Annotated in this window: 52 protein-coding genes, 2 tRNA genes and 1 pseudogene; 34 read left to right on the top strand and 21 right to left on the bottom strand. The window is 41.3% G+C overall.

Going from position 1 to position 57,671, the window contains the following annotated elements; genetic code table 11:
• Positions 1-159 precede the first annotated feature (159 nt).
• Positions 160-702, top strand: a complete 543-nt coding sequence (locus AAEY93_RS07755) for a hemerythrin domain-containing protein (protein WP_124012223.1) — start codon at positions 160-162, stop codon at positions 700-702.
• Positions 703-836: 134 nt separating this feature from the next.
• Here the strand turns inward: AAEY93_RS07755 and AAEY93_RS07750 are convergent, their stop codons facing one another.
• The 5 genes from AAEY93_RS07750 to AAEY93_RS07730 form a co-directional block, all read right to left on the bottom strand.
• Positions 837-1,022 (bottom strand): DUF3545 family protein, encoded by a 186-nt coding sequence (locus tag AAEY93_RS07750; RefSeq protein ID WP_101034559.1) that lies wholly within the window; start codon positions 1,020-1,022, stop codon positions 837-839.
• A gap of 246 nt (positions 1,023-1,268) precedes the next feature.
• A complete protein-coding gene (gene pgi / locus AAEY93_RS07745; protein ID WP_351075930.1) occupies positions 1,269-2,906 on the bottom strand; it encodes a glucose-6-phosphate isomerase in 1,638 nt (545 codons plus the stop codon).
• A 15-nt stretch (positions 2,907-2,921) separates the two neighbouring features.
• Positions 2,922-3,875 carry a transaldolase gene (gene tal, locus AAEY93_RS07740; protein ID WP_124012221.1) on the bottom strand — a complete coding sequence of 318 codons (954 nt, stop codon included), beginning with the start codon at positions 3,873-3,875 and terminating at the stop codon, positions 2,922-2,924.
• A 295-nt stretch (positions 3,876-4,170) separates the two neighbouring features.
• Positions 4,171-5,283, bottom strand: coding sequence for an OmpA family protein (locus AAEY93_RS07735; protein ID WP_351075926.1), 1,113 nt, complete (start codon positions 5,281-5,283; stop codon positions 4,171-4,173).
• 415 nt (positions 5,284-5,698) lie between these two features.
• Positions 5,699-8,065, bottom strand: a complete 2,367-nt coding sequence (locus tag AAEY93_RS07730; protein WP_124012219.1) for a phosphoketolase family protein — start codon at positions 8,063-8,065, stop codon at positions 5,699-5,701.
• Positions 8,066-8,573: 508 nt separating this feature from the next.
• Between AAEY93_RS07730 and AAEY93_RS07725 the strand changes: the two genes are divergently transcribed.
• Together AAEY93_RS07725 and yaaA are read left to right on the top strand one after the other, a co-directional pair.
• Positions 8,574-10,010 (top strand): alanine/glycine:cation symporter family protein, encoded by a 1,437-nt coding sequence (locus tag AAEY93_RS07725; RefSeq protein ID WP_101034838.1) that lies wholly within the window; start codon positions 8,574-8,576, stop codon positions 10,008-10,010.
• A 101-nt stretch (positions 10,011-10,111) separates the two neighbouring features.
• Positions 10,112-10,888, top strand: a complete 777-nt coding sequence (gene yaaA / locus AAEY93_RS07720; RefSeq protein ID WP_101034564.1) for a peroxide stress protein YaaA — start codon at positions 10,112-10,114, stop codon at positions 10,886-10,888.
• Between the two features lie 106 nt (positions 10,889-10,994).
• Here the strand turns inward: yaaA and AAEY93_RS07715 are convergent, their stop codons facing one another.
• On the bottom strand, positions 10,995-12,440 hold the full coding sequence (locus AAEY93_RS07715; protein ID WP_351075922.1) for a M20/M25/M40 family metallo-hydrolase: 1,446 nt from the start codon (positions 12,438-12,440) through the stop codon (positions 10,995-10,997).
• A gap of 132 nt (positions 12,441-12,572) precedes the next feature.
• On the opposite strand from AAEY93_RS07715, the gene AAEY93_RS07710 reads away from it, so the two are divergent.
• The gene (locus AAEY93_RS07710) at positions 12,573-12,869 is read left to right on the top strand and encodes an ArsR/SmtB family transcription factor (protein WP_101034566.1); all 297 of its coding nucleotides are present in this window, start codon (positions 12,573-12,575) and stop codon (positions 12,867-12,869) included.
• Between the two features lie 629 nt (positions 12,870-13,498).
• Here the strand turns inward: AAEY93_RS07710 and rpsT are convergent.
• Complete coding sequence (rpsT, locus tag AAEY93_RS07705; RefSeq protein ID WP_101034567.1) at positions 13,499-13,765, bottom strand: 30S ribosomal protein S20; 267 nt, start codon at positions 13,763-13,765, stop codon at positions 13,499-13,501.
• A gap of 258 nt (positions 13,766-14,023) precedes the next feature.
• Between rpsT and murJ the strand changes: the two genes are divergently transcribed.
• The 12 genes from murJ (at position 14,024) to AAEY93_RS07645 (ending at position 27,979) form a co-directional block, all read left to right on the top strand.
• A complete protein-coding gene (gene murJ / locus AAEY93_RS07700) occupies positions 14,024-15,583 on the top strand; it encodes a murein biosynthesis integral membrane protein MurJ (protein ID WP_351075917.1) in 1,560 nt (519 codons plus the stop codon).
• Between the two features lie 135 nt (positions 15,584-15,718).
• On the top strand, positions 15,719-16,654 hold the full coding sequence (ribF, locus tag AAEY93_RS07695; RefSeq protein ID WP_351075914.1) for a bifunctional riboflavin kinase/FAD synthetase: 936 nt from the start codon (positions 15,719-15,721) through the stop codon (positions 16,652-16,654).
• 32 nt (positions 16,655-16,686) lie between these two features.
• On the top strand, positions 16,687-19,509 hold the full coding sequence (gene ileS / locus AAEY93_RS07690) for an isoleucine--tRNA ligase (protein WP_351075911.1): 2,823 nt from the start codon (positions 16,687-16,689) through the stop codon (positions 19,507-19,509).
• A 12-nt stretch (positions 19,510-19,521) separates the two neighbouring features.
• Complete coding sequence (lspA, locus tag AAEY93_RS07685) at positions 19,522-20,034, top strand: signal peptidase II (RefSeq protein WP_351075908.1); 513 nt, start codon at positions 19,522-19,524, stop codon at positions 20,032-20,034.
• Between the two features lie 2 nt (positions 20,035-20,036).
• Positions 20,037-20,480, top strand: coding sequence for an FKBP-type peptidyl-prolyl cis-trans isomerase (gene fkpB / locus AAEY93_RS07680; protein WP_124012213.1), 444 nt, complete (start codon positions 20,037-20,039; stop codon positions 20,478-20,480).
• A gap of 12 nt (positions 20,481-20,492) precedes the next feature.
• Positions 20,493-21,452: a 4-hydroxy-3-methylbut-2-enyl diphosphate reductase gene (ispH, locus tag AAEY93_RS07675; protein ID WP_124012212.1), complete on the top strand. Its 960-nt coding sequence runs from the start codon at positions 20,493-20,495 to the stop codon at positions 21,450-21,452.
• 268 nt (positions 21,453-21,720) lie between these two features.
• Positions 21,721-22,278 carry a type IV pilus modification protein PilV gene (gene pilV / locus AAEY93_RS07670; protein ID WP_351075904.1) on the top strand — a complete coding sequence of 186 codons (558 nt, stop codon included), beginning with the start codon at positions 21,721-21,723 and terminating at the stop codon, positions 22,276-22,278.
• Positions 22,275-23,240, top strand: a complete 966-nt coding sequence (locus AAEY93_RS07665) for a PilW family protein (protein WP_351075902.1) — start codon at positions 22,275-22,277, stop codon at positions 23,238-23,240. Before pilV ends, AAEY93_RS07665 begins: the two co-directional genes overlap by 4 nt.
• A 67-nt stretch (positions 23,241-23,307) precedes the next feature.
• Positions 23,308-23,751 carry a pilus assembly PilX family protein gene (locus tag AAEY93_RS07660; protein ID WP_351075899.1) on the top strand — a complete coding sequence of 148 codons (444 nt, stop codon included), beginning with the start codon at positions 23,308-23,310 and terminating at the stop codon, positions 23,749-23,751.
• 2 nt (positions 23,752-23,753) lie between these two features.
• Complete coding sequence (locus AAEY93_RS07655; protein WP_351075896.1) at positions 23,754-27,263, top strand: pilus assembly protein; 3,510 nt, start codon at positions 23,754-23,756, stop codon at positions 27,261-27,263.
• Between the two features lie 15 nt (positions 27,264-27,278).
• Positions 27,279-27,674, top strand: coding sequence for a type IV pilin protein (locus tag AAEY93_RS07650; RefSeq protein WP_351075894.1), 396 nt, complete (start codon positions 27,279-27,281; stop codon positions 27,672-27,674).
• A complete protein-coding gene (locus AAEY93_RS07645) occupies positions 27,671-27,979 on the top strand; it encodes a TapY2 family type IVa secretion system protein (RefSeq protein WP_351075891.1) in 309 nt (102 codons plus the stop codon). The genes AAEY93_RS07650 and AAEY93_RS07645 overlap by 4 nt, the downstream gene beginning before the upstream one ends.
• A gap of 51 nt (positions 27,980-28,030) precedes the next feature.
• On the opposite strand, the gene AAEY93_RS07640 is transcribed toward AAEY93_RS07645, so the two are convergent.
• Both AAEY93_RS07640 and AAEY93_RS07635 read right to left on the bottom strand, forming a co-directional pair.
• Positions 28,031-28,552 carry a GspH/FimT family pseudopilin gene (locus tag AAEY93_RS07640; protein ID WP_351075888.1) on the bottom strand — a complete coding sequence of 174 codons (522 nt, stop codon included), beginning with the start codon at positions 28,550-28,552 and terminating at the stop codon, positions 28,031-28,033.
• 144 nt (positions 28,553-28,696) lie between these two features.
• A complete protein-coding gene (locus AAEY93_RS07635) occupies positions 28,697-29,218 on the bottom strand; it encodes a GspH/FimT family pseudopilin (protein ID WP_351075886.1) in 522 nt (173 codons plus the stop codon).
• Positions 29,219-29,444: 226 nt separating this feature from the next.
• On the opposite strand from AAEY93_RS07635, the gene AAEY93_RS07630 reads away from it, so the two are divergent.
• The 3 genes from AAEY93_RS07630 to AAEY93_RS07620 all read left to right on the top strand — a co-directional run bounded on the left by AAEY93_RS07630 (position 29,445) and on the right by AAEY93_RS07620 (position 32,281).
• Positions 29,445-29,783: a P-II family nitrogen regulator gene (locus tag AAEY93_RS07630; protein WP_101034580.1), complete on the top strand. Its 339-nt coding sequence runs from the start codon at positions 29,445-29,447 to the stop codon at positions 29,781-29,783.
• Positions 29,784-30,055: 272 nt separating this feature from the next.
• A complete protein-coding gene (locus AAEY93_RS07625; RefSeq protein WP_124012203.1) occupies positions 30,056-31,342 on the top strand; it encodes an NAD(P)/FAD-dependent oxidoreductase in 1,287 nt (428 codons plus the stop codon).
• Positions 31,343-31,579: 237 nt separating this feature from the next.
• Positions 31,580-32,281 (top strand): SapC family protein, encoded by a 702-nt coding sequence (locus AAEY93_RS07620; protein ID WP_101034582.1) that lies wholly within the window; start codon positions 31,580-31,582, stop codon positions 32,279-32,281.
• A 141-nt stretch (positions 32,282-32,422) separates the two neighbouring features.
• Here AAEY93_RS07620 and AAEY93_RS07615 read toward each other — a convergent pair.
• Positions 32,423-32,498, bottom strand: a tRNA-Thr gene (locus tag AAEY93_RS07615).
• 7 nt (positions 32,499-32,505) lie between these two features.
• Positions 32,506-32,581, bottom strand: a tRNA-Phe gene (locus AAEY93_RS07610).
• A 1,057-nt stretch (positions 32,582-33,638) separates the two neighbouring features.
• On the opposite strand from AAEY93_RS07610, the gene AAEY93_RS07605 reads away from it, so the two are divergent.
• A complete protein-coding gene (locus AAEY93_RS07605; RefSeq protein WP_351075882.1) occupies positions 33,639-34,193 on the top strand; it encodes a cytochrome b in 555 nt (184 codons plus the stop codon).
• 124 nt (positions 34,194-34,317) lie between these two features.
• Positions 34,318-34,893 (top strand): YceI family protein, encoded by a 576-nt coding sequence (locus AAEY93_RS07600; RefSeq protein WP_351075879.1) that lies wholly within the window; start codon positions 34,318-34,320, stop codon positions 34,891-34,893.
• Positions 34,894-35,058: 165 nt separating this feature from the next.
• Here the strand turns inward: AAEY93_RS07600 and AAEY93_RS07595 are convergent, their stop codons facing one another.
• Positions 35,059-35,337, bottom strand: coding sequence for an oxidative damage protection protein (locus AAEY93_RS07595; protein ID WP_101034585.1), 279 nt, complete (start codon positions 35,335-35,337; stop codon positions 35,059-35,061).
• Positions 35,338-35,371: 34 nt separating this feature from the next.
• Positions 35,372-36,445: an A/G-specific adenine glycosylase gene (gene mutY, locus AAEY93_RS07590; protein WP_351075876.1), complete on the bottom strand. Its 1,074-nt coding sequence runs from the start codon at positions 36,443-36,445 to the stop codon at positions 35,372-35,374.
• Positions 36,446-36,695: 250 nt separating this feature from the next.
• On the opposite strand from mutY, the gene trmB reads away from it, so the two are divergent.
• The 5 genes and pseudogenes from trmB to AAEY93_RS07565 all read left to right on the top strand — a co-directional run bounded on the left by trmB (position 36,696) and on the right by AAEY93_RS07565 (position 41,092).
• Positions 36,696-37,412: a tRNA (guanosine(46)-N7)-methyltransferase TrmB gene (trmB, locus tag AAEY93_RS07585; protein ID WP_101034587.1), complete on the top strand. Its 717-nt coding sequence runs from the start codon at positions 36,696-36,698 to the stop codon at positions 37,410-37,412.
• Between the two features lie 36 nt (positions 37,413-37,448).
• Complete coding sequence (locus AAEY93_RS07580) at positions 37,449-37,775, top strand: YggL family protein (protein WP_124012198.1); 327 nt, start codon at positions 37,449-37,451, stop codon at positions 37,773-37,775.
• A gap of 9 nt (positions 37,776-37,784) precedes the next feature.
• Positions 37,785-38,696: pseudogene (gene glsB, locus AAEY93_RS07575) on the top strand (glutaminase B); the annotation flags it as partial.
• Positions 38,697-38,934: 238 nt separating this feature from the next.
• The gene (locus AAEY93_RS07570; protein WP_124012197.1) at positions 38,935-39,747 is read left to right on the top strand and encodes a YggN family protein; all 813 of its coding nucleotides are present in this window, start codon (positions 38,935-38,937) and stop codon (positions 39,745-39,747) included.
• Between the two features lie 403 nt (positions 39,748-40,150).
• Positions 40,151-41,092, top strand: coding sequence for a LysR family transcriptional regulator (locus tag AAEY93_RS07565; RefSeq protein ID WP_101034591.1), 942 nt, complete (start codon positions 40,151-40,153; stop codon positions 41,090-41,092).
• A 711-nt stretch (positions 41,093-41,803) separates the two neighbouring features.
• Here the strand turns inward: AAEY93_RS07565 and AAEY93_RS07560 are convergent.
• From AAEY93_RS07560 to AAEY93_RS07525, 8 genes are all read right to left on the bottom strand, one after another.
• A complete protein-coding gene (locus AAEY93_RS07560; protein ID WP_351075870.1) occupies positions 41,804-43,660 on the bottom strand; it encodes a DUF885 domain-containing protein in 1,857 nt (618 codons plus the stop codon).
• A gap of 216 nt (positions 43,661-43,876) precedes the next feature.
• Complete coding sequence (hemW, locus tag AAEY93_RS07555; RefSeq protein ID WP_124012195.1) at positions 43,877-45,016, bottom strand: radical SAM family heme chaperone HemW; 1,140 nt, start codon at positions 45,014-45,016, stop codon at positions 43,877-43,879.
• Positions 45,017-45,586 carry an RdgB/HAM1 family non-canonical purine NTP pyrophosphatase gene (gene rdgB, locus AAEY93_RS07550; RefSeq protein WP_351075986.1) on the bottom strand — a complete coding sequence of 190 codons (570 nt, stop codon included), beginning with the start codon at positions 45,584-45,586 and terminating at the stop codon, positions 45,017-45,019.
• Positions 45,587-46,163: 577 nt separating this feature from the next.
• Complete coding sequence (locus AAEY93_RS07545; protein ID WP_101034594.1) at positions 46,164-46,625, bottom strand: DUF4426 domain-containing protein; 462 nt, start codon at positions 46,623-46,625, stop codon at positions 46,164-46,166.
• Positions 46,626-46,674: 49 nt separating this feature from the next.
• Positions 46,675-46,974, bottom strand: coding sequence for a DUF167 family protein YggU (gene yggU / locus AAEY93_RS07540; protein WP_124012192.1), 300 nt, complete (start codon positions 46,972-46,974; stop codon positions 46,675-46,677).
• A gap of 99 nt (positions 46,975-47,073) precedes the next feature.
• Positions 47,074-47,622, bottom strand: a complete 549-nt coding sequence (locus AAEY93_RS07535; RefSeq protein WP_101034842.1) for a YggT family protein — start codon at positions 47,620-47,622, stop codon at positions 47,074-47,076.
• Positions 47,623-47,848: 226 nt separating this feature from the next.
• Positions 47,849-48,667 carry a pyrroline-5-carboxylate reductase gene (gene proC, locus AAEY93_RS07530; RefSeq protein WP_351075865.1) on the bottom strand — a complete coding sequence of 273 codons (819 nt, stop codon included), beginning with the start codon at positions 48,665-48,667 and terminating at the stop codon, positions 47,849-47,851.
• Between the two features lie 494 nt (positions 48,668-49,161).
• Entirely contained in the window at positions 49,162-49,857 is a 696-nt protein-coding gene (locus tag AAEY93_RS07525; protein WP_351075862.1) for a YggS family pyridoxal phosphate-dependent enzyme, read from the bottom strand.
• Between the two features lie 27 nt (positions 49,858-49,884).
• Here AAEY93_RS07525 and AAEY93_RS07520 point away from each other — a divergent pair, with 27 nt between their 5' ends.
• The 8 genes from AAEY93_RS07520 to ruvX all read left to right on the top strand — a co-directional run bounded on the left by AAEY93_RS07520 (position 49,885) and on the right by ruvX (position 57,435).
• Positions 49,885-50,922 carry a type IV pilus twitching motility protein PilT gene (locus AAEY93_RS07520; protein WP_101034598.1) on the top strand — a complete coding sequence of 346 codons (1,038 nt, stop codon included), beginning with the start codon at positions 49,885-49,887 and terminating at the stop codon, positions 50,920-50,922.
• Between the two features lie 11 nt (positions 50,923-50,933).
• Positions 50,934-52,046 carry a PilT/PilU family type 4a pilus ATPase gene (locus AAEY93_RS07515; RefSeq protein WP_101034599.1) on the top strand — a complete coding sequence of 371 codons (1,113 nt, stop codon included), beginning with the start codon at positions 50,934-50,936 and terminating at the stop codon, positions 52,044-52,046.
• 227 nt (positions 52,047-52,273) lie between these two features.
• The gene (locus AAEY93_RS07510; RefSeq protein ID WP_101034600.1) at positions 52,274-53,377 is read left to right on the top strand and encodes a hypothetical protein; all 1,104 of its coding nucleotides are present in this window, start codon (positions 52,274-52,276) and stop codon (positions 53,375-53,377) included.
• Between the two features lie 112 nt (positions 53,378-53,489).
• Positions 53,490-54,023: a glutathione peroxidase gene (locus AAEY93_RS07505; RefSeq protein WP_124012189.1), complete on the top strand. Its 534-nt coding sequence runs from the start codon at positions 53,490-53,492 to the stop codon at positions 54,021-54,023.
• 236 nt (positions 54,024-54,259) lie between these two features.
• Positions 54,260-55,273, top strand: coding sequence for a ferrochelatase (gene hemH / locus AAEY93_RS07500; RefSeq protein WP_101034602.1), 1,014 nt, complete (start codon positions 54,260-54,262; stop codon positions 55,271-55,273).
• Positions 55,274-55,717: 444 nt separating this feature from the next.
• Positions 55,718-56,047, top strand: coding sequence for a stress response translation initiation inhibitor YciH (gene yciH / locus AAEY93_RS07495; protein ID WP_351075855.1), 330 nt, complete (start codon positions 55,718-55,720; stop codon positions 56,045-56,047).
• Between the two features lie 33 nt (positions 56,048-56,080).
• Positions 56,081-56,641, top strand: coding sequence for a YqgE/AlgH family protein (locus tag AAEY93_RS07490; RefSeq protein ID WP_351075852.1), 561 nt, complete (start codon positions 56,081-56,083; stop codon positions 56,639-56,641).
• Between the two features lie 374 nt (positions 56,642-57,015).
• The gene (gene ruvX / locus AAEY93_RS07485) at positions 57,016-57,435 is read left to right on the top strand and encodes a Holliday junction resolvase RuvX (RefSeq protein WP_059744132.1); all 420 of its coding nucleotides are present in this window, start codon (positions 57,016-57,018) and stop codon (positions 57,433-57,435) included.
• Positions 57,436-57,671: the final 236 nt, after the last annotated feature.

Below are 57,671 nucleotides of genomic sequence, written 5' to 3'. Positions count from 1 at the left end.
CTTTATATCAATTTAATCGATATAAGGTGGTAGATATATTTCAATATTATGATCTTGGTCATACCTCAAAAGGTTTATACCAGTGTAGATTAGTAAATAGTGCGTTATTGGCTATTATTTATAGATTGGCGTTTGTAAAAGAGATTACGGGAGAAGACTATGTTGCAACGTTTAATGCAAGATCATAAGCATATTGCCATTTTGTTGAATATTCTTTCCAATAAATTGACTCGATTGGCCGATGGTCAAGGCGTAAATTTTAATCTGGTTAGAGATATTGTTGAGTACATGCAGGGTTATGCTGAACACAGTCATCATCCATTAGAAGATATCATTTTTGATTATTACAGTAATAAAACTGGCCAAGCAAATTGTGGTCAGTTGTATAATGAACATCATCGTTTAGCTGAAACATCAGGCGCTTTAGTGTATAGCTTGAATATGATTTTATCTGATGTGGTGATTTCACGTGAAAAGCTGATTAACGATCTGCAAGAGTATATTGAGCTACAACAACGACATATGCAGTATGAAGAGCGAGAAGTGTTTCCCAATTTTATTAAGACGTTGGACGATAGTGATTGGCAAAAAATCACCGTCTTATGCCAGAAACGGTTAATTGAAGATCCATTATTTAATGACAATGATAAAACGATTTTTGAAGATTTACGTGACTATATTGAACATGCGGATAATAAATGATGCACTTATTCTTGTACTAGAGGGCTTTGATGTCCATTAATGGTCAAGCTGAATAAATCTTGTCAACAAAAAGAGCGCATTAAGCGCTCTTTTTGTTGATTTTATCGTTAAGCTTTCATTGTGATTGGACCCAATTAAAGCACTAATGTGTTGACATCAAAATCGAATGAATCGTCAATATCTTGCAATTCCTTGAGTAAACGCTGTTTATCCTTAATGGCTTCAATTTCACGCCATTTTCGTTTTTTTGACGAGCTTTTTGAACGGCTTGGTCTTTCAACAACTTCGTCTAGCGCACCACCATAGTCTAATCTATCCATGGTAACCTCCCTTGTTATTATGATGTCTCTGTAAATAGATATCACATTTCAACCATAGGGTGCAACATTTACGTTTCATTTGCGTTTCATTTGCATTACTAAATAGTTAAAGTTTAATGCGTTATATCGATGTTTTAGTTAGCCTTTAACGATATTTTTCAATATATATCCTGACAATAAAAAAACACCCCCAACAGTGTTAAAGATGTTTTTGATAAATAAGTTTCCTATCGAGTGTGTTAAGTCTTAAAGCTGTCCCTGACGATACAGGTTGATTAACGCATTACTTGATGAGTCTAACTGTGTCGCTCCTTCTTTAGCGCCAATACGGTCTAATACGTCATTGCCTAGCTGTTTACCTAATTCAACTCCCCACTGATCAAATGAATTGATTTGCCATATAGCGCCTTGAACAAACGTTTTGTGCTCGTACAACGCAATTAACGCTCCTAATGTCGTTGGCGTTAGTTTGTTCATCAGTAGAGTATTGCTCGGTTTGTTACCTGACATTACTTTATGCTTGGCAATAAGCGCTATTTGAGCATCGTCCAACGGACTATTACTGAGTTCAGCAAGAGCTTCATCATAAGTTCGGCCTTGCATTAACGCTTGGGTTTGGCCAAAGCAATTTGATGCAAGTTGGTCATGATGTTTACCGAGCGGATTATGGCTTTGCAACGGCATGATAAAGTCTGCAGGAATAAGAGCGGTACCTTGATGCAACAACTGATGATATGCATGTTGACCATTAGTGCCTTCACCGCCCCAAATGACCGGGCCAGTGCTGTAATCAACATCTGTACCGTCCAGAGTCACTGATTTACCATTACTCTCCATGTCTAACTGCTGGAAATATGCAGGTAGTCCGCGCAGATTATGATCATAGGTCAAAATGACATGTGCTTGAGCACCATGGAAGTTGCCATATAATACCGACAACATCGCCATTATCACTGGCATGTTTTGCTCAATAGGCGTATTAACAAAATGCTCATCCATTTGATGAGCACCCTCTAACAAGGCTATAAAGTTATCCATGCCGATAAGCAGAGCAATAGGTAAACCAATGGCTGACCATAATGAGTAACGTCCGCCAACCCAATCCCACATTGGGAATATGTTGTTAGCGTCCATCCCAAACTCTGTTGCTTTAGCCACATTGGATGTCACAGCCACAAAGTGTTTGGCGACATCTTGTTGGCTTGCCCCTTGGGCTAAAAACCAATCTTTAGCGCTAAGGGTATTGGTTAGTGTCTCTTGGGTATCGAATGATTTTGACGACATCACAAACAATGTGGTTTCAGCATTGAGGTGGATTAATTTTTCACAAATAGAGCTCGCATCAACGTTAGCGACAAAATGACAGTTAAGCCCATCTCGCCAATAGGGTCTTAACGCTTGAGAAACAATTTTAGGTCCAAGAAATGAGCCTCCAATACCGATACTAACGATATCTGTAATCGCTTTACCGGTATAACCTTTCCAATCACCAGACTGAACCGAGTCAACAAATTTAGCCATTTTGGCTAATGTTTGCTGCACTTCAGGAACGATATTCGCGCCTTCAGCAATAATTGTTTGAGTGGCTTTACTGCGCAATGCTGTGTGTAAAACTGAGCGTTGTTCAGTATTGTTAATCACATCGCCATTGAACATTGCAGTAATCTTTTCACTCAGTTTTGCTTCTTTAGCGAGAGAGAATAGCAGCTTAAGTGTTTCATCGTTCACACGGTTTTTAGAGTAATCTAAAAACAGACCACAAGCCGCAACGCTCATTTGCTCAAAACGTTGTGGGTTTTGAGCAAACAATTCGCGCATGTGAGGAAGTTGACTTGTATGGTTTTTTAGCGCTTTCCAAGTCGTGCTTTGAGTCAGTGTCGTCACGAGTAAAGCCTCCAACTAGCTTAATTTTATTTTTAGCATAACTTCAAGTTTACTTTGGTCGATAGCAAAGTTACGAATACCTTCAGCTAATTTATCAACTGCCATTGGCTCTTCATTAAACGCCCAACGGAATTGTGCTTCAGTTAATGCTGTCGGAGCCGCATGTGTTGATGACGTCGCCACTAATTTTCGGCTAATTTCCACATCAGTATTGGCTAACTCTTCTAATAATGCAGGGCCAATCGTTAGACGGTCACAACCTGCTAATTCGATAATCTCACCTATGTTTCTAAAACTGGCACCCATCACAACCGTGCTATAACCATGCTGCTTGTAGTAGTTGTAAATTTCAGTTACAGAGACCACACCAGGATCCGTTTCAGCGGTGTAATCTTGGCCGGTGTCTTTTTTATACCAATCTAAAATGCGGCCAACAAAAGGCGAAATGAGGTAAGCACCAGCTTCTGCACACGCTCTTGCTTGAGCAAAGCTAAACAGTAATGTTAGGTTGCAGTTGATGCCTTCTTGTTCAAGTACTTTGGCAGCGCAAATTCCTTCCCAAGTGGAGGCTAGTTTAATGAGAATACGTGATTTATCAATTCCGGCTTCTTGGTATAATTTGATTAGCTTGTGCGCTTTGTCAATTGAGCGTTGTTTGTCAAAAGATAACCGAGCATCTACTTCTGTTGAAATACGGCCTGGGACTATTTTTAAAATTTCTATACCGATATTCACGGCTAGTTTATCACCAGCATCTTCAATTTGTTGTTCAATACTGTGGCTTTGCGTTTTGGCCCATTCAATTGCATTCTCAATCAGAAAAGCGTATTGCGGGATCTGAGAGGCTTTTAAAATAAGTGATGGGTTGGTTGTTGCGTCTTGAGGCTGGTACCGCTTAATCGCCTCTATGTCGCCGGTATCTGCAACGATGGTAGTGAATGACTTGAGTTGCGCGAGTGTACTGGTCATGTAAATTTCCTCTCGATAAGCAATGAATATAGATCAATGCCTTTATTAGAAGCGATTTTAGTGATTATTCCAACTTTATTTGTAAAAAAATTACCAAATATTAGGTAATTTTTACTTAATTAACGCCGGTATTGTTGCTAAATAGACAGAATGGGTCGCTTAATATGATTAATACTTCCAGTTCTAGTATCGCAACGTCAGTGATAGCCTCTGCTACACTGTTTTTTACGTTGTTCTTAAAATAAAAAAGTCGCTGCGAGCAGCGACTGTAAAGTATAGCGTATCAATATTAAAATTAACGTAATACTACGCGCTTTTCGGTACCCGTCACGATAGCTTCGATACGACGGTTTACACGGTTAGCTTCAGCTGAACTACCTTGAATAACAGGTTTAGTCACACCATAGCCAATTGAATCAATACGGCTAGTGTTGATCCCGTATTTTTGGTTTAGCGCTTTAGCAACTGAATCGGCACGACGCTCAGAAAGCTTCATGTTATATGCTGCTTTACCTACGTTAGACGCATGGCCTTCAATCGATACCGTGTGTTGTGGATTCTTGTTTAAGAAATTGGCTAATTTATTTAAATCGTCCAATGAACCCTTACGGATAACCGCTGAATCGTTAGCAAACAAAATGCCGCCTAAGTCATGCTTAGTGGTGATGTATTCATAAACACTACAACCTGTCGCATCAACTTTGTGGGTTAAAGGGGTATTCGGACATTTGTCCATGTTGTCTGTTACGCCATCTTTGTCAGCATCACCAGATGCTGCGACAACCATCGGTGCTGCCACTGGAGCGGCTGCAGGAGCGCTAGTACCAAAACGGTAACTTAGTTCAAGACCCCAGTAGTTGCTTTCCATTGACAGTGTATTCCACTTTTCTTCGTCAAGGTTTTCATAACGACGGTACTTAGCTTGTAACTTTAGATTGTCAGTCACGTTATAACCAATACCAGCACCTAAGTAGGGTGCAATACCGCTATCACTGTAGTATTCAGTGTTGTATTCTTTTTTGTTAGAGATTAAATAGTTAAGTGCACCTGCTTCAGCAGATAAACTCCACTTGTCTGCCAGTGGGTAAAAACCAACAAAACCTAATGACATACCACGAGCACCAACATCATTACGCTTGTTTGAATAATCAGTCCATTCAGCACGGCCAAGGTCACGATAACCCAGTTCGATACCAACATAGTCGTTAAATAAATATCCACCAAATACATCCCATGCATATGGGTCATCTTCACCACACACTTTCATGGTTTTTTGATCGCAATTTGGTTCATAGTTGTTGACGCCTAAACCCCCACCAACGTACCAAGGTGTTAGTTGTTCTGCCGCAGATGCAGCAAAAGGTAATAGAGAGGTAAGTAATACTACTTTTAATGTGTTCTTCATCATATATACGTCCATTGTTATTTTACTCCAAAAATGCATGTAACGGAGTTGTTACTGTTATGCATTACTGACGCTTAATATGGGGTTTCTTTGTATTTTTAGTCAGCGTCGCAATTATGGGTGGTAATGAGAGGTTTATCTATAGTAAGAAAGATTAATTTTTGGTCATAATTAATTTAATGGCGCTGTTGATAAATAGATGTTTCATTGAAAAAATTGCTAAAAAAGAAACTAAGTATGATTGAGTTTATATTTATAAAATATTGAATAATAATTGTTAAAATTATCTATGTTTTTTACGTTAGTTTCATACGGTCAACATAATTAGTTTTATACGGTCAACATAATTATTTTTTTGAATGGTAAAAGCAAAAATACGCCCTGAAGGCGTATTTTTGTTGTCTAAAGTGACTTCGTTTTAACGAGTCCACACCCAGTTTTCGATCTCTTCTGGGTCAACACCGTTTGCTTTGATATAGTTTTTGTGATCTACCAAGCGTTGTAACATGTCGGTAGTGATGGTCACATGTTGTGTTTCATCAATCACGCCTTGCTGGAACAACTTGTAAGCCATATCGATAACTAAGTGGTAGCGAGAGGTACCGTTACGTACGCCCATATCAAATGGAGTCGTCGTTGAACCTTCTTCTTCATAACCCTTAATACGGAAACGACGGTTACCTTTATAATCGAATACCAGTTTCTTGATGGTATTTGGGTAACCATGGTAGTTAAATACCACGCCTTTGTCTTGGGTGAACACTTCGTCCATCATCCAAGGCTTGCTTTGGAACTTAAGATTACCTAAACCGCTGCTGTGAAGTTCTGACACACTCACAAAACGGATACGCACTCTTGGTAGGATCTCACGGATGAGTACTAGTGAGGCCATACATTCTTGAGTTGCATAGTCGCCACAACCCGCTAATACCACATCTGGATTTTCATCAGAGGCAAAGTCCCACACCATAACGCCGTCTTTAGCTTGCTTACGGGCTTCATCCAGTGATAACCACTGTGGTAGTGACTTTTTACCGGCAACAATAATATTCAATTTGTCTCTGTCAGCATAAGCTTTTTCGGTATAGACCAAGGTGCTGTTAGCATCTGATGGTAAATAAGCAGAGATAATGTTTGGGTGCTTCTCTAACATAGCGCCTAGGAAAGACGGGTTCTGATGAGAATAACCGTTGTGATCTTGACGCTCTAGTAGCGATGATAATACGACGTTACATGCTGGAATTGGCTTACGGAAATGGATCCCTTGGCTTGCATGGACATATTTACAGTATTGGTCAGCCATTGATGACACTACCTGAGAGAAAGACTCGTAGGTAGGGAACATGCCATGGCGGCCCGTTACTGTGTAACCATGTAACATACCAAACAACAAGTTTTCAGATAATAATTCAATAACACGGCCGTCGCGAGACATATCTTGGTCCCAACTTTCTATCGGCCACTGCCATGAACGGTCAGTTTCTTCAAACACAGCTTGTAGTTGATTAGAATAAGTTTCATCAGGACTGAAGATACGTAGGTTTCGTTGATCACGGTTTAGCTTGAACGCATCACGCATCCACTCACCCATTTTCAACATTGAGAAACCACGTTGACCACGAGGCGTTTCTGAACCATAACCTAGTTTACTTAAGTCTGGATTAGCTAAAGCACGAACCACTTCACCGCCGTAGCTTAGACGTTGACGACCACAGCATAAATCTTTTGGTGGCATTAATGATAAAATGTCTTTATCAAATATTAATTCACCGCTTTCAGTAGTTTGTACTAGTTCGTCGAACTTATAGCTCGCTAACCACTTATCAAGTGCTTCAAGGTGCCCTTTATCTTTAGCACAATTGCTCACAATAACTTGGTGAGATTCGCAGTTACCTTCTAGTTTTTTACCCTCATATTCAGCGGTACCCGTCCAACCTTTTGAGGTTCTCATTAAAATAACCGGCCAGCGTGGTTTGACAACATCTTCGCCAGAACGGGCACGGCGTTGAATGTCATTGATCATGTCATAAGACAAGTCCATTGCCGCAGTCATTTGTTCAAAGATATCGGTTTCCATTTCATCATCAACGATGATTGGGTGATAACCAAGACCACGGAATTCTAAATCGAGTTCTTCATGGCTCATACGTCCCATACGGGTAGGGCCAGATATTTTGTAACCGTTAATATGCACGATTGGCAGTACAGCACCGTTGTGCTCTGGTGACACTAAACGGTTAGCATACCAAGACGCAGCTAATGGACCTGTTTCTGCTTCACCGTCACCGATTAAACAGGCGGCAATAAGATTTGGGTTATCTAATACAGAGCCCCAAGCAACTGAAAGTGAATAGCCAAGCTCACCACCTTCTAATATTTGACCTGGCGCTTCTGGGTTTGCATGTGATGGATAACCGTAAGCGGCGGAGAATTTTTTACAGATATCTTCGATACCTGTTTCTGTAAATGGAATGGTCTCTGGATAGAAATGACTTAATGAGCCTTCCATAAATAAGTTAGCTTGCACCGCTGGGAAACCATGTCCCGGGCCTACAAGATAAAGAAACTCACGCTTGTGCTTAACGATTAGACGGTTTACGTTAGCATAAACAAAGTTGATCCCCGGGCATGTGCCCCAATGGCCTAAAAGGCGTGGTTTAATGTCTGTGTGCTCTAAATGGCGTTTATAAAGCACGTTTTGCTTTAGGTAAATTTGTGACGTCGCAAGGAAGTTCGTTGCTCTAACGTATTTCTTCAGCGCGATTATTTCATGTGAGTCTGTCATAGTTGCCTCGTTCAAAGGGAAAAGCATTAATAATCTATCTTAAGAATACTGTATTTGTAATTTAGTTACAATAACGTGGCCTTTATCTAACTTTTGAATAATGAATTTCGCTTTAGAGCGCATTTTGAGAGGTTTGTAGTTAATTAGTTGAAATTTAACTACACTTTTACGAAATTTTAAACATAGAGCATTTAGATGAGAAATGATAAAGTGTGATGGAACTCACTTGTTGCATTTCAATTAAGGTTTTCTGCAGCGCAGAAAAATACATCTAGTCGTATATCGCTTACAAACAAGTGGCCTTAGTATTCTCAGTCCTTGATAATCAATACCTATTTATACGCCATAGGTTGGTTTTTTATGGCAAGTTAGCCAAGGTATTTGAGTTTATTTTTATCGTTAGACTCATAACAGTATAGATTCTGTTTTATTATGTGGCTTATATTCAGTGCAATAGCCTGGACTAAAATAATAATATTATTCACGGGGAAGATTAGACAATATGGCAATGTTAGAAACGATTATTAATTTTATGAATAGCTTGCTTTGGGGCAAGTTATTGGTTTATGGGCTGGTGGGAGCTGGATTGTTTTTTACCATTCGTCTCGGTTTTATTCAAGTAACACATTTTGTTCATGGTATTAAAGTATTGACGATTAGCCGTCGTCCAGGCAAGCATGGCTTATCATCATTTCAAGTTTTTTGTACCAGTATGGCGGCGCGCGTGGGGGCGGGTAATATGGCCGGTGTGGCCGTTGCAATTGGTACTGCAGGCCCGGGTGCCGTGTTTTGGATGTGGGCTATTGCGGTACTGGGTATGGCAACAGCAATGATTGAGTCGACGCTTGCCCAAGTCTATAAAGTGACCGATAGTGATGGCCAGTACCGCGGTGGACCTGCATATTATATGGAGAAAGGTCTTGGCCAACGCTGGATGGGCGTGGTTTTCTCTTTATTGTTAATTGTAGCTTTTGGGTTAGTCTTTAATGCCGTTCAAGCCAACACCATTACCGGCGCGATGACTCAGGTTTTTGGTTTTGAGCCATTCGATGTCGGAATTGTTATTGTGCTCTGCAGTGCTTTTGTCATTGTTGGTGGCCTTAAGAAAGTAGCTAAAGTCTCTGAGTTAATTGTGCCTGTTATGGCGATTGCTTACATCGCGATCGCATTGGTTGTAGTGGCAATGAATATTGAAAAGTTACCCGACATATTTATGCTGGTAATTAATAGTGCATTTGGCTGGCAAGAAGCCGCTGCTGGTGGTGTTGCATATAGTGTTGCTCAAGCAATGCAAGCGGGTATTGCCCGAGGATTGTTTTCAAATGAGGCCGGAATGGGCAGTGCGGCAAACGTTGCGGCTAGTGCATCGCCAAACCCTAATCATCCAGCGTCACAAGGTTTTGTGCAAATGATGGGGGTTTTTGTCGATACTATTGTTATTTGTACTGCAACAGCCGCGATTATTTTATTGTCAGGAGATGCTGCAGCGAGTTCTGATGGTATAGCCAAAACCATTAGTGCCTTGACGAGTCATGTTGGCGAGTGGGGTGGTGCATTTATTGCTTTTGCCATTTTACTGTTCTGCTTTACTTCTATTATTGCTAACTATTCTTATGCAGAAACCAATGTGATGTTTTTGTTTGGCAATAGTAAAAAGGCCTTACCGTTATTTCGTGTCGTGGTGTTAGGCATGGTGATGTTTGGCTCGCTAGCCAAAATTAGCTTGGTGTGGGATTTAGCCGATGTCTCAATGGGATTAATGGCCATTGTTAACATTGTTGCACTGGTGTTGTTATCTGGTCTCGCGATCCGAGTCATTAATGATTATCGTGAGCAGATTGATGCCGGTATAGATCCTATTTTTGATACCAGTAAGTTTCCGGAGTTAGCCGATCAACTAGAAGAAAATATTTGGCCTAATTCGAGTGAACCCGTTAATAAATAAGTTTTGTCTATTAACCTAATCGAAAAAACCATGCGAGTACGGCATGGTTTTTTTACATCAATTTAGTATGATAACAATATGATTTTATCTGGAGCAGACTTATGTTGGTTTTAGTTTCACCTGCGAAAACATTAGATTTCGAAAACCCACCTATTACCAATACTCATACTCAGCCGAGTTTGCTTAAACAAAGCCAAACATTGATGGATGTATGCCGTGCATTAACACCAATGGATATTGCCAGCCTGATGAAGGTGAGTGATAAAATCGCTGGGCTTAATGCGGCTCGTTTTGCCGAGTGGCAGCCCCCATTTACGCTCGATAATGCCAAACAAGCTATTTTTGCGTTTAGAGGTGATGTATACACGGGGTTTGATGCAGATAATTTATCTGAGTCACAAATGGCTTCTAGTCAACAGCACCTGCGTATTTTATCTGGCTTATATGGTGTGCTTAAACCGTTAGATTTAATTCAACCTTATCGTTTAGAGATGGGAACAAAATTGACTAACGCTAAAGGCAGTAACTTATATGCTTTTTGGGGGGATATTATTACTAGTGAAGTGAATCAGGCGTTAAAAGAGCAGGGTGACGATATCATTGTCAATCTGGCCTCGAATGAGTACTTTAAATCGGTCAAAGTGAACCAGCTTGAAGGGCAGTTAATTACGCCAATGTTTAAAGATTTCAAAAGCGGTCAATTTAAAGTGATTAGTTTTTATGCTAAAAAAGCCCGTGGATTGATGGCTCGTTATATCGTTGATACCAAACCCGCTACTGTTGAGCAATTAACCGAGTTTGATCTTCAAGGTTATTATTACAGCAAAGCACAATCAACGGCGACAGAACCGGTGTTTTTACGAGATGAACAAAAGTAACTCATTTGAAAATAATAATATTAGGACAAAATGAGTACAATAAAAAAGCCCTTAAATGAGGGCTTTTTGAGTTATTAAGATAGGTTCTTTGTAGAGATAAAACGGATTAGTGCTGTTGTTTTTTCTGGGTAACCGGTCTTAAAGTAATTTCTGATTGCGCCATCATATAAGCAAATTGAGCATAAGCCGCCGCACTTTGTGCCAGTTTTTTTGGATCAATTTTATCCAATGTATCATTCGGCGTATGGTGATAATCAAAGTAATCAGTACCATCTTGATTTAATGACGCGACCGGAACGCCTAATGCTGGCAGCATAGACACATCTGGTCCGCCTGAGGCTTGGTTATTACCGAGTTCAACCCCGTTTAGCGTTATGGCTGAGTGTTGTTGTTTCACCTGTTCAAATGTGGCGGGGTTAACATTAAAATCAATTTTATAGACAGGTCCTGCGCCAAAATCAGATTCTGCAGCAATATAATGCTTGTCTAACTCATCCGCATGCTGCGCTGCATAGGCTTTACCACCGACCATACCGACTTCTTCCGCAGCGTATAATACCACTCGAATTGTGCGTGCTGGTTTTTGTGGTAAGTCTTGGATAAGTTTAGCTGCGGTGGTAACAATCGCGACACCTGCACCATCATCAATCGCACCTGTACCTTCATCCCATGAATCAAGATGAGCGCCAAGAAGGACTATTTCGTCTGGTTTACTGCTACCAGTGACTTCTGCGATAACATTATAAGAAGTGGCAATTCCTAAGTTTTCTGAGGTCATGTTCAAGGATAGCGTGATGTTAGGATCTCGCTTTAACATCGCATTAATTAAATCGGCATCGGGATTCGACATCGCCGCGGCGGGTATTTTAGGCGTCCCTTCTTCATAACGCATCATGCCAGTATGGGCCATTCTGTCATGATCGGTCCCAATAGAACGGATCACGATTGCCACTGCACCTTTTTGTGCGGCAACGATAGCACCACGGGAACGACCACCAACGGCTTCACCATAACCTTTCCCAGTAATATGGCGTTCAGTTTTGTGGTCGATAAACACAATCTTGCCTTCGATGCGCCCAGGCGAGGCATTGGTTAACTCTTCTAAGCTATCAAAACGTACTATGGAAGCTTTAAGACCATTAATGGGCGTAGCGACACTGCCACCTAAGGCTGTGATCACCAACGGCTGTTCATAAGGAGATACTATGCTTGCGCGGGCGGTCCCTCTAGACCAAGCAGGCACTTGGACTGATTCTTTATAAACTCTATCAAATCCGAGTAACCACAGTTTTTCCATGGCCCAATCAACAGCGATAATATCTTTATCTGTTCCAGTCAATCGTGGACCCACTTCGACCGTCAGCGATTCAACAATGTCATAGCTCAAACTCGATGATAAGGCTTGTTTGGCTAACAGCAGACTGATTTGGGCATCATCTGACTGATTAATGATCAGATTATCGCCCGCCGTTTTTGATGGTGAGGTTGCTTGGCAGCCAACAATAGCGACAAATACCGCTCCGACGAGAGTGGCTCTGTAATAGTTTTTCATGAGTTTCCTTTGATTATTATAGCTAAGTCTCATTTTTCACAACAATCTAGCAAAAAGTGTGCTTCATGTCCCGACTCTATTTGTAAGGGAACGCTATATTAGAGTGGGGATCGATGAGGAGAAGAGCGCGTGATGAATATAGAAAAAATGCAACATCAAGCAGATCATGCAGTCGTGTTGCTAAAAGCTTTAGCAAATGAACGTAGATTATTTATTTTGTGTCATCTTCTTAATGAAGGTGAAATGTGTGTTGGCGAAATGAATAAGAAGTTGGGCTTAAGCCAATCGGCTTTATCTCAACATTTAGCATGGCTTCGTAAAGACAATTTAGTCTGTACTAGGAAAGAAGCTCAAACTGTTTTCTATTCATTAAAAAGTGATGAGGTAAAAGAGTTAATTCAAGTATTGAACAATATGTACTGTTACTAAATTAACTCCGCAAACGTCTTAACTGATACATCTCATTAATGGTGTCTTAAGTTAAGGCGTTTAGTTTTATTAACGCTGTTATTAACCCTAATAATGCTGTGCGCGTTTGTACCCAATAAATTCCAATACGTTTATACCTCATACTACCAATGTGTCAGTGTGATAAATACTGTCAACGATCATCTCAAGCGCTTCATTTCAAATAGACATTGGCGAAAGTTTCCATTCTGTCTGCCGCCCACTCTGTACCCCTGCTTCTCTTGTTAAGTCGTTAGAACCTATAAAATCTTAGCCGCGAAGCTGTTCCTATCTCTGAGATGAAAAGCGGTAGGGAACGATGACAAGCGATACAAGCGGTGGTAAGCGATGATAAGCGATGATAAGCGATGGCAAGCGATGGTAAGCGATGATAAGCGATGATAAGCGATGATAAGCGATGATAAGCGATGATAAGCGATGATAAGCGGTGATAAGCGATGGTAAGCGATGACAAACGATAGCAAGCGGTGGCAAGCGGTGGCAAGGACAAGATCCTAGCAGTGTAGCGACCTAGATCTTATAGAGAGGGTAAAACTTAGATATAAAAAAACCGGCCGAGGCCGGTTTTTTGGATCTTAATCTACAAAAAACTAAGCTGCAATAGCTTTGATTTTTGCGTTTAAGCGAGCCTTCTGACGAGCGGCTTTATTCTTGTGAATAATGCCTTTAGTCGCCATACGGTCAACAATTGGTTGTGCAGTAGCAAACGCTTCTGTAGCCGCTTTATGATCACCGCTTTTGATAGCAGCGATGACTCTTTTAACGTATGTACGTAACATAGAGCGACGACTAGCGTTATGCTGGCGACGCTTTTCAGACTGAAGCGCGCGCTTCTTTGCAGACTTGCTATTAGCCAAGGTGCAACTCCTAAAAACTGGATTTGATACTTTTAAGGCCGAGGAATATGCCTGCTTTTTGTCGTCTTGTCAACGACTATAGTTGAATAATAATCATAAAGATAAATTAATCCAACCTAGCATGCCAAACTTCAACCCAACTCGTGTAATATGTGGCGTAATTCTACCAGCTCTTCGGTCTGTGTGACAGCGTTAGAATAGAATATTTATTATAAATCCCATTAATTTCTTAGAAGTGACCGAGTGTCTGGGGGCTGTTTGAGCAAAAAATTATTTAAATCAGGTCTAATTGTCAGTGTTATGACGCTGATTTCCCGAGTATTAGGCTTAGTTCGCGATGTGGTAATCGCCAATTTAATGGGGGCGGGTAGTAGTGCGGATGTATTCTTTTTTGCTAATAAAATACCTAACTTTTTAAGACGTTTATTTGCTGAAGGGGCTTTTGCGCAGGCATTTGTGCCAGTACTGACTGAGTATCAGGAGAACATGACTCCAGAAGATACTCGTGAGTTAATCAGTAAGGTTGCTGGTACCTTAGGCGTACTAGTGACTATTGTGACTTTGTTTGGGGTCGTTTTTTCACCCGTATTAGCGGCCCTTTTTGGTGGCGGGTGGTTCGTCGATTGGCTCAATGACGGGCCTAATGCCGAAAAGTTCGAACTTGCATCAGTTATGTTAAAAATTACTTTTCCCTATTTGTGGTTTATCACCTTTACGGCCTTGGCGGGCTCGATACTCAACACCCGTGGACGATTTGCTGTATCAGCCTTTACGCCTGTATTTTTGAATGTTGCAATTATTGCGGTAGCTTTATGGTATGCGGACACCTTAGAAAATCCTGAAATTGGTTTAGCTTGGGGGGTCTTTTTTGGTGGTCTGATTCAGTTTTTGTTCCAAATCCCCTTTTTAATTCGTGAGAACGTGCTCGTTAAGCCAACGTGGGGATGGAATCATCCTGGTGTGGTAAAAATTAGAACCTTGATGATCCCAGCCTTATTTGGTGTGTCTGTTTCACAAATTAATTTATTGTTCGACACTTTTATAGCCAGTTTCTTGATGACGGGATCGATAAGTTGGTTGTATTACGCTGACCGCCTATTGGAGTTCCCTTTAGGATTATTTGGCATTGCCATTGCCACAGTGATTTTGCCTGCATTATCGCAAAAACATGTTAATGCCCAAGGCACTGGGTTTAATCAAACCATGGACTGGGGCGTTAAAGCCATTTTGCTATTAGGCACTCCGGCGATGTTAGGGTTAATTATTCTGGCCAAACCTATGCTGATGGTGTTGTTTATGCGCGGAGCCTTTAGTCTTAATGACGTTGAAATGGCGTCCTACAGCTTGGTTGCATACGGTTGTGGCTTATTGAGTTTTATGATGATTAAAGTGTTAGCGCCGGGATACTACTCGCGTCAAGACACTAAAACACCAGTTAAATATGGCATTATTGCCATGGTCAGCAATATGGTGTTTAACCTTATTTTTGCTATTCCATTTGGCTACGTGGGCTTAGCCATTGCGACATCAATGTCTGCACTATTAAATGCGAGTTTGTTATATCGCGGTTTACACAAAGCGGGCGTTTATCAAATGAGTCGACAAACGTTATTTTTCTCATTAAAAGTGATCATTTCTACAGCCTTAATGACCATTGCCATTATTTATTTTATGCCACAACAAAGCGTATGGCTTGAATGGCAAACCTTTGAACGTATGTTTATGTTGATTGAGCTTATTGTAGGCGGTGCAGTTATTTATTTGTTGAGTTTACTGGCATTGGGCGTTCGGCCTTGGAAAATTAAACGCCAGGGATAATTTCCTAAGGTGAACCACCGACCGAGGATCGGCAGGTTATCCTAAATCCTGTGTAATAATCTGAGCCTGAAACTCGCATCTAACATTGGTTTGGGTATATAATCTGCCGATTTGCTATAGGCAGTATTGAGCGTAATGGAATTAATCCGCGGTATACACAATATTTTACCTTCTCATCATGGTTGCGTTTTGACCATAGGGAATTTTGATGGTGTCCATCGTGGTCATGCGCAGGTGATCAGCTGCTTGGTTAGTAAAGCGCATCATTTTCAATTACCTGCAACAGTAATGACCTTTGAGCCTCAGCCACAAGAACGCTTTCGTGGTGCTGATGCTCCCGCTCGTCTCAGTCTTCTGCGCGATAAAATTAGATTACTCGATGAGCTTAAAATTGACCAGCTACTCTGTATCAATTTTACTGCCGCTTTTGCTAATCAACCTGCTGAAGCGTTTATTGAAGAGTTATTAGTCAAAAAACTCGGGGTTAAATATCTCGTCGTGGGTGATGACTTTTGCTTTGGTAAAGGCCGCGAAGGTACTTTTGACATGCTCGTTGCTGCAGGTAAGCAATTTGGTTTTACGGTTGTCAGTACACAAAGCTTTGTGGTTGGGTCGTCGCGAGTAAGTTCTACGGCTGTAAGAGAACAACTGGCGTTAGGGAATTTAGAACAAGCAAGACGTTTATTGGGACATCCGTTCATTTTAAGTGGTAGGGTTGCTCACGGACAAAAATTAGGCCGTACAATCGGTTTTCCAACGGCAAATATAGCATTAAAGCGTAACGTTGTGCCTGTTCGAGGGGTATTTGCTGTGCGTTTGTATTGGGATGGCAGCGATATTTATGACGGTGTGGCTAATGTAGGGTTCAGGCCCACTGTAAATGGCCAAACCTGCAGATTAGAAGTCCATTTGTTTGATTTTAGCGGTGATTTATACGGCAAACGAGTGGAAGTAGAATTAATAGCAAAAATCCGTGATGAGCAACCCTTTGAGTCATTGGATGCGCTAAAAAAACAAATTTTAAATGATGCAAATGAAGCTCGCGCTTTATTTAGCAACGATGCTAGCTGAAATGAATCAGCTTTAATAATGGTATGGGATCAATGAGCGACTATAAATTTACTTTGAATTTGCCGGAAACAGAGTTTCCGATGCGCGGTAATTTGGCAAATCGCGAGCCAGAAATGTTAACTCGCTGGACGCAAGATGGACTGTATCAACAGATCCGTGAAAGCCGAATTGGCCGTAAACCTTTCATACTGCATGATGGCCCTCCATACGCTAATGGCAGCATTCATATTGGTCACTCTGTTAATAAAATTCTTAAAGACATTATTATTAAGTCAAAAACCATGTCTGGTTTTGACGCACCCTATATCCCTGGTTGGGACTGTCATGGATTACCGATTGAGCTGAAAGTTGAGCAAAAAGTCGGTAAGCCTGGTGTCAAGATTTCTGCAGCGGAATTCCGTGAAGAATGTCGTAAATATGCGGCTATCCAAGTTGACGGTCAACGTGATGACTTCATTCGTTTAGGGGTATTAGGCGATTGGCAAAATCCTTATTTGACGATGGATTTTTCAACTGAAGCGAACATTGTTCGTTCACTGGCAAAAGTGATTGATAGCGGTCATTTGCACAAAGGTGTTAAGCCAGTGCATTGGTGTACCGATTGTGGTTCAGCACTCGCTGAAGCGGAAGTAGAATACGAAGATAGAACATCTCCGGCTATTGATGTCGCTTTTGTGGCGGTTGATAGTCAAGCTGTTGCCGCTAAATTTGGCGTTGAAAATTATACTAAACCAGTAGCGATGGCAATTTGGACTACTACGCCGTGGACCATCCCTGCTAACCGTGCATTGTCATTAAACGCCGAGTTAGATTACAGCTTGATTGAGTTTGTTAAAAACGGTGAAACCACAACATTGATTTTGGCTCAAGTGCTTGTTGAGTCATGTCTTGAACGTTACGGCGTTGAAAGCCATCAATTATTAGGCGAAGTTAAAGGGGCTGAGCTCGAGTTAATGCGCTTTAACCACCCATTCTATGCCTTTGATGTACCAGCTATTTTAGGTGACCATGTCACCACAGATGCGGGTACTGGTATTGTACATACCGCCCCAGGTCACGGTCAGGACGATTTTATTGTTGGCCTGAAATACGGTTTGGAAGTGGCCAACCCTGTTGGCGATAACGGTGTTTATAAAGCCGATACTGAGTTTTTTGCCGGTCAGCATGTCTTTAAAGCTAACGCCAATGTGGTTGAGCTGTTAAAAGAGAAAGGTGCGTTATTACTTCATGTTGCTTACCTTCACAGCTATCCACATTGCTGGCGCCATAAAACACCGATTATTTTCCGTGCGACACCACAGTGGTTTATCTCTATGGATAACCACGATCTGCGTTCGCAAGCATTACAAGAAATAAAGCAAACCAAATGGATCCCTGATTGGGGTCAAAGCCGTATTGAAAAAATGGTAGAAAACCGCCCAGACTGGTGTATTTCACGTCAGCGAACTTGGGGCGTACCGATCACATTATTTGTTCACCGCGAAACGGATGAGCTGCATCCCGACAGCGTGTCATTAATGGAACGAGTTGCGCATCGCATTGAACAGCAAGGTATTCAAGCTTGGTGGGATTTAGATGCAAGTGAATTGTTAGGTGATGAAGCAGATCAGTACCGTAAAGTCACTGATACATTGGACGTATGGTTTGACTCAGGCTCATCATTCTCTTCAGTTGTTGCTGCGCGTCCAGAGTTTCAAGGACATGAAATTGATTTGTATTTAGAAGGTAGCGATCAGCACCGCGGTTGGTTTATGTCATCATTAATGATTTCAACGGCGATGAATGGTAAAGCACCTTATAAGCAAGTATTGACTCATGGTTTTACCGTTGATGGTAAAGGCCGCAAGATGTCAAAATCTGTCGGTAATGTGATAGCCCCATTACAAGTGATCAATAAGCTCGGCGCTGACATTTTACGCTTATGGGTTGCTGCAACCGATTACAGTGGCGAAATGACAGTCTCTGACGAGATTTTAAATCGCAGCGCTGATGCGTACCGTCGTATTCGTAATACTGCCCGTTTCTTGTTAGCTAACTTAAATGGCTTTAACCCAGAAACTGACATGATCCCGTCTGAAGACATGGTCGCGTTAGACCGTTGGGTCGTGCGTCGTGCCGCTGCACTGCAACAAGAAATAATTGAAGCGTATGATCAATACAACTTCCATTTAGTGACTCAAAAGCTGATGCAGTTCTGTTCAGTAGAGTTAGGCAGTTTTTATCTTGATATTATTAAAGACCGCCAATACACAGCTAAGCAAGAAGGTCATGCTCGTCGGAGTTGCCAGTCAGCGCTTTATCATATTGCAGAAGCAATGGTACGTTGGATGACACCCATTTTAAGCTTTACTGCTGATGAACTATGGCAGTTGCTACCAGGTAAGCGTGAAAAGTATGTGTTTACCCAAGAATGGTACCAAGGTTTAGAAGCGGTGACACTTGACAGTGATTTAAGTGATGATTACTGGGAGAAACTATTAGCTGTCCGTAACGAAGTTAACAAAGTGCTTGAACAAGCTCGTCGTGATAAACGTATTGGTGGTTCATTAGAAGCGGAAGTGACATTGTTTGCTGATGCTGATTTAGCCGCTGAGTTAGCTAAAGTAGGTGATGAGTTACGTTTTGTACTGATCACCTCTAAAGCTGCTGTTGCCGATATGTCACAAGCGGGTAGTGACGCCATCGAAACTGAATTAAGCTCGCTTAAGTTAGTGGTTGCTAAAAGTGCGGCACACAAGTGCGAGCGTTGCTGGCACTATCGCGAAGAAGTTGGCACCATTGAAGCTCACCCAACATTGTGTCAACGCTGTGTGACCAATATTGAAGGTGAAGGCGAACACCGTGACTTTGCTTAAGGAAGCATATACATGAGTTCTGTACCATTAACGTGGAAAGACAGTGGCTTGCGTTGGTATTGGGTAGCTGCATTGGTGTTTTTAGCCGATCAGCTGTCCAAACAATGGGTGCTTGCCAATTTTGATTTGTATGAGTCTATACAGCTTTTACCCTTTTTTAATTTCACTTATGTGCGAAACTACGGCGCGGCTTTCAGTTTTTTAAGTGACGCAGGGGGCTGGCAGCGGTGGTTGTTTACCGTTATTGCTCTCGGTTTTAGTACCTTGTTAACGATCTGGTTACGTAAGCAGTCTTATTCGCTATGGCGCAGCAACCTCGCTTTTACGTTAGTTATTGGCGGTGCATTAGGTAATTTGATTGATCGTTTAATGCATGGTTTCGTGGTTGATTTTATCGATTTTTACTGGAATACCAGTCATTATCCAGCGTTTAATATAGCCGATGCGGGGATCTTTATTGGTGCCGCATTGATCATTTGGGACTCATTTAGACCCGAGACAAAGCCAACGAAGGAGCAAGAGTAACTATGACAGATTTAACTAAACAAGATAGTCGTTCATTGTTGTGTCATATGAATATTGTACTGGAAGATGGATCTACAGCTGAAAGTACAAAATCATCAGGTAAACCTTCACGCTTAAACATTGGTGATGGTAGCTTAAGTCCGGCTTTTGAAGACCAGCTTAAAGACTTAAATGAAGGTGATAAGCACCAATTTACCTTAGCGGCAAAAGATGCATTTGGTGAATCCAATCCAGATGCGGTTCATTATATGGACAGAAGCCGCTTTCCTGCAGATATGGAGCTTGAAGAAGGCGTTATTGTCAGTTTTGGCGGTCCTGGTGGGAGTGAAATACCGGGTATTATTCGTGATACTGCTGGCGATTCAATTACCGTCGACTTAAACCATCCACTAGCAGGACGTACGATAACGTTTGAACTTGAAGTTGTCAGTGTCATCACTGAGTAAAAAAGGTATCACATGCTAAAAGTTGATCCAACGTCTCCTGAGCTTAATATTCTACTCGCCAACCCTCGCGGATTTTGCGCAGGGGTAGATCGCGCTATCAGTATTGTAGAACGTGCTTTAGAGTTATTTGAACCGCCAATTTATGTACGTCATGAAGTCGTACATAATCGTTATGTGGTTGAAAACCTAAAACAGCGAGGTGCTATTTTCGTTGATGAACTTGAGCAAGTACCAGACAATAGCATTGTTATTTTTAGCGCTCATGGTGTATCACAGACAGTAAGAAAAGAAGCAAAACACCGTGGTTTAAAAGTGTTTGATGCGACATGTCCTCTAGTGACCAAAGTACATTTACAAGTGACTCGTGCAAGTCGCAAGGGTGTTGAGTGCATTTTAATTGGTCATGAGGGACATCCAGAAGTTGAAGGCACCATGGGGCAATATGATAACCCTAACGGTGGTGTTTATCTTATTGAATCTCCTGAGGATGTGAATAATCTTCAGGTCAATAACCCAGATAACCTCTGTTTTGTCACTCAAACTACGCTTTCTGTCGATGACACCTTGGATATCATTACTGCACTAAAACAGCGTTTCCCTTCCATTGAAGGACCTCGTAAGGATGATATTTGCTACGCGACACAAAATCGCCAAGATGCGGTAAGAAGTATGTCTGCTGAAGTCGATTTATTGATTGTTGTCGGTTCCAAAAATAGTTCTAATTCAAATCGTTTACGTGAACTGGCTGAAAAGACCGGTACTCAATCTTATTTAGTTGATACAGCCGCCGATGTTGAAGCAATCTGGTTTAACGGGGTGAAGAAAGTGGCAGTAACTGCTGGGGCCTCAGCGCCTGAAGTGTTAGTGCAACAGGTTGTTAACGCGATAGCGACACTTGCACCGAGTGTGATAACTGAAGTTGAAGGTCGTAAAGAAGACACTGTGTTTGCAGTTCCGGCGGAATTACGCTAATTATTTCAATAGTTTCAACTGTCTATCAATATTAACCCGCAACCTAACTTGGTTGCGGGTTTTTTGTACTTGCAAAATAAACCGAGTATAATACCGAAAAGACTGTATTGAGCTCTTAATCATGCTTAATATAAGAAATTATACAAAATTGATACTATCTGATTACATTTAAGTCAGCTATTATCAATGCATAATAATAATTCAAGTCAAGTAAAGGATCCAAGGTTGAAAGTATCTGCTATTGACCTTATTAGGGGAGTTTGCACTCATGTCATGTAAAAGGAATGGATTTTCCTTAATTGAAGTTATGGTCTCACTGGTTATTCTAGTGATAGGCCTTATAGGTATTTTTAATCTTCATTTAGTTGCCAAGAAAGGCAGTTTCGAATCTTTTCAGCAAACTCAAGCGTCATATTATGTTAACGATATTATTAATCGTATGCGCATCAATAGCGGTCAATTAGCTACTTACGATGGTACTTATACTGGAACAACGATTACATCTGCTAAGTCTTGTGATGTTGGTGTTGGTGGTAATGTTATTTGCACCAACATTGAAACCAGAAACTGGGACCTATATCAATGGGAACGGGCATTTTTAGGTGAAAATGAAAAATCATCTTACAATGAAAATGTAGGTGGTTTAGATTCCCCTACGGCCTGTATTGATATTGACGCTAGCAATAATGTCACCGTAGTCATGACTTGGAAGGGCGTACGAGCGTCATCAGATGGTACTGCAGACAAAAGTGCTTTTATTAAAGGGTGTGGTTCTAGTAGCGATAGACGACGAGCATTGGTTGTCAATACGGCGATTATAATATGATAAAAGCATTTGATAGTCAGCGAGGCATGTCGCTAGTAGAGTTAATGGTCGCTATGTTAATCAGCTTATTTTTAACGGCTGGTCTTTTCACTATGTTTAGCATGTCTTCAAGTAATGTGACCACCACAAGCCAATTTAATCAACTGCAAGAAAATGGCCGTATTGCTTTAGTTATAATGGAGCGAGACCTTAGTCAGTTAGGGTTTATGGGTGATATTACTGGCACCGATTTTAATAATATCAATAGTACATTTTCTGCAACGGCAGTTACCGCAGATTGCGTTGGTGCTGGGTTGAATAACGCAAGTTTCCCTGATACGACTCAGCTCACTAACTTTCGCCATTTATGGGGATATGAACAAGGCGAAAGTGCAGAGACAATGGCTTGTATAACGCCCAATAGTAATACCGACGTCATTCAAATTAAACGCTTAATTGGCCCTCCCAGTACAGTATTAACAGCAACTCGCTATTATGCTGCATCAACATCAAGTAAAATCGTTTTTTTTAATGGTAGTTCTGCAGCTCCGGGGCTTGTTAATAGTAGATTGTGGGAATATCAACACCATGTTTATTTTATTAGAGACGATGGAATTACTCCAGTATTAAGACGCAGAACCCTGTCTATTAGTAATGGCATGAATAATGAAGAACAACTCGTCGAAGGCATAGAGAATATGCGTATTTTATATGGTTTTGATAGCGATGGTGATGGTACTGCAAACAGTTATATGCCTGCCCAAAATGTGACGACCTTAATGTGGGACAATGCGGTATTTCAACGAGTAGTATCTTTAAAGGTATTTTTGTTAGTGCGTTCTAGTGAAGAAGACAGAACCTATAAAAATGATAATACCTATAAGTTAGGTGACAAAACTATTGGACCACTTAATGATAACTATCGTCGAAAAATCGTTTCAAGCACTATTGTTTTAGAAAATCCAATACTAATAAATCTTTAAGTTTTTCGTCCGAACGTTGAGCTGTTTATGCATTATTTATAATAAGGATATGAGAAAAGGTGAGAGCATGATTAAATCGTATAACAAACAACGAGGAATAGTGTTGTTTTTCTCATTGATTATATTAGTCCTTATGACATTGATAGGTGTTGCATTAGCGGTTAACTCAACTCAATCCCTTAGAATGTCGGGGGCAGGCGCTGAACGTATAGAGGCGATGGCATCCGCACACGGTGCTCAAGACAAGACTCTTTCTGCTAACTCGGGTCCGACATTGTCAATGATGACAACTACCTCGACAACAGTAGATGATGATTTAGGTGTCACCAACACCATTACACCAATGAATGTCGTTGATGTAGGTTGCCAAAGAAATCCAAAAGGGAGCTCGGGAAAGTCAATTCAGTGTCTTCGTTTTGAAGTCTCCAGTGTCGCAACTTTTGGCCGTAGTGATATGGGGCGAGTTACTGTCGTCGTGGGCATTGAACAACAAGTGACAACAGGGAGTTAGTTATGTTTGTAAAACAATTATTATATACGTTACTTTTTGCCATATTGGCATACTCATCAATTAGCTTCGCCGATGACACCGAATTATACGTGCTTGAGTCGACAGCGCGTACTGGTTCAAAACCGCAAGTGCTGATTGTTTTTGATACATCCGGCAGTATGGATACAAACTTTAAAACAGATGACCCTTACGAACGCGAAAATGAGAATGTCAATTCTAACGGACGACTGAAAAAAAATACCAAGTTATTTTTTACGCGTAATACTAGTAGCATACCATTAGCATCCAGTAATCAATATTTTTTGAATGAAAAAAACGGATGTGATGTAGGAGAAAAGTATTTAGAAGACTATGGTATGTTTACAGGCTATATACGTGAACATAAATATATAGGTGAAAACGGTGAGTGGTCCGAGTTACCATTAACCGATGGAACTAGCATTCAATATACCGATTGTTATGAAGACATTGCGGAAAGAGATTATATTAATCGTGCAGTAACTAATGGTTTCCCAGTTGATGGACTAGGTACATCAGCAGTTCCCAAAAGACATACACCTATCAACGGTTCATCTACTACTGCAGAGGTTGATGCTGCAATCGCTACTGCAAAGCTAACCAATTTTGGTATTGGCCAGCCCATTACTCTGTTCACTGAAAAATATGTAAACTGGTATCATAGCGCAAAAGAGCAGCATCCTTATTCGCGAATAGCGGTTGCAAAACGTGTTATAGAAGACACTATTGTAACAACGCCAAGTGTGGATTTTGGGTTGTCAGTGTTTAACTATGACGATGGCGGACGTATCGTTTATGGTATTGCGCCCAATAATGAGACAAATAAACCCAGTTTACTTTCAACAATTAGTTCACTTCCCTCAAACACTTGGACACCATTATGTGAAAGTCTTTATGAGGCTTATCATTATTTTTCAGGGAAAAGTGTTTTATATGGCAATGATGACCCCACTAGAACGCCCCATAGAGATACTTCAATAGAGTCTAGTGGAAGTTATATATCTCCATTTGTGGGTAAACAATGTCAAGACAAAGCTTATGTTATTTACATAACTGATGGGGCGCCCACGAGAGATAGTGGCGCGGATAATTTAGTTAAAAATCTTTCTGGTATTTCTGATTCAGATAAATACTCTGGTAGTTTCTTGCCCGCTCTTGCTGGTTGGTTAAATAAAAATGATGTCAATACAAGCCTTGATGGGACCCAAACAGTATCGACTTACACCATCGGTTTTGGGTCTGATGCAAGTTCAGTCGCGGCTATTTTGCAAGAAACAGCTACTCGAGGTGGTGGGGCTACCTACTCTGCTGCTAATGCTCAAAAATTACAAGAAGCGTTACAATCGATTTTCTCCAATATCTTAGAAACTAATTCTAGTTTTACTTCCCCTTCAATTTCGAGTAATAATTTTGATAGAACGCAGACACTCGAGTCCGTGTACTATGCTATGTTTTTACCTAATGAAGGCCCTCGTTGGGTGGGGAACCTTAAAAAGTTTACTGTTACAGGTTCTGGTGAAGTTGTCGATAAGAATGGTGATAATGCCATAGATGATGATGGAAACTTAGCCTCTTCGGCATGTTCATATTGGACTGATAACTCCGTCTGTAGCGCAACTAGTGGTGGAGGTGATGGCAATAATGTCGAAATTGGTGGCACCTTAACCAAGCTTCAAAATACCCCCAATAGGACTCTATACGGTAACTTTGGTAGTGATGGTTCCTTAAAAGCATTTACTAAATCAAATGCTGCAAGTAGTCCTGGTATTACTAGTGAAACATCATTGGCAACCTTTATGGGGGTTGATAAAACCGAATTGACCAAATTATTCGATTGGGCTACGGGTATCGATGTTGATGATGAGGACAAAGACGGTTCAACAACAGACAAACGCTCAGACATTATGGGAGACCCATTACATTCAAAACCCCTTGCAATTAATTATGGTACAGAAGGATCACCTGATATAAGAGTTTTGCTTGGCACCAATGCTGGCTTTTTGCATATGTTTAAAGATAATGGCAGCACTGTTGAAGAGTCTTGGGCCTTTATGCCACAAGACTTGCTACCAAACTTACGAGAGCTTAGAGCCAACGTTCCTACTGGTGTTCATTCGGTTTATGGTATAGACAGTTCGCCAGTATCCTATATCAAGAGAAGTGCATCTGGAGCCGTGGAGAAGGCGTGGTTATTTTTTGGGATGCGTCGAGGGGGTAAATCTTATTATGCACTCAATATTACCAACCCAGATTCTCCCTCGTTTATGTGGAAAGTTGATCCTGGTTCATCAGGCATGGCAGACATGGGACAATCTTGGGCTGAACCGGTTGTTGCGTTTATTCCAGGCGTGCCTGCTGGAAATACATCAGCTGATACTGCGTCACCAGTGATCATCATCGGAGGGGGTTATAATCCTTCCACTAAAGATGGTTCTAGTGTTGGTACAGATGACACTACCGGTCGCAGTGTTTATGTTTTAAATGCTGAAACAGGCGCTTTAGTACATCAATTTGGAACATCCACTGGAACCAACAAAACCAAATTACCCAGTATTGTTGACAGTATCCCTAATAGTGTTGCAATTTTAGACAGTAATAACGATGGTCTAACCGATAGATTATATGCTACTGATACCGGCGCTAATATTTGGCGTATGGATTTACCTAGTGCATCACCCTCTAGTTCAACGAGTCCTTGGACTGCGTTTAAGTTTGCGAGTTTAGGCGGTTCTACGCAAGCTACTGATAGACGATTTTTTGCTGAACCTGCTGTGGCACAAACGGTATTCACCAATATCTCTGAGGTATCAGTCACTGATTCGGAAAGTAATACAACCACAAGTCTGACTTATCAGAATATCCCTTATGATGCAGTCACGGTAGGAAGTGGCCACAGATCGCATCCTTTAGATAAAACTCGTTCAGACAAGTTCTTTGTATTACAAGATCGCAATGTAGTCACTAAATCGTTTACCGGAGATGCAGATAAAGAAATCCCTACTCCGTTAGAGTTAGCAAATTTATATAATGTATCTTCTACACCACCGACATCAGAAGATGACAATATTGAATTTGGTACTAAACGTGGTTGGTATTATAACTTTACTTCATCAGGTGAAAAAAGTTTATCAGCCTCGACAATCATTCTAGGACGAGTGTACTTTACCTCTTATGTTCCTGGAGATAATACTTCAGCAAACCAATGTTTAGCCACAGGGCAAGGCAGATTATATGGTTTTGATTTACATAAAGGAACCCGCTCTTATACCCAAGAATATTTAGAAATGGGCGATCGAGTACCAGATACGCCTCAGTTAGTCATACCGCCGAATGGAACATCAGATAGTTATATGTATTTAATTGGTATTGGTTCTGCTGGTGATGAAATGGAAAAAGTTGACGATACTGGTAGTGATGGGTGTGCAGGAGGTGATAATAAGTGTATTGGTCCTGGACCTGGCGTTAACAAAATTTATTATCATATTGATGAGTAGGAATGAGTAAAAATAATGAAGCAGTTACAGTTCGGATTTACATTAATTGAAGTGATGATCACTGTCGTGATAGTGGGTATTTTAGCTTCAATTGCCTATCCAAGTTATACTCAATTTGTTGCCAAAGGTGCTCGTGGTGATGGTTTAGCAGGGGTTATGCGTGTTGCAAACTTGCAGGAGCAGTTTTATCTGGATCATCGTAACTTTACAGCCGATATGACTAATCTTGGTTTGTCTGCAGATCCTTGGGTTGTTGAAAATACATATTATAAAGTTGATACAACCTTGAGTGGAGATGATTACACCGTGACAGCTACAGCCGTTGGTGTACAAGCTTCTCGAGATACTGTTTGCGCAACGATATCATTAACTTCAACAGGCACCAAATCACCTACGGAGTGTTGGAAATGAAAATAACCATAATGTTAATTACTACTCTCTCCATTTGGATTAGTTCAACCGCTATAGCCGTAGAAGAGGGCACCATACTCACTCCTTATAAGTGCCACATTGAAACGGCTAATGGTTCAAATATTGCGTTGTTTGTATGGGATGGGGCATTAAAAGTTGAGGAACAAAGTTCATTGCTATCTAAGTATGTATCGACAATAACAAATGAGCGTCTCAAGGTTAGACGAGTTGTAGAATGTATTACAGAAGATGAAGTATTTAAAGATGTAATTATACGTGAGTTGGATGAACAAAGAACTTATTAACACTACCTATTTATAGATGTAAAAAAAGGCTTACAAATGTAAGCCTTTTTATTAATTACAACTCACGGAAGAAGTCACTTTAGATACTCTACCGGAGGCACTTATGCTTATGGCCTCGGATGAACCGCTATCGGCAGCGCCAGGGCAATAGCTGAAGGTACCATTACCATTAGCTATCATGCCATCAGGGTTAAAACTGTATCGCGCCAAATCTGATTTGATAAAGTCGTTACTATTAAACGCATCCATTTTACGTAGAATCACATCAGCAATACCATTGGTTGTATCCATTGACCCAAGAGTACCATTATCAATAAATACACTAAATCCATTTGTCCAGTCACTCCCACACGACGTTGTTGTCATAGGACAGACAGAAACTCTGCTTCCGTAACTAACGGCTTGACTACGGGCAAATACAAACGAGGATTCAATGGTGCTGATAACACTTCTTGCTCTTATACCTTCATAGAGGCTTGTTAACGATGGCACGCCAATAGCTAACAGTATTGCAGCAACGGTAATGGTCACCATCAATTCTATTAGGGTAAATCCAGATTGTATTTTTTTCATGCGCAATTCCTCTGCTATATAAAACAGAGTATAACCAAGCGCAACATGAATGACAGTGTTTTATTGACTATTTGCAGACATCACTGTTAATTAATTCTTTATCGATAATCTCTATTATTTTATGTTTTCTCATTTTACACTTTGTTAAAATTTACACTCTATATTTTTCTTGTTTGATACTCTTACCCTACCAGCTTGATTAACAATTACCGCTTTTGAATAAGGACTGTCAACAGAGCTGGGGCAATACGTTAATGTGCCATTAGTGCCTGAAGCCAATCCATCGGGTTGAAATCTAATAGCGGGACGGTTGTAGTCGATATAATCATTTTCATGAAAAGGAGATGTTTGTTGGAGTAAGCGATCACGGGCATCAAGTTGGTTTTTTTGCCCATGGTCAATAAATACACTTAACCCAATACTCCAATCCGATGAACACAAATTGTCGACTAAAGGGCAAATTGTTACCCTCGAGCCATAACTGATTGCCATGTTTCGGCCTAATTGAATGGTCTGTTGGATCACTTTAATATTACTACTTGCCCTGACTTGTTCAATTAATGCAGTAAATGAGGGAATTGCGATGAGTGAAATTAGTGTGGCAATCAGCATAGTTACTATTAACTCAATCAGACTAAAGCCTTTTGCTCGAATGGAAAATGTCATACTGGTTCATCCTTAAACGTTGTCGGCTGCGTCCTGCAGTAAAACTTAACCTAGTATAGAAAATGAACAGCAAGTTTGCTGCGAAATATCTTTTCATAAATACGTAAAATAGCCGCGACAATTGGCTGCGCTTTCAAGTAAGATATTTGAATAATATTAGTAAGCATATAAACTGTAATCAGGACAAATGCTTAATCAACAACTTAGCCGATGACAGGAGTATTTAATGAAAAAAGTCGAAGCGATTATTAAGCCATTTAAACTTGATGATGTGCGTGAGTCACTTGCTGAAATTGGCATTACGGGTATGACAGTGTCTGAAGTCAAAGGTTTTGGCCGTCAAAAAGGTCATACCGAGCTTTATCGTGGCGCAGAATACATGGTGGATTTTTTACCAAAAGTAAAAATCGAATTGGTTATTCAAGATGAAATTCTTGAGCGAGCGATTGATGTTATTGTTGATATCGCCAGAACGGGAAAGATTGGTGATGGTAAAATATTTGTAACCGACGTTGAGCGAGTCATTCGAATTCGTACCGGTGAAGAAAACGAAGAAGCAGTATAAGGCCCACAGGGCCTTTTTTTCACTTGTACATTTTGTTTAGTTAACCTCAACTCTGGATAAGAGATGGAATAAATTGTTAAAACGACTTTATTTCAAGTCTGCAGCATCAAACTCGCCATGTGTTTTGATCGCAAGACGTATTGACGCGTCAATAGCGGGCCCATTTTAAGTAGGTGCAACTTTGGCCGCGCAGCAAAGGGCTGTTTGATAACCGTTTATTATCCACAGTTAGGTTACATAGTTGCTGGCATAGGGTATCGCTGAGGTAATGTATGGTTCAACGAATTGTTATTGTCGGTGGCGGAGCTGCAGGGTTAGCATTGGCTTCCAAATTGGGACGTAAATTTGGTAAAAGTCCGTTAATCGATATTAGTCTGATTGATAAAAATACCATCCATATTTGGAAACCCAAGTTACATGAAGTTGCCGTTGGTGTGATTGATCAATCAATTGAAGGCCTGCAATATCGAGATCACGGATTAAAGAATGGTTATCGATATATCCGTGGCGCAATTGAACAATGCGACCCAAGCACTAAGCAAATTCAACTTGCTCCAGTGTATAACGATGAAGGCGAGATGATCATTGCCGCGCGCAGTATTGAATACGATACTCTTGTGCTTGCATTAGGCGGGGTTTCAAATAGCTTTAATACACCGGGCGCTGAAAAACATTGTATTTTCTTAGACAGTTTAGACAGTGCAAATCTTTTTCACCATAAGCTTATGGATGCACTCTTACAGCTTAATGAAACTCAAGACCAATTAGGGATCGGTATCGTAGGTGCCGGTGCAACAGGCGTCGAGCTGGCCGCTGAACTCCATCATGTTATTGAGTCTGTAAGGGAGTACGGTTATCAAAATATCTCCAAAGATCATTTAGATATAAACCTAATTGAAGCATCCACTAAAATCCTTCCCCAATTACCTGAACAAGTCAGTTCGAGGGCACAAACTGTACTGTCAAAATTAGGGGTAAAATTGCACTTAGGTGTGCAGGTTAAAGAAGTGACTAAAGAAGGCTTTGTTACTGCGACAGGTGAGACGATTAAAGCCAATATAAAAGTATGGGCAGCAGGTGTTAAAGGTCCAAAGGTCTTTGAAAATTTCACCCAATTACCTATTACGCCACGTAATCAAATCGATGTAGATGAGTGTATGCATGTTAAAGGCCTTAATGATATTTACGCCTTAGGTGACTGTGCTCAATTAATTTTACCATCAGGTAAACCCGTACCACCCAGAGCCCAAGCAGCTGCCCAAATGGCCGATCGCCTATATGACAATATTTGTTTAAAGATGAAGCTTCAACCAGAAAAACCTTTCGTTTATAAAGACTATGGTTCATTGGTATCGCTCAGTCGTTTTTCTGCGGTTGGAAATTTAATGGGTAACCTTCGTTCGGGAGACTTTTTTGTTGAAGGTCACGTTGCACGTTTGATGTATATCTCGCTTTACCAACGTCATTTAGCCAGTTTATATGGCTGGTTCTCCGCTTCTGTATACCGTATTGCGCAAAAGCTACTTCGCTGGCAACGTCCTAAACTGAAATTGCATTAGGTGATTACCCGGCTAATAAATCGATAATCAGCGCCCATTGTATACTTTTTTATTGAATACAAAGCTTTTTTGGACAAGAATTGGTCACTTGGTGATTATTGACGCAATTTAGCCTAAATGTACTTGAATTTAAGATTTAACTTGGTAGTTTCAGTTATTAATTATTTGTTAACCTAAGGTATGACAATGATGTTGTACTTAAATCAGAGAAGATAATCAGTGCTTCAAGGAGCCAAGATGCCCAACGAAATTACATTATTAGAACAAACCAAACATGGTGATTTAAAACTGACTCCAAGTGATTTTTCACACGTGGCAGAACAGCACATTGTGCCTGTAACCTTACATGAAATTAATCGCGCTGCCACTGAGTATCCTATCGTATTCGTTAAAAATAGTGACACAAACGAGTTTCAATCAGTTGCTATGCTAGGGTTAAAGCCTGGTCAGAATCTAAGTGTAAAAGACGGCAAATGGCAAGGCTTGTATATTCCTGCGGTTGTACGAGATTATCCTCTTGGCTTAGTCGTTAACCCAGACGTTAAAGATAAAGTGTGGATTGGCATTCGTGAAAATGCTAAAGAAGTGACTAAAGAAGACGGCCAAGCATTATTTGAAGAGGGTAAAGAAACCCCATTTTTAGAAGCGCGTAAGCAAGCATTGATTAGTCACTATGAACAAGATCAAGCTACACGGGGTATTTTGAGCTTTTTAGATGAAAAAGGATTGTTGATTAATCAGACTCTAACTGTTGATGTCGCCGGTGAAAAACGTAATATTAATGGTTTATATCTTATTGATGAAGCTAAATTAAATGCACTAACCGATGAAGAGTTCATTGAGCTTAAAAAGCGTGGTTTACTCGGTCCTATATACGGTCATTTAGGCTCACTTAACCAAGTTAATCGCTTAGCTCGAATTGAAGCGCTGGGTCGATAGTGTCGTAAGGTTATATTAAAACAGGCACTCAATTGAGTGCTTGTTTTGTTTTAAGAAGCTAAAATGCAATAAATAGAGCGCTTAAATCGAATACATTTCAGATACAAAAAAGCCACTCATTGAGTGGCTTTTTTGTTTTTATGGTGCCGGCACCAAGAGTCGAACTCGGGACCTACTGATTACAAGTCAGTTGCTCTACCAGCTGAGCTATGCCGGCTAAATTGTGGTGCCCGAACCCGGAATCGAACCAGGGACACGAGGATTTTCAATCCTCTGCTCTACCGACTGAGCTATTCGGGCAACTAACTAAGTGTCAGTTAACTACTACAGACTAAGTATTAACTTGGTAATCAATACCTGTCTCGTCTGGAGTGCGCACATAGTATAGTGATGGTTTTTATCGTGCAAGTGGTTTTTCAAATGTTTTCACTCGTTCGGCTAGTTAATGTGCAAACGGGTGGTTTTTTATAAGTAATTGATGATTTTTAACGCGAAGGGGGGAATTAATATACTAAGGCCTGTTGATCTTTCAATGTTGTTTTTGCAGCGAATTGTAGCTCATTACTTAACATGAGCTACAAGGCAGGGGCTTTGTGGTGTAGTTATGCTACATAAAAAGCCGATAACGCAGTAGAAATGACCAACAAACGCTGCCCGAAGGGGTCGGCTAAAAACGTTTTACCCTTTGTTGAGTGAGTCTTTGATAAGCGAGTGTTGCTTAGATTGCTAGGCAGCAATCCACTCGCCTCGATTAAAACGTTTTTATCTCGAACAAAATTATCTCGAACAAAATTTAACCAGCGAAGATCAACTGGCCCTAGTCATGCAGTATATCGGTGAGCGTAACTGTGTCAGTTTCCTATAAAGAAAGGCAAAACCCAGCTAATAGCAGGCATAATCCATTTACTGATTTTCTTTAAGCCATTTTGAGGTTAACCATAGTCGTTAATAGCATTAAGAGGGGGGAGCGGTATAAGACATCCTAAGTAAGATGCGTTTAAGCGCTGACTTTGCTTGGCTCAATAAGCTAAAAAGACAATTATTATTACCTCATACTTAACGTTGAGTACTCGCTATTAACCTTGTATACCCCATATATAGAGTGTTTAATTCCCGTAGTGGGTTCGTTTTCTATCCTAGTTAACCGTACTCGAGCTGTTAACGGACAAGTGGATACGTTTTTTCTTACTATAATGGGTATTTACCGCTCTTGTAACGACTAAAACGGTTCATCATCCTCACAGAGAATCTTTATTAACAATTCATTTCTATTTTATCGAATGAATACTCCTATATTTAGCGGTTTTCTTTGCTAAAAATGACGTTAATATGTTGTGAGTTTATTGAGGAAGGTAACATGTTAAAAAACACTTCAGCTGGCTATGGATTAATAACCATTTTGACCCATTGGTTGTCCGCCATCGCAGTTATTAGCCTTTTTAGTGTAGGTTATTGGATGGTTGATCTTACGTACTACAGTAGTTGGTACCAAACTGCGCCACATGTTCATAAAAGTATTGGTCTGCTGTTACTCGGATTAACCTTGTTAAGATTAGTTTGGCGAGCTATGTCACTAACGCCTAGTGCATTACCTAACCATCAGCCATGGGAAAAACGTATGGCAACCTGGGCACATGCTAGTCTTTATACGTTAATGCTGCTGATTATGTTTTCAGGAATTATGATTTCTACAGCAGATGGTAGGGATATTTGGATTTTTGACTGGTTTGCCGTGCCGTTTCCTAATGCTTTTATTGACGAACAAGCTGATATTGCCGGTGTTATACATCAATACCTTGCTTATAGCTTAATTGGCCTAGTTGTGTTGCATAGCGCAGGTGCGATTAAGCATCATATTATAGATAAAGATAATACTCTGAAAAGAATGCTTATTCCCAACCGTGTTCGTTAACAGTTGTATTGGTTAACAATCTAATTAATCGTCGGTTCAGCTAACGGTTATGTTCGATGATGATGACTCTATTTATTAACTCTACCTATTTACCATTAACGCTTAATTTAAAGGAATAAAAATCATGAAAAAACACCTTATTGCAGCCATAATCGGTTCAACGCTTATGTTACCCGTTGCAGCTAATGCGGCCGACTATGTTATCGACACCCAAGGTGCACATGCATCGATTCAATTTAGTGTTAACCATTTAGGTTATAGTTTTGTGGTAGGACGTTTTAATGAGTTTTCAGGTGACTTTAGCTTTGATGCTAACAAATTGGCTGATGCCAAACTGAACGTCAAAATTAACACTAACAGTGTTGATTCAAATCACGCCGAACGTGACAAGCATTTGCGCAGTGAAGACTTTTTAAATACCAGTAAATTCCCTCAAGCCACTTTTACGTCGACATCCATAGTGGATAAAGGTAATAACCAGTTTGTGATTAATGGTGATTTTACCTTAAATGGCGTGACCAAACCCCTAACCATAGATGCCGTTGCCATTGGTGAAGGTAAAGATCCATGGGGAGGTTACCGTGCAGGCTTTAGTGGTACAACGACATTTGCGATGAAAGACTTCGATGTCAAAATGGATTTAGGTCCTGCTTCTGCTAACGTTGAATTAGCATTAGTAGTGGAAGGCATTAAGCAATAATGAACACTATGAGTTCACTAACTGGCATCAGGTAGAGTAATAAATGAGCGCCCACCGACGCCACTTCGTGTCGAACAACGAGGTTTTTCGATGAAGGTGATATAATAAAGCCGCTTAGTAAAGCGGCTTTATTTTTAGGGTAAAAAAATTGATTATATTGACTGGTTACTCGTCTTCAGCTGGCGGAACATAGCCTTCAATTTCAACGTCTTTACCTTCAAATAAAAAATTAGTCATTTGCTCTTCAAGAAATTTACGGTCATCAACATTCATCATATTGAGTTTTTTCTCATTAATGAGCATGGTTTGCTTCTGTTGCCATAAGCCCCAAGCTTCTTTACTGATATTATCAAAAATGCGCTTACCCAATTCGCCAGGGTATAGCTGAAAATCTAAGCCGTCAGCGGATTTGTTTAAATGTTGACAGTGAACGGTGCGAGCCATGATGATCCCTTACTAACTTTAATTACGATAAAAATTAATGTGTCGCGAAAAGTACGGCTAAATTAGCCAAAATACGTTCTGTGGCAGCTGCCAACCCGACTTTCGCAGGTTGTTCTATGTTATACCAGAGTGCCGAGGTTTGTTCCATGATACCGCTAGCGAGATCTGGAGATAGTTCAACTAATACCGGGTGAATATCCAGATGAAAGTGACTGAATGTATGCCTAAATCCTGCAAGCCCTTGCTCTGACTCTGTCAAATGATGCAGGCTTAAATAATCATTTATTTCTGCTTGGTGCTCAAATTGCGGAAAACACCATAATCCCCCCCATATCCCCGCGGGTGGACGTTGAATAAGCTGAACTTTTACTGAATCTTCGCTGCTATCGACTAAAACCAGCATAAAAGCAGATTTTTCTGGAGTGATTTTTTTAGGTTTTTTACCTGGATATTGACTTTGAAGACCGCTTTGTTGAGCCACACAATCAATTGCCACAGGGCAAGCTGCGCAATTGGGTTTACTGCGGGTGCAAACACTTGAACCAATATCCATCATTGCTTGGTTAAATTTTTCAACATCTTTGACTGGCGTTAATGTGTCGGTTAATTGCCATAATTGCTGCTCAACGTTTTTTTGTCCAGGCCAGCCTTCAATAGCACCATGTCTGGCCAATACCCGTTTTACATTACCATCTAAAATAGGGTGGTGTTGTCCGAGCGATAAGGATAAGACTGCGCCAGCAGTCGATTTACCTATTCCAGATAAAGCCACTACATCATCAAACTGAGTAGGGAACTCGCCGTTAAAGGCATCGCGAATATGCTGAGCTGCTTTATGTAAATTACGTGCTCTGGCGTAATAGCCTAAGCCCGTCCACAAATGCAGCACCTCATCTTGATGAGCATTAGCAAGATCTATAACGCTAGGGAAACGCGCTATAAATTTTTGGAAATAGGGAATCACAGTTGCGACTTGAGTTTGCTGGAGCATGATCTCCGACACCCAAACACGGTAAGGCGTTTTATTGATCTGCCAAGGCAGTGATTTACGACCATGTAGGTCATACCAAGCGATGATACGCTCAGAAAATGGAGTCAGATTTTTCATGGGCGCAGTGTAGCCATAGGCATTTTATTACACAAGTAGCCAGGCTATTTTAAATCACTCGTTTACACCAAATTAGCGTAAACATGTGCAATCAGTTTAGGTATAATGGCCCACTGACTTTAAAAATGATCTGTTACAGATAACAATTGCGTAATGTGCAGCTAAAAAGTGGCTACCATGGCATTTAGCCACTAACCCATTTAATCACTCGCTATAACAGCACAAGAAGTACGCAGACAATGAGGCAAAGATGAGCGACGTTACCACAGCTGAATTTAACGAAGACGGTAAATACATTCGTAAAATCAGAAGTTTTGTTTTACGTGAAGGCCGTTTAACCAAAGGCCAATCTCAAGCAATTGAAGCACATTGGCCAGCAATGGGACTTGATTACACTCCACAACCGTTGGATTTAAACCAAGTGTTTGGTCGCGATGCTGATACCGTTCTAGAAATAGGTTTTGGTATGGGTGCATCATTAGTGCAAATGGCAAAAGCAGCCCCAGAACAAAATTTTATTGGCATAGAAGTCCATAAGCCTGGCATTGGTACGTGTCTTTCTGAGGCCGGTGCTGCTGAAGTTACTAACTTACGTGTATATCACCATGATGCAATGGAAGTGCTAGAGCACAGTATTCTTGATGGTTCACTTGCGCGGGTACAATTGTTTTTCCCCGATCCATGGCATAAAAAACGTCATAACAAGCGTCGGATTGTACAAGCTGAGTTTGTACAGCTAGTCCGTCGTAAGCTTAAAATTGGTGGTGTGTTTCACATGGCAACCGATTGGGAAAATTACAGCGAGCATATGTTAGACATAATGAATGCTGCTGAAGGTTATAATAATCAATCAACAACTGGTACAGTTGTCGAACGTCCAGACCACCGTCCGCTTACAAAGTTTGAAGCAAGAGGCCACAGACTTGGTCACGGCGTATGGGATATCATGTTTGAGCGTATCGCTTAATCACTACTACACTTTTTAGCAATCGGAGAATACACCATGGCGCAAAATCGCAGTCGACGTTTACGTAAAAAATTACGAGTTGATGAATTTCAAGAATTAGGTTTCGAAATGAACTGGACATTTAATGAGTCAGTTTCTGAACAAGATATCGATAGTTTGGTTGATCAGTTTATTGCTCAAGTGATTGAACCACGTCAATTAGGTTTCCACGGTGGTGGACACAAGCAATGGGAAGGCATTATGGCTACCCAAACTATCGGTAAATGTACTGATGAAGATATTGCAGCAGTCAATGCATTCTGGAAAGACAAGCCAGTTTCTGACCTTGAAGTCAGTGATTTATATGATATTTGGTGGGGTTAAGCTAAATTTCCAGAGCAATTATTACTTCAAGACGCTGTCGATAAAGTAAGATCGCTATTGGGTAAAGGTAAGGTGGCAGGATATATTCCTGCTCTTGCCTGCGTTGACCCCAACAAAATAGGTATTGCAGTTACCACCATTGACGGTCAAACAATTGGTGCGGGTGATTATCTCGAACCTTTTTCCATTCAAAGTATTTCTAAAGTCTTTAGCCTGACTCAGGCACTTAATTTATATACAGAAGAAGAAATCTGGAGTCGAGTGGGTAAAGAACCTTCTGGGCATTCATTTAACTCGCTTGTACAGGTTGAATTAGAGCGTGGCAAACCACGGAATCCATTTATTAATGCTGGCGCGTTAGTCATTGCGGACTTGTTGCAAGCACGCTTGGGTGCACCTAAACATCATATGCTTGAGGTGGTGCGTCAGTTGAGCCAAAATACCACATTAGCCTTCGACAAAGTGGTAGCAGATTCTGAGTATCAATTTAGTGCACGTAATGCTTCTATTGCCTATTTAATGAAGTCATTTGGTAATTTCAATGGCGACGTGAATACCGTACTTAAAAGCTATTTTCATTATTGTGCGTTAAGGATGAATTGTGCAGATTTGTCCCGGGCGATGTTTTATTTGGCCAATCGTGGTAAGACACTCGATGGCGATAGCTTAGTCTCACCAGTGCAAACTCGGCAGCTTAATGCATTACTCGCAACGTCTGGATTATACGATGGCGCAGGCGAGTTTGCTTACCGAGTGGGTATGCCGGGTAAAAGTGGCGTAGGCGGCGGTATTATTGCGATTATTCCTGGTGACATGTCTATCTGTGTGTGGTCGCCTGAACTCGACAATAATGGCAATTCATTGGCAGGTACAGCCTTACTTGAGCATTTAAGCCAGCAGTTAGGTCGTTCAATTTTTTAATTCCACATCACTTTTTTTAATTTCACATCACTACTCGTAAAATAGACTACTTTTTGGTTTATTTTACGAAGAGGGTGGTGTTTTTTGTTCATTTAGTAGATGTTAAATTTTAAGTTTTATAAAAATCACATATAAATCAAGCAACTATACTTGTTGGCATGACTAGTGCTTTATTGTGCTATAACTAATTATATTGAATAGATTTTATCGATATTCGTTTAACAAAAGGATTTTTATCATGACCAAACAGAAGTTAATTTGTGGTTTAGCGTTAACCAGCATGTTATTCACTGCAGGGGCATTGACTCCAGCCATGGCAAAAATGTCAATTAATGATGAAAAGTGTAACGTGACATTAAACTATGACGTGACCGTTGAACCGAAAAGTTTACAGGTCAGTGATAATGGCAGCGAGAAATATCGCGTTCAACTGGGTCAATTGTATGTCGACGGTAAAGAAGTCGCATTAAATGACAAGCAACGGCTGTTATTAACTCAATATTCTGATGAGCTATCTCGCCAAGTTCCTGAAGTGATTGATTTAGTCACCGACGTTGTGTCGATGGCATCTCAGGCTGTCAATATGGCGCTAACACCAATATTTGGCGATGCCACAGGCGTTCAGATTGATAAGATGATGACAGGTATTCAACAACGCATTGATACTATGGCTTATCAACAAGGTGATAAATTTTATTTAGGCTCAACTGAATCTTCAATGGAACATGCCTTTAATGAAGAGTTTGAGCAAGAAATAGAGCAAATGGTAACGAACTCAATGGGCTCATTAATGATGACATTAGGTAGCCAGATCATGTCTTCTGAAGGTGGTTCGTTTGAAGAGAAAATGAATACTTTTTCACAAAAAATGGACAACGTCGGTAAAGACATCGAGCAACAACTTGAGTCGCAATCTCAAGGTCTGGAGCAACGCGCGACTGAGGTTTGTGATAATTTTGAAGGATTATTAGTGTTAGAAAGTCGAGTGCGTAAAGCCATCCCAGAACTTGCACCTTACACCTTAGCTACGCTAGGCGATATAAAAGAGTAACCTTGTTCAAGCTGTCTTCCCGGACACCTGACCTTCCCCTGTGCTTTTTTAAAGACACAGGGGCTTTTTTTTCCGCCTATTTTAGCTATTTTGCCGCTATAGCTAGTGTTGCTTTGTTCTGATAAAAAAATTGTCAATTATAAATATACAGCCCGACAGGCTTTTTTTGTTATACTAATAAAAACTATAACAAAATTGCACTCTATTTTTGGATGTGGTTATATTTCGGAGTAGTCATTTGTTTGTGTTGATTTACAGTATTGGTTTGTTTCGGTGCTCATTGAGCATCAACACTATTAATAACTGAATGTTGATATTGTGCTTAGCAAGGTTTAGTTACCAGCAATGGCAAACAGACATCTGAAATTTTTATTAATGTCGTAACCAGCTTAAGGCGACTTTCATGTTAGAACTGTTAGAACCTATCGCAATTTTTACTCATGTTGCACGTGCAGGAAGTTTTAGTGCTGCAGCCAGACGTCTTGGCATTTCTAAATCTAAAGTGAGCACTCAAGTTGCAGATCTTGAACATAAACTTGGCGTTCAACTTATTCAGCGTACAACACGCAGTTTAAGTCTTACCGAAGCCGGCAATCTATTGTATCTTCAAGGCGAAGAACTACTTCGAGATGCAGAACAGGCAGTATCAAGTGTTCACAACTTAAATGATGCCACTCGTGGTGTATTGAAAGTCGGGATTTCGCAATCATTTGGTACTATGCATATTATTCCTGCTTTACCAGAATTTATGGCGAGACACCCAGATCTTGAACTACAAATCAGCTTGCTTGACCACAAAGTTGACGTTGTCAGCGAAGGTTTAGATCTGTTGTTAACCATGTCTGAGCAATTACCGCTGGGTATGGTGGCAAGGCCGTTAATGAAATGTCAGTTTTTGTTAGTCGCATCACCAGGCTATGTTGCCCAGCACGGAAACATTAGCCGGCCTGAACAATTGGTTGAACACAATTGCTTGGTGTATCAAGGCGAGTGGCATGAGCACAGTATGTGGCAATTTAAAAAGGGCGATGATTATTGCGAAATTGGCGTATCAGGCAATTTCCGTGTTGATAATGCGCCGGCATTAAAATCGGCCGCAGTGAGTGGTTTAGGTATTGTTTACTTAGCCAGTTATTTGCTGGAAGATGAAATTGCTGAAGGAACATTGGTTCCTTTGTTACCTGATTGGCAGTTGACCCATAATCTTCCATTACAAGCGGTGTATCCGCGTCGTAAACACCTGGCTCCAAAGGTGAGTGCGTTTATTGATTTTATTAAAACGCACATTAGTAGCCCACCTTATTGGGACGCTAAGTTTGAAAATTTGTACAAACAGCGTAAATAGCCTCAACTCTGGATAATAAACGGTTATCAAACAGCCCTGTGTTGTGCTAGCTGCATTGTATCGACTTACATAGGCTGGCATGGCACATAGTTATTGAGGCAGCGCTTAACGCGGCTCTTAACATAGCGATTAATACGTCAATCCGCCTTGTTAGCAAAACACATGGCAAGTTTGATACTGCAAACTTAAAATACATCCGTTGTTAACCATATATTCCCACGCCTGTTTAGAGTCGATGCTAGGTAAAAGCGGAAACACTGTTTCCTTTTTAAAACAAAGCCAAAAATTATCTTGCAGTTTAATGTTAAAGTCATATTTATCAGTTTATTAAGCTTTTAATTTATTAGTTATTCATTAGATAGCTAATCAAGGGGGCAGCGAAATACCAGAGTTAAGTTGTTGAAGTCTGTTCTGATATCAATACAATAGTTATTAGTTGATTCGAAATGATTTGAAGCATGCGTTTTCTGAGAAATGACCCCTTTTCAGTTAAGCGTACAAATCGGCAAGGTAGCAAATTTTGAATCAGTACTGGCCGTGGTTTTGAACTAATATAATGCCAGTCTTGAAACCATCATCCTAGTTTATTTGGTTACCCCAGACGTTGAGCTGGGGTTATTTTTTTGTGGCATGATGAAAGTAAAACCATAACCATAACCATAATCCAAGCTTGGCGCTTTACTTTATCCAGTACCAATAACCAACGCTAAATTACTGCGACTGAACCTGTTTAATCCACTTATTTACCTGCTCTGCAAGAATGTCTAATGGCAATGGCCCATTTTTCAAGATTGAGGTGTGAAATTCACGAAGATCAAACTTGGTGCCTAATTCTTTTTTGGCATGTTCACGTAGCTGAAGTATGTTAATCATTCCCACTTTATACGCGGTTGCTTGTGATGGCATAACAATATGGCGCTCGACCATTTTAATGGCATCAGATTGCGCATTTGGTGTGTTATCGACGTAATAGGCAATAGCTTGCTCACGAGTCCACTTTTTAGCGTGTATTCCAGTGTCAACGACTAAACGACATGCGCGCCACAGTTCCATTGATAGACGGCCAAAGTCTGAATAAGGATCTGCATATAAGCCCATTTCTTTAGGAAAATATTCAGAGTAAAGTCCCCAGCCTTCAGTATAAGCAGTGTAACTGCCAAATTTACGGAATTTTGGAATGCCTTGCAGTTCTTGTGCAATAGCAATTTGCATGTGATGACCAGGGATCCCTTCATGGTAGGCCAGAGCCTCCATTTGATATTTTGGCATCGCTTCCATTTTATATAAATTAGCGTAATAGGTGCCTGGACGAGATCCGTCTGGTGCTGGTTGATCGTAAAATGCTTTACCTGCCGACTTCTCTCTAAAAGCCTCCACCTTTCGTACCACTAAAGCGGCTTTAGGCTTAATGGTAAATACTTCATCTAAACGAGACTCCATAGTATCGATCAAAGACTTGGCTTGGGTGAGATATGCTGTTTTACCTTCATTAGTGTCAGGGTAATAAAACTGTTGGTCATCGCGCATGAAAACAAAAAACGCTGCTAAGTTGCCGTCAAATTGCACCTTTTTCATAATGAAACGCATTTCATCATGAATACGCTTAACCTCGTTCAAGCCGAGCTCATGTATGGTGTCTGCTGTCATGTCAGTCGTGGTGGTGCGGGCGAGGGCATTATTGTAAAATGCTTCTCCGTTAGGCAGTTTCCAAACACCATCTTGAGTATCAGCAAGCGCTTCAAGTGACTTTGTATAGTTGATTAATTGCTCATAAGCAGGCTTTACCTTAGTAAGCAGAGCCTGTTTTACTTCGGCTAATAAGGCTTGTTTGTTGCCATCGGTTATATCGAGTTTATTTATCTTACGGTTCGCGTCAGCCCATAACGCGCTGTCTTTTCCCGTATTAGCAAATGGGGCACCAGTAATAATATTTTTGCTATCAGAAATCACATATGAAAATACAAATTTCGGCGCGATAATATACTTTTCGGCACGAATTTCTAATGAGGTTTGTAATTGTGATAACAGTGTCGGTATGGCGTTTAAACGACTGATATACGCTTTTGCATCACTTTCATCTGTTATTTGATGTTGATTAATAAGCAACGAGGCCACCATTGAGTGAACACCGTTCATTTGGTTAATCGGATAGGTGTGATAACGCCATTTATCATCGCTAATACTGTGTTCTAAACTGGCTTTTAATAGTTCAAAACTGAGTGAGGCCTGTTCATCGAGCTTAGTCGCATCAAGGCGGGTTAATCTTGCCAGTTGCTGTTTACTGCGGGCTAAATTTGCATCAGCAGCGGCTTCTGATAAGTCATTCCACTTGCCATAATCTTGTTTGATCCCAAGGTAAGTTTGGTTAACTGGACTTGCCATAACATTTTCCATAAAAATGGCTTCAAACAATGCATTGGCTTTTGCTGATTCGGTTTGCTGGTTTGTGGTTACTGTACTTTCTTGTGAGCTTAATTGCGGCATGTTATGCAGCTGTGCAATAGCTGATGTAGCGAATAAACTTGATAACGCAACAGCAATCAGAGTTGTTTTTGTTTTAATAGACATTGATATTATCCCAAAGTTATAAGGGCACATCCTAATCAAGCTTTAGCTAAAGATGTAAATATAAATGTTAGAAAATGTGTATGTAAGGCAGAGGTAATGGCGCGGTTATGTCGCTATTTTGGGTTTGCGACTCGCAGCATCTGGGTATAACAGTAAGCTGCGAGCCATATTTTTCTATTAAATCCAGTAATTAAATCTAGTGATTAAATCTAGTGATTAGATAAACTGGGATAGCAAATCATTGACAAACATGTGGCCTTTTTGCGTTAAGTGCCAATGTGTTGTGGTCTCGGTCAATAATCCGCGTTCAATTGATTTTTGCATCCCTTGCTTGACCACATCTGCCGATTGCCCTGTTCGCTGCTCAAATTCAGTTTTAGGGATTGGCGTCATCAATCTAAGACGATTCATTAAATACTCTAATGGGCGATCGTCTTCAATCACCTCTGTAGTTTCAAAGGTATATTTATCTGCTGCGAGGTAGCCTTTGGGGTGCTTTATTTTAACGGTACGGACAATCCGATTTGAGTCGGGCAGGGTGATTTTGCCGTGGGCCCCGCAACCGATGCCAAGGTAATCGCCAAATTGCCAATAGTTAAGATTATGGCGACATTGGAATCCAGGTTTTGCATAGGCTGATATTTCGTATTGCTCATAACCTAATGCCGCTAAGCGTTGCTGACCTTGCTCGTAAATTTGCCACAGGTTCTCATCGTCTGGTAATTGTGGCGGTTTTGAATGAAACAAGGTGTTGGGTTCAATGGTGAGTTGATACCAAGACAGATGCGGTGGGGCTAAGGCTGTTGCCGTGTCGATATCATGCATGGCTTCATCAAAGCTTTGATTCGGTAAACCATGCATTAAATCGAGATTGAAACTTAAATAATCAGCTTGCTTGGCTTTTTCAGCCGCCACTTTCGCTTCATCTTCGTTGTGGATCCGTCCGAGTAAATTAAGTTTTTCTTTTGAGAAACTTTGCACCCCAATCGATAAGCGCGTGACACCCGCAGCACGGTAAGCACTAAAGTCATCGTGCTCTAGTGTACCTGGGTTGGCTTCCATAGTGATTTCAATATTATCTTCAAAAGGGATTAATGCTTGCGCCCCTTCTAGTATGCGTTGAATTTGGCTCGCATCAAATAACGATGGCGTGCCACCGCCGATAAAGATGGTATGCACCTTTCTACCTTGAACATAAGCCAAGTCTTGTTTTAAATCGTCTAATAACGCATCGACATATTGTTGCTGTGGTAACTCACCATTTTGGCCGTGAGAGTTAAAATCGCAATAAGGGCATTTTTGTACACACCATGGGATATGGATATACAAGCTAAGGGGGGGCAATTGCAATGTCATTTATTGATTATCATCCGTAGTATTGTTCGATGAAATGATACCTTGCGCTTTCATTGCACTCACTAAAAGTTCAAGTGCTTTGCCTCGATGACTGTGGGCATTTTTCTGATCACGAGTTAATTCTGCTGCCGAGCAATCAAAACCTTGCGGGATAAATATCGGGTCATAACCATGGCCTTGCTCGCCTTGTGGGGCATGGTTTATGGTCCCTTCCCATGAGGCTTGGCAAATAATGGGCGTCGGATCTTTTGCATGGCGCATATACACCAGCACACATTGAAACCGGGCATTACGAAGCGTTTCACCTTGCAGTGCATCAAGTAATTTAAGGTAATTGCTGGTTTCAGTGGCACCGGGGCCAGAATAGCGCGCTGAATATATGCCTGGTTGGCCTTGTAATGCATCAACTTCAATACCCGAATCATCTGCAATAGCCGCTTTACCGGTAATTTCAGCGGCATGACGAGCTTTTATTATAGCGTTTTCAACAAACGTGGTGCCTGTCTCTGCAACCTCAGTCACGTTAAATTTATTCTGTGGTAATACTTCAATATTAAATGTTGTCAGCATTTGATCAAATTCGGCAAGTTTGCCTTTGTTGCCACTGGCAAGAACAATTTGTTGTTTCACTGGGGTATGCATAAGTTTTTTTGAGATGAGGATAAATTTGCGGTCATTATACGCTAACAAGGTTGCGATGCGCTACGCTGCTAAGATCCTAGGCCGCTACGCGGATAGTGCGCTTCGCTTCTAGGGCGTGACTTCGTCACTGCTAGGGACAGCTTTCGCTGCTAAGATCCTAGGCCGCTACGCGGATAGTGCGCTTCGCTTCTAGGACGTGACTGCGTCACTGCTAAGGACAGCTTCGCTGCTAAGATCCTAGGCCGCTAAGTGGATAGTGCGCTCCGCTTCTAGGACGTGACTGCGTCACTGCTAAGGACAGCTTCGCTGCTAAGATTCTAGGCCGCTAGGCGGATAGTGCGCTTCTAGGACGGACTGCGTGACTGCTAAGGACAGCTTCGCTGCTAAGATTGAGTCGCTGGGCGACTAGGCTGTTGATTTTATAGCCTCTAGCCGCGTAGCGTCCTAGCAGCGCAGCGCTCTAGGCTCTTTCGCTCGATATCGCTCGTTATCGAGATTTTAGGCCTTAATCTACATAGAACTTCTGTTTGAATTTCACCGAGGTATTTAATTGATTTTTGTACTTAATGGCAATGGTGAAATTGACATCTTGATCGTCGCGGTAAGGCACTTCTGCGATGTAATAGATGGATTCGCCTTCACGGATTTCTTTAAAATCAAGCGTCATGCGTGCATCAATTAAGTTGTTGGCGATGCCTGAAATTTCAACCGAGACCGCGGGATGTCCTTCTTGGCTGGTATTTAGCACGGTAATATTGACTAATCCATTGTAACTGCTGCGTTCTATGCCGTAGGTTTTAGCTATTTCAGGGGTAATAAAGGTGCTACTAAGCGCCATGTAATGAATATCAAAATTACCAACTTGTTGCTTTTGTTCTGCGTGAGCATTGCCAATATTGCTGATTGCGATGAGTGACAACAGCAATATTTGTAACAGTGAGCGAGATAAACGCAATGATTGAAACATAATCTGTCCTTAGTGTGCTTGAGCAATAACGTTATTATAGATGAGTCGGCTATAAAAGCGCGGCTATTTCCGCTGGGATAACTTTGGGTTGGCATATTTTAATTTGCTTATGACGACCTTGTTCACCTTTGAGAATATGTACCTGACTTTTAGGGACTTTACAGGCTTTTGCGAGGTACTTAGATAAATAAGCATTTGCTTTACCGTCAATGGGTGGCGCTGTTATGGCTATTTTTAATTCGTTACCGTGTAAGCCGACAATTTGATCGCGGCTTGCTTTGGGTTGTACATAGACAAAAAGCAGCAAGTCACCTTGCTGCTCATCGTTAATATAGCTTACTGGGTTCATTGTTTAACCTCAGCTCGAGATATTAAATTGTTGAAATGGGCTAATTTTAGTTTATTTACCCCAACTCTTAACCCGAGTTGAGGTTGTTTAATTCGACAACTAAATAATTGACCAAAAAGGAATATATTGTGCACACAGCATGTTAATGAAGTTCATTGCAATAAACACCACCAATACCGATAAATCCAAGCCACCCATTGCAGGTATTATTCTACGCACTGGCGCTAAAACCGGTTCTGTTAATTGCGCAATAACCATAACAATAGGGTTATTGTTTTGATTGAACCAGCTTAATACTGCACGAATAAGTAACATCCAAAAAAACAATACGCCCGCTTGTTTTATCACAGAGATAAATGAGAACAATAACAAGGTAAGAATGTCTACAGCAGCACCTGCAATCAAAGTAAGTACTAACATTTTAACTAACACGACAATCAGTGCCAGTAAGATTGATGAAGTATCGATACGTCCTATCGAAGGTAATAGTCGACGCATTGGTGCGATAATAGGCTGTGTCGCTTTAATCACAAATTGACTAAATGGATTGTAAAAATCCGCTCTTGCAAGCTGCAGCATAAAACGAAGAATGACGATCATTAGGTATAAGTCAAACACGGTGTTGACTAAAAAACTCATTGCATTCATGGATATTGCCTTACGTTTATGTAAATTAGTGCCTAAGTTAGTACCTAAATTAGTGCTTAAATAAATGCTTAAATTAACTGATCGCATATTTAACAGTTCAGTTAACTCAGCTGCAATATACCCGATTTTCACTCAGATTTCGTGCGTTTAAGCTGAGTTTTTACTAAAAACTATTTTAGCACTAAAGAGGTTAACGTTAAGTTAAATAATCATTCATCCCATAGCGTTAAAATGTTTTAGCCATCTCTTGGGCTCTGGCAACGCAGTTTGTCATGGCTTGGTCTACCAATTCAACTAAACCGCCTTGCTGGAGCGTTTCAACCGCTCTGGCTGTGGTGCCACCTTTTGACATAACATTCTGACGTAATTCTGTCACCGATAATTGTTGGTTTTGGATCACCATTTGCGCGGCACCTAAAGCGGCCTGTTCAGCAAGGAGTCTTGCTTTGTCCTCAGCCATGCCCATATTGACGCCAGAAGCGATCATTGACTCGATAAACAAGTAGAAATAAGCAGGAGAACTGCCCGCTAGCGCAATCACTTGATCTAATTCTGCTTCTTTATCAACCCAAACTACTTTGCCACCACTTTGCATTAATGTTTCGCAAATGGCCTTATGTTCGGCAGATATACTGTCATCGGCATAAATACCCGTCATACCATAGCCAATTTGAGTAGGGGTATTAGGCATAGTGCGGATAAGCTTGATAGGTTGTTTAAAATAGACCGGATAACGAGACGCCGGAATACCTGCAGCGATAGTGATGATTAACTTATCCGCTAAATCCAGTGAACTTAAGTCTTCACAAACAGATGCCATTAATTGAGGTTTTACGCTTAACACGATCACCTCTGCTGCTTTGGCTGCTGAGTGGTTATCATGGGAAACCTCAATAGCAAAATCTTGCTGCAACGCATCCAATTTACCTTTGCTTGGATTGGTAGCATGAATAAGATCACTAGGATAGCCATGTGTAACTAAGCCACTGATAATGCTACGAGTCATATTGCCCGCACCGATAAAACATACTTTTGCTTGAGTCATTAAGTCTGTATCCAATAAAAGAGTGAATTTATGTCCAATTGCTGTGTATGTTACCTAATTCAGCTCTAGGACGCTACGCTTCCAGGTTCTAGGGTCGCTACGCTGCTAGGGCGGACTACGTCCTGCTAGGCCGCTGCGCGGATAGAGCGCTTCGCTTCTAGGGACAGCTTCGCTGCTAAGATTGAGTCGCTGCGCGACTAGGCTATTGATTGTATAGAATCTAGCCGCGTAGCGTCCTAGCAGCGCAGCGCTCTAGGCTGTTGCTATAGATTGTATAGAATCTAGCCGCGTAGCGTCCTAGCAGCGCAGCGTTCTAGGCTCTTGCTATAGATTGTATAGAATCTAGCCGCGTAGCGACCTAGCAGCGCAGCGTTCTAGGCTGTTGCTATAGATTGTATAGAATCTAGCCGCGTAGCGTCCTAGCAGCGTAGCGCTCTAGGCTCTTGCTATAGATTTTATAGCCTCTAGCAGCGCAGCGCTCTAGGCTGTTGATTTTATCTTTGACCAAAGATAGCACTGCCGATGCGTACCATGGTTGATCCGTTAGCGATAGCGATATCCATGTCGCCGCTCATGCCCATAGATAGAGTGTCGACGCTAGGATATTGCTGTTTGAGCTGGTCAAAAAGTTGCTTTAATTGGCTAAATTCTTGTTGTTGAAGTTGTACATCATCAGTGGCGGTTGGGATCGCCATTAATCCGCGCAGTTTAAGGTGGGGCAAGGATGCGATAGTAAGTGCTAACGTGGCGACATCTGCGAAATCTGCAGAATTGATACCCGACTTAGACTCTTCCTGGCTAATATTGACTTGAATACACACGTTTAATGGCGACTTGTTACTCGGACGCTGTTCATGCAAACGTTGGGCTATTTTGCCGCGACTTAAGGTGTGCAGCCAGTCGAAGTGTTCGGCGACAATTTTTGTTTTATTCGATTGCAGCGGACCAATAAAATGCCATTCTATATCCGGGTAATCTGCCTGTAAGGCGTTAATCTTAGTTTCGCCTTCTTGGACATAGTTTTCACCAAATAAACGTTGCCCCGCTTGATAAGCTGCAATAATGTCACTTATGGGTTTGGTTTTGCTCACCGCCAGTAGGTTTATCTCATCTGGAGAACGTGAACAATTTTGCGCCGCTTGATTAATTCTGCTCTGGGCGATTGATATTCTGTCTGCTATTGTTGTCATAATGTTGGTTTAATGGATGTCTCTACAATGGAAATCACTGAATTACTGGCCTTTAGTGTCAAACACAAAGCATCAGATCTACATCTTTCAGCAGGCGTATCCCCCATGATCCGTGTTGACGGTGAAGTGAGGAAAATTAATTTACCTGCGTTAGATCATCAAGGCGTTCATAGTCTTGTTTATGACATCATGAATGATAAACAACGTAAAGACTATGAAGAACACTTAGAAATCGATTTTTCATTCGAAGTCCCCAATCTAGCTCGCTTTCGTGTTAACGCATTTAATCAGTCTCGTGGTGCAGGCGCGGTATTTCGTACCATTCCTTCTGAAATTTTATCTCTTGAGCAACTTGGTGCACCAGAAATTTTTAAGAAAATTGCCAGTTACCCACGTGGATTGGTATTAGTGACAGGGCCAACGGGGTCGGGTAAATCGACCACATTGGCAGCGATGGTCGACTACGTTAATGAAAATCGACATGAACATATTTTAACCATTGAAGACCCGATAGAATTTGTCCATCAAAACAAACAATGCTTAATCAATCAGCGCGAAGTTCACAAACATACACATAGCTTTAATGCGGCGCTGAGAAGTGCATTGCGTGAAGACCCTGATGTTATTCTTGTGGGTGAAATGCGCGACCTTGAAACCATTCGTTTAGCCATGACGGCCGCAGAAACGGGTCACTTAGTGTTTGGTACTTTGCATACCACCTCGGCAGCCAAAACCATTGACCGTGTGGTCGATGTATTTCCTGAAGGTGAAAAAAGCATGGTACGCACCATGTTGTCAGAGTCACTTCAAGCCGTTATTTCGCAAACATTGATTAAGAAAATTGGTGGTGGCCGAGTGGCCGCACATGAAATTATGATGGGTACACCCGCGATCCGAAATCTTATTCGTGAAGACAAGGTCGCGCAAATGTATTCAGCCATTCAAACGGGTATGTCTCACGGCATGCAAACCCTTGATCAATGCCTGCAAAATTTGGTCAATCGTGGCTTAATTACCCGCGAAGATGCGATGCAGAAAAGTTCGAATAAACAAGCTAATTTCTAAGGAACTGGATCATGGATGTTCGTCCGTTTTTAAATATGATGGTTGAGAAAAAGGCGTCTGACTTATTTATCACCGCCGGTTTTCCACCGAGTGCCAAAATTGACGGTGAGTTACGTCAGCTATCTGAAGACCGATTAACACCAGAGCAATCGCTGATGTTTGTTGAGTCGTTAATGAGTGATATACAAAAGAAAGAGTTTCACGACAGCAGCGAATGCAACTTTGCTTTTGCGGCAAAAGATTTAGGCCGTTTTCGTGTCAGTGCCTTTTGGCAACGAGAATCAGCCGGTTGTGTTATGCGCCGTATCGAAACCCAAATTCCAGAAGTGGATGACTTAAAGCTTCCCGCCATTTTAAAAGATTTGGTCATGAGTAAACGTGGTCTTATCATCATGGTCGGCGGAACAGGTACCGGTAAGTCAACCTCGCTAGCTGCGCTGGTGGGCTACCGAAACGCTCATTCTCGGGGGCATATTCTGACCATTGAAGACCCGGTTGAATTTGTGCATAACCATCGTAAAAGTATTGTTACTCAACGAGAAGTGGGTATTGATACCGACTCATTTGATGCCGCGCTTAAAAGCTCACTGCGCCAAGCGCCAGATGTGATCTTAATTGGTGAAATTCGTACTCAAGAAACCATGGAATTTGCACTGTCGTTTGCCGAAACCGGTCATTTATGTATGGCGACTTTACATGCAAACAACGCCAACCAAGCACTCGATCGTATTATGCATTTGGTGCCAGAAAGTAAGCACAATCAGCTGCTATTTGATTTGTCATTAAATTTACGCGGTATTGTGGCGCAACAGCTTATTCCTAAATCAGATGGAACCGGACGTCGAGCCGCCATTGAGGTGTTAATTAATACCCCACGTGTGGCCAGTTTGATTGCTAAAAACGAGTTGCATTTACTGAAAGAAACCATGGCTAAGTCTCGCGAGCAAGGCATGCAAACTTTCGACCAGGCATTGCTTGATTTATATCTAGAAGGTGAGATCAGTTACGCCGATGCATTACATCATGCCGACTCACCTAATGATTTGCGTTTAATGATTAAATTGCAAAACAACGAAGCGGCTTCATCGGGCGCCATGGAAGGCATTACACTCGATATGGACTAGGCGTGATATGAACAAAATGTTCAGATAGTAAGCCAGTTGGTGGTTTTTTAGAGGTCGAGCGTCACATAATGTGTGTTTTTTTGTTATAATCAACGTTGGATTGTCATTACGGATGCTGTAATGATAAAAGAGGGTTAAATTTTCAGCGATTAATCCACTTCGTGTAATTACATTATACGTTACTAATTTTTATCACGTTTTATAACAATATGTATCAAGGATGTATTATGCAGTTATGGCAAAAAGTCACTGTTTTATCTTCGCTAATCTTGTTTCCATTTTCGGCTTCGGCTGTAAAAGTTACTGATGAAGTCGATATTGGCGGCGCAGTAAGAATCAACTACGGTTGGAAAGATTACGATAATAACTCCAAACTTAAATTTGAACTGTTCCGTGCCGATGTCAACTATAAGAGTAAAGATGGCTTGTTCGCCTCAGCTCAGTACCGTTGGTACGAAAGCATGGATGTAGTGCATCATGCCTACATGGGTTATCAATTTGACGAAGCACAATCAGTACAAGTGGGTGTAACCCAAGTACCATTTGGCTTATTACCTTACGCAGCACATTCATTTTGGTTTGGTGCAACGTATTATCTTGGTTTTGAAGATGATTACGATGCAGGTATCCATTACAAAAATGAAAAAGATGGTTGGCGCTACGACCTAGCTTACTTTAGTAATGATGAATACGGTAATGGTGCGCGTGTCGATCGCTACTCATTTGACGTTGCTACAACGGATCAATCTCCATATGAAGAGTCAGGCCAAATAAACGCCCGAGTTGAGCGTGAATTTACTTCTGGTGACGTCACTCATAAGTTAGGTGGCTCATTACAGTTAAGCCAATTAGATTATATGGCTGATATCTCTAGCGTAGATGGTGAAGATGTCGATAGCCTTGCAGCTGCAGCTCATTGGCAACTTGACTGGAAAAAATGGCAATTACAGTTACAGTATATTCATTACGACTATGACGTAAAAGACAGTGAACGTATTACTCTTAGTGCGTTTCAGTTTCCATTCGAAATTGCTGCTGAAGCAGATGTTGCGACAGTTAACTTAGCTAAATCGTTTGATGTCGACTGGGGTCCAATCACTAATGTAAATTGTTACAACGATTACAGCCAAGTGATGGCATCAGGCGACGGGCTAGATGATTCTGTCCAAAACGTGACGGGTTGTGCCATCACTGCTGGTAAGTTTTATTCTTATGTCGACTGGATTGCCGGTAAAAATATGTGGTTTGTTAAAGGCCCAGGTGTGGGTATCGATAATGGCGACACAGCATGGCATTCTCGTTTGAACATCAATGTTGGTTTCTATTTCTAAACATTTTTGATCTCAATAAAAAAGTATTACGTACAATAGTGTGATATTTCATTAGGCACCGATAAAGTCATTTATCGGTGCCTTTTAACTTTGAGTCAAGGACAAACTAAAAATGATTAAATACCTAACAGCCATTGGCTTATTCACATTAAGTTCTGCTGCTTTTGCCACCAATTGTCCTGACTACCTCAATGTTGAAGCGCGAAAATTACACTCAACAGAAAACGTTAATTTATGTGAACTCACTCAAGGCAAAGCGGTGTTAATTGTTAACACGGCTTCCCATTGTGGCTTTACACCTCAATTTGAAGCACTTGAAACATTACATAAAGAGTATGCTGATAAAGGATTAGTGGTCATTGGCTTTCCTTCAGATGATTTTTTCCAAGAAGAAAAAGATGAAGCCAAAACCGCCGATGTTTGTTTTATTAATTATGGTGTCACCTTCACCATGGTGGCAACATCAGCCGTTAAAGGCAGCAGTGCTAACTCAGTATTTAAATACCTAGGCGACAACAGTGCTGAACCAAAATGGAATTTCTACAAATATGTTATCTCAGGTGATGGTCAAACCGTACAGCAATTTAATTCGCGGGTTAAACCTGATAGCGATGAACTGAAAAAAGCGATTGAATCAGTTTTGTAATCATTAACTCAAGTGAGTTATTTTACCGCATTCTTTAACTGAGCTCTTTCACTGAGCCCTTTCAATCAGCCGTCTAGCTTAAATAAATATTTACAGAGTGCGGGGTATTTTGATATAAAATCGATACCCAGCACTCTTTATGTTTTAAATGAATGCGATACAATTTTAATTTAAGCTCATGAGTTATTCAGCATGAGATATATTTGTCGATCAAAATCAATAACGGAGAAGATACTTTGGCTAGATTTTCAGGGCTAGATAAAGACACCGGCCATAAAGCACGTGGCAAAACTGGCGTATTACTATTAAATCTAGGTACACCAGATGCGCCAACGGCATCTGCTGTTCGCATTTATTTGGCTGAGTTTTTGGCAGACCCTCGAGTGGTGGAAATTCCAAAACTAATATGGATGATTATTCTTCACGGCATTATTTTGCGTATTCGTCCGGCTAAATCAGCAGCGTTATATCAAAAAGTATGGACCGATGCGGGTTCGCCTTTACTCGATATCAGCCAGCGTCAACAAGCAAAACTAGCTAAACAATTACAAGCACAAGGCTACGATGCCAGTGTGCATTTGGCGATGCGTTATGGATCGCCATCAACGTCGAGCACCTTGCAAGCTATGCACAAACAAGGGGTAGACAACTTAGTGGTTTTGCCTTTGTATCCGCAGTATGCAGCGCCAACAACAGGGTCTGCGTTTGATGCTTTGGCTAAAGAACTGATGAAATGGCGTTATATTCCGGCACTGCATTTTATTAATACCTATCATGACAACAGTGATCTTATCGATGCCCTTGCCGCATCCATTCAAAAAGACTTTGATGAACACGGTAAACCACAAAAATTGGTGATGTCATATCATGGTATGCCAGAGCGAAATCTGCATTTAGGCGATCCCTATTATTGCTTCTGTTTGAAAACGACTCGTTTAGTGGTCGAAAAATTAGGCTTAAGTGAAGACGATTACGTCGCAACATTCCAGTCTCGCTTTGGCAAGGCTAAATGGTTACAACCTTATACCGACGCAACAATAGCCAGCCTACCAGCCAAAGGTATCACCGATATCGCCGTTATTTGCCCAGCATTTAGTGCCGATTGCCTAGAAACCTTAGAAGAAATCAAAGGCGAAAATCGTCACGTATTTGAAGATGCCGGCGGCAAAAACTTCAGATACATCGAATGTTTAAATGATAACGATGACCACATCAACATGATGGCCAATCTGGTAAAACCTTTTCTTTAATTATAGGGCGTGACTTCGTCACTGCTAGGGCGCTTCGCTTCTAGGGCGCTTCGCTTCTAGGGCGCTTCGCTTCTAGGGCGGACTGCGTCCTGCTAGAACAGCTTCGCTGCTAAGATTGAGTCGCTGCGCGACTAGGCTGTTGATTTTATAGAATCTAGCCGCGTAGCGTCCTAGCAGCGAAGCGTTCTAGGCATCGAGATCCTAGGCCGCTACGCGGATAGTGCGCTTCGCTTCTAGAGCGGACTGCGTCCTGCTAGAACAGCTTCGCTGCTAAGATTGAGTCGCTGCGCGGCTAGGCTGTTGATTTTATAGAATCTAGCCGCGTAGCGTCCTAGCAGCGCAGCGCTCTAGGCTGTTGCGTACCTAGGCTTTTAGCTTTATATCCTCGCCTCTGCTTTTATGATTTGTTAAACTCAAATAATGTTTCGTCGTTAAAGAAATAATATGAGAATAGATCCCAATATCGCATTAGTTTATAGCACTGATAAAGGTCGTATTGATCAACCTAAACCACAAGCTGAAATTCCAACTGGTGACGGCATAGTGCGGATCCACAAAGATACTAAAGGTCGTAAAGGTAAGGGCGTGAGTGTGATAAAAGGGCTCGCATTAGATGAAAAAACCTTAAAAGATCTTGCGCAAAAACTGAAGAAACAATGTGGCTGCGGTGGTACAGTAAAAGACTTCTGCATTGAAGTACAAACCGACAATCGCGAACAAATAAAATCCATATTAGAAAAGTTGAATTTCACAGTGAAATTAGCGGGTGGATGATACATATCGCTGAGACACGATTTGGGAGAGTATATGGATAGCTTCAAAGACCACTTTTTAATTGCCATGCCATCACTAGATGAGACATTTTTTGAACGTGCGGTGATCTACATTTGTGAGCATGATCAAAAGGGTGCCATGGGAATAATGGTTAACCGACCCATTGGCGTTGAAGTTGAAGATCTGCTTGAACAAATGGAATTATATTTATCGCCAGAGTTTTCATTCTCCTTAGACAATCAAGTACTCATTGGCGGCCCTGTGGCGCCCGAACGTGGTTTTGTGCTGCATACGCCTCAAAAACATTGGATCAATAGCACTGAGATCAGTGAAGAGATAATGTTAACTTCTTCACGGGATATATTAGCCGCGATTGGTTCAGATAAATCTCCCGAGCAATTTATTGTTGCCCTTGGCTACGCTGGCTGGAGTAAAGATCAGCTTGAACAAGAAATTGTAGACAATACTTGGTTAACGATTAAAGCCACGCCAGAGTTACTTTTCAACATTGATCATGAACACCTGTGGCAAATGGCGACTCAACAACTGGGTTTTGATATTTGGCAAATGTCTAGTCAAATAGGCCATGCTTAAAAATAGCTCGCTACGCTTCTAAGATTTTAGGCTGCTTCGCTACTAGGGCGTGACTTCGTCACTGCTAGTGTCGCTGCGCTGCTAGAACGGACTACGTCCTGCTAGGATCGCTTCGCTTCTAGGGACAGCTTCGCTGCTAAGATTGAGTCGCTGCGCGACTCGGCTGTTGATTTTATAGCCTCTAGCCGCGTAGCGTCCTAGCAGCGCAGCGCTCTAGGCTGTTGCTCAGATTTTATAGAATCTAGCCGCGTAGCGTCCTAGCAGCGAAGCGTTCTAGGCTGTTGCTCAGATTTTATAGCCTCTAGCCGCGAAGCGTCCTAGCAGCGAAGCGCTCTAGGCTGTTGCTTTTAAAGCGATTAAACAAAGAGATAAACATGCAACCACAAACCGTTTTAGGGTTCGACTACGGCACCAAAAGTATTGGTGTCGCGATAGGTCAAGCCATTACTGCTAGTGCCACGCCTTTACTATCAATTAAAGCGGTTGATGGGATCCCTAATTGGGATGATATCGATAAATTATTAAAAGAATGGCAACCAGACCTTGTCGTCGTCGGCCTACCGTTAAATATGGATGGCACCGAACAAGAGATGACGCAACGAGCGCGAAAATTTGCTAACCGAATTAACGGTCGTTTTGGGGTTAAAATTGCCACCCAAGATGAGCGCTTAACCACTGCCGATGCTAAAGCTCGCTTATTCGAACTCGGTGGCTTTAAAGCGTTAACCAAAGGTCAAATTGATGCGGTTTCAGCGGTATTAATTATCGAAAGTTATTTTGAAAATCAATTTTAATCTAGATCCTAGGCCGCTACGCGGATAGTGCGCTGCGCTTATAGAGCGGACTTCGTCCTGCTAGGGACAGCTTCGCTGCTAAGATCCTAGGCCGCTACGCGGATAGTGCGCTGCGCTTCTAGGACGGACTTCGTCCTGCTAGGGACAGCTTCGCTGCTAAGATCCTAGGCCGCTACGCGGATAGTGCGCTGCGCTTATAGAGCGGACTTCGTCCTGCTAGGGACAGCTTCGCTGCT

The organism is Shewanella sp. CAL98-MNA-CIBAN-0140 (genome assembly GCF_040309905.1).
GTDB lineage: Bacteria > Pseudomonadota > Gammaproteobacteria > Enterobacterales > Shewanellaceae > Shewanella > Shewanella psychromarinicola.
This window is presented reverse-complemented; position numbering and strand designations above follow the sequence as displayed.

Bases quoted from the DNA above. Each gene is read 5' to 3' on its own strand.
- AAEY93_RS07755 (WP_124012223.1), top strand. From the start codon at position 160: ATGTTGCAACGTTTAATGCAAGATCATAAGCATATTGCCATTTTGTTG.
- AAEY93_RS07750 (WP_101034559.1), bottom strand. From the start codon at position 1,022: ATGGATAGATTAGACTATGGTGGTGCGCTAGACGAAGTTGTTGAAAGA.
- tal (WP_124012221.1), bottom strand. From the start codon at position 3,875: ATGACCAGTACACTCGCGCAACTCAAGTCATTCACTACCATCGTTGCA.
- AAEY93_RS07735 (WP_351075926.1), bottom strand. From the start codon at position 5,283: ATGATGAAGAACACATTAAAAGTAGTATTACTTACCTCTCTATTACCT.
- AAEY93_RS07730 (WP_124012219.1), bottom strand. From the start codon at position 8,065: ATGACAGACTCACATGAAATAATCGCGCTGAAGAAATACGTTAGAGCA.
- AAEY93_RS07725 (WP_101034838.1), top strand. From the start codon at position 8,574: ATGTTAGAAACGATTATTAATTTTATGAATAGCTTGCTTTGGGGCAAG.
- yaaA (WP_101034564.1), top strand. From the start codon at position 10,112: ATGTTGGTTTTAGTTTCACCTGCGAAAACATTAGATTTCGAAAACCCA.
- AAEY93_RS07715 (WP_351075922.1), bottom strand. From the start codon at position 12,440: ATGAAAAACTATTACAGAGCCACTCTCGTCGGAGCGGTATTTGTCGCT.
- AAEY93_RS07710 (WP_101034566.1), top strand. From the start codon at position 12,573: ATGAATATAGAAAAAATGCAACATCAAGCAGATCATGCAGTCGTGTTG.
- ribF (WP_351075914.1), top strand. From the start codon at position 15,719: ATGGAATTAATCCGCGGTATACACAATATTTTACCTTCTCATCATGGT.
- ileS (WP_351075911.1), top strand. From the start codon at position 16,687: ATGAGCGACTATAAATTTACTTTGAATTTGCCGGAAACAGAGTTTCCG.
- lspA (WP_351075908.1), top strand. From the start codon at position 19,522: ATGAGTTCTGTACCATTAACGTGGAAAGACAGTGGCTTGCGTTGGTAT.
- fkpB (WP_124012213.1), top strand. From the start codon at position 20,037: ATGACAGATTTAACTAAACAAGATAGTCGTTCATTGTTGTGTCATATG.
- ispH (WP_124012212.1), top strand. From the start codon at position 20,493: ATGCTAAAAGTTGATCCAACGTCTCCTGAGCTTAATATTCTACTCGCC.
- pilV (WP_351075904.1), top strand. From the start codon at position 21,721: ATGTCATGTAAAAGGAATGGATTTTCCTTAATTGAAGTTATGGTCTCA.
- AAEY93_RS07665 (WP_351075902.1), top strand. From the start codon at position 22,275: ATGATAAAAGCATTTGATAGTCAGCGAGGCATGTCGCTAGTAGAGTTA.
- AAEY93_RS07660 (WP_351075899.1), top strand. From the start codon at position 23,308: ATGATTAAATCGTATAACAAACAACGAGGAATAGTGTTGTTTTTCTCA.
- AAEY93_RS07655 (WP_351075896.1), top strand. From the start codon at position 23,754: ATGTTTGTAAAACAATTATTATATACGTTACTTTTTGCCATATTGGCA.
- AAEY93_RS07650 (WP_351075894.1), top strand. From the start codon at position 27,279: ATGAAGCAGTTACAGTTCGGATTTACATTAATTGAAGTGATGATCACT.
- AAEY93_RS07645 (WP_351075891.1), top strand. From the start codon at position 27,671: ATGAAAATAACCATAATGTTAATTACTACTCTCTCCATTTGGATTAGT.
- AAEY93_RS07640 (WP_351075888.1), bottom strand. From the start codon at position 28,552: ATGAAAAAAATACAATCTGGATTTACCCTAATAGAATTGATGGTGACC.
- AAEY93_RS07635 (WP_351075886.1), bottom strand. From the start codon at position 29,218: ATGACATTTTCCATTCGAGCAAAAGGCTTTAGTCTGATTGAGTTAATA.
- AAEY93_RS07630 (WP_101034580.1), top strand. From the start codon at position 29,445: ATGAAAAAAGTCGAAGCGATTATTAAGCCATTTAAACTTGATGATGTG.
- AAEY93_RS07625 (WP_124012203.1), top strand. From the start codon at position 30,056: ATGGTTCAACGAATTGTTATTGTCGGTGGCGGAGCTGCAGGGTTAGCA.
- AAEY93_RS07620 (WP_101034582.1), top strand. From the start codon at position 31,580: ATGCCCAACGAAATTACATTATTAGAACAAACCAAACATGGTGATTTA.
- AAEY93_RS07605 (WP_351075882.1), top strand. From the start codon at position 33,639: ATGTTAAAAAACACTTCAGCTGGCTATGGATTAATAACCATTTTGACC.
- AAEY93_RS07600 (WP_351075879.1), top strand. From the start codon at position 34,318: ATGAAAAAACACCTTATTGCAGCCATAATCGGTTCAACGCTTATGTTA.
- AAEY93_RS07595 (WP_101034585.1), bottom strand. From the start codon at position 35,337: ATGGCTCGCACCGTTCACTGTCAACATTTAAACAAATCCGCTGACGGC.
- mutY (WP_351075876.1), bottom strand. From the start codon at position 36,445: ATGAAAAATCTGACTCCATTTTCTGAGCGTATCATCGCTTGGTATGAC.
- trmB (WP_101034587.1), top strand. From the start codon at position 36,696: ATGAGCGACGTTACCACAGCTGAATTTAACGAAGACGGTAAATACATT.
- AAEY93_RS07580 (WP_124012198.1), top strand. From the start codon at position 37,449: ATGGCGCAAAATCGCAGTCGACGTTTACGTAAAAAATTACGAGTTGAT.
- AAEY93_RS07570 (WP_124012197.1), top strand. From the start codon at position 38,935: ATGACCAAACAGAAGTTAATTTGTGGTTTAGCGTTAACCAGCATGTTA.
- AAEY93_RS07565 (WP_101034591.1), top strand. From the start codon at position 40,151: ATGTTAGAACTGTTAGAACCTATCGCAATTTTTACTCATGTTGCACGT.
- AAEY93_RS07560 (WP_351075870.1), bottom strand. From the start codon at position 43,660: ATGTCTATTAAAACAAAAACAACTCTGATTGCTGTTGCGTTATCAAGT.
- hemW (WP_124012195.1), bottom strand. From the start codon at position 45,016: ATGACATTGCAATTGCCCCCCCTTAGCTTGTATATCCATATCCCATGG.
- rdgB (WP_351075986.1), bottom strand. From the start codon at position 45,586: ATGCTGACAACATTTAATATTGAAGTATTACCACAGAATAAATTTAAC.
- AAEY93_RS07545 (WP_101034594.1), bottom strand. From the start codon at position 46,625: ATGTTTCAATCATTGCGTTTATCTCGCTCACTGTTACAAATATTGCTG.
- yggU (WP_124012192.1), bottom strand. From the start codon at position 46,974: ATGAACCCAGTAAGCTATATTAACGATGAGCAGCAAGGTGACTTGCTG.
- AAEY93_RS07535 (WP_101034842.1), bottom strand. From the start codon at position 47,622: ATGAATGCAATGAGTTTTTTAGTCAACACCGTGTTTGACTTATACCTA.
- proC (WP_351075865.1), bottom strand. From the start codon at position 48,667: ATGACTCAAGCAAAAGTATGTTTTATCGGTGCGGGCAATATGACTCGT.
- AAEY93_RS07525 (WP_351075862.1), bottom strand. From the start codon at position 49,857: ATGACAACAATAGCAGACAGAATATCAATCGCCCAGAGCAGAATTAAT.
- AAEY93_RS07520 (WP_101034598.1), top strand. From the start codon at position 49,885: ATGGAAATCACTGAATTACTGGCCTTTAGTGTCAAACACAAAGCATCA.
- AAEY93_RS07515 (WP_101034599.1), top strand. From the start codon at position 50,934: ATGGATGTTCGTCCGTTTTTAAATATGATGGTTGAGAAAAAGGCGTCT.
- AAEY93_RS07510 (WP_101034600.1), top strand. From the start codon at position 52,274: ATGCAGTTATGGCAAAAAGTCACTGTTTTATCTTCGCTAATCTTGTTT.
- AAEY93_RS07505 (WP_124012189.1), top strand. From the start codon at position 53,490: ATGATTAAATACCTAACAGCCATTGGCTTATTCACATTAAGTTCTGCT.
- yciH (WP_351075855.1), top strand. From the start codon at position 55,718: ATGAGAATAGATCCCAATATCGCATTAGTTTATAGCACTGATAAAGGT.
- AAEY93_RS07490 (WP_351075852.1), top strand. From the start codon at position 56,081: ATGGATAGCTTCAAAGACCACTTTTTAATTGCCATGCCATCACTAGAT.
- ruvX (WP_059744132.1), top strand. From the start codon at position 57,016: ATGCAACCACAAACCGTTTTAGGGTTCGACTACGGCACCAAAAGTATT.